This window comes from Bordetella genomosp. 12 (assembly GCF_002261355.1).
Lineage (GTDB): Bacteria > Pseudomonadota > Gammaproteobacteria > Burkholderiales > Burkholderiaceae_B > Bordetella.
Genome location: NZ_NEVU01000002.1, coordinates 511,361 through 567,979 on the forward strand (window position 1 = coordinate 511,361; position 56,619 = coordinate 567,979).

At 64.0% G+C, this 56,619-nt stretch carries 52 protein-coding genes (2 of these 52 only partly in view); 28 read left to right on the forward strand and 24 right to left on the reverse strand.

Annotation, left to right across the window (positions count from 1 at the left end; all coding sequences use genetic code 11):
* The 4 genes from CAL22_RS07715 to CAL22_RS07730 form a co-directional block, all read right to left on the reverse strand.
* On the reverse strand, window positions 1-857 hold the 5' portion of the coding sequence (locus CAL22_RS07715; protein WP_094811932.1) for an ABC transporter ATP-binding protein. It extends 784 nt beyond the left edge of the window; 857 of the gene's 1,641 nt are visible here — the first part of the coding sequence; the start codon lies at window positions 855-857; the stop codon falls past the left edge of the window.
* A 10-nt stretch (window positions 858-867) separates the two neighbouring features.
* Window positions 868-1,707: an ABC transporter permease gene (locus CAL22_RS07720; protein ID WP_094811934.1), complete on the reverse strand. Its 840-nt coding sequence runs from the start codon at window positions 1,705-1,707 to the stop codon at window positions 868-870.
* Window positions 1,704-2,720 carry an ABC transporter permease gene (locus tag CAL22_RS07725; RefSeq protein WP_094811936.1) on the reverse strand — a complete coding sequence of 339 codons (1,017 nt, stop codon included), beginning with the start codon at window positions 2,718-2,720 and terminating at the stop codon, window positions 1,704-1,706. The genes CAL22_RS07720 and CAL22_RS07725 overlap by 4 nt, the downstream gene beginning before the upstream one ends.
* Before the next feature lie 96 nt (window positions 2,721-2,816).
* Entirely contained in the window at window positions 2,817-4,430 is a 1,614-nt protein-coding gene (locus CAL22_RS07730) for an ABC transporter substrate-binding protein (protein WP_094811938.1), read from the reverse strand.
* A gap of 354 nt (window positions 4,431-4,784) precedes the next feature.
* Between CAL22_RS07730 and CAL22_RS07735 the strand changes: the two genes are divergently transcribed.
* Together CAL22_RS07735 and CAL22_RS07740 are read left to right on the forward strand one after the other, a co-directional pair.
* Window positions 4,785-6,329: a PLP-dependent aminotransferase family protein gene (locus CAL22_RS07735; RefSeq protein WP_094811940.1), complete on the forward strand. Its 1,545-nt coding sequence runs from the start codon at window positions 4,785-4,787 to the stop codon at window positions 6,327-6,329.
* 34 nt (window positions 6,330-6,363) lie between these two features.
* Window positions 6,364-7,482, forward strand: a complete 1,119-nt coding sequence (locus tag CAL22_RS07740; RefSeq protein ID WP_094813509.1) for a tartrate dehydrogenase — start codon at window positions 6,364-6,366, stop codon at window positions 7,480-7,482.
* Window positions 7,483-7,530: 48 nt separating this feature from the next.
* Here the strand turns inward: CAL22_RS07740 and CAL22_RS07745 are convergent, their stop codons facing one another.
* The 5 genes from CAL22_RS07745 to CAL22_RS07765 all read right to left on the reverse strand — a co-directional run bounded on the left by CAL22_RS07745 (window position 7,531) and on the right by CAL22_RS07765 (window position 13,257).
* The gene (locus CAL22_RS07745; protein WP_094811942.1) at window positions 7,531-9,123 is read right to left on the reverse strand and encodes a DHA2 family efflux MFS transporter permease subunit; all 1,593 of its coding nucleotides are present in this window, start codon (window positions 9,121-9,123) and stop codon (window positions 7,531-7,533) included.
* Window positions 9,120-10,304, reverse strand: a complete 1,185-nt coding sequence (locus CAL22_RS07750; protein WP_094811944.1) for an efflux RND transporter periplasmic adaptor subunit — start codon at window positions 10,302-10,304, stop codon at window positions 9,120-9,122. The genes CAL22_RS07745 and CAL22_RS07750 overlap by 4 nt, the downstream gene beginning before the upstream one ends.
* 9 nt (window positions 10,305-10,313) lie before the next feature.
* Entirely contained in the window at window positions 10,314-11,729 is a 1,416-nt protein-coding gene (locus CAL22_RS07755) for an efflux transporter outer membrane subunit (RefSeq protein ID WP_094811946.1), read from the reverse strand.
* A gap of 121 nt (window positions 11,730-11,850) precedes the next feature.
* Complete coding sequence (locus tag CAL22_RS07760; protein ID WP_094811947.1) at window positions 11,851-12,348, reverse strand: MarR family winged helix-turn-helix transcriptional regulator; 498 nt, start codon at window positions 12,346-12,348, stop codon at window positions 11,851-11,853.
* Window positions 12,349-12,399: 51 nt separating this feature from the next.
* Window positions 12,400-13,257 (reverse strand): DMT family transporter, encoded by an 858-nt coding sequence (locus tag CAL22_RS07765; protein WP_094811949.1) that lies wholly within the window; start codon window positions 13,255-13,257, stop codon window positions 12,400-12,402.
* A 113-nt stretch (window positions 13,258-13,370) separates the two neighbouring features.
* Between CAL22_RS07765 and CAL22_RS07770 the strand changes: the two genes are divergently transcribed.
* A complete protein-coding gene (locus CAL22_RS07770; RefSeq protein ID WP_094811951.1) occupies window positions 13,371-14,321 on the forward strand; it encodes a DMT family transporter in 951 nt (316 codons plus the stop codon).
* A 51-nt stretch (window positions 14,322-14,372) separates the two neighbouring features.
* Window positions 14,373-15,362 (forward strand): quinone oxidoreductase family protein, encoded by a 990-nt coding sequence (locus CAL22_RS07775; protein ID WP_094811953.1) that lies wholly within the window; start codon window positions 14,373-14,375, stop codon window positions 15,360-15,362.
* Between the two features lie 112 nt (window positions 15,363-15,474).
* On the opposite strand, the gene htpX is transcribed toward CAL22_RS07775, so the two are convergent.
* Window positions 15,475-16,356 carry a protease HtpX gene (htpX, locus tag CAL22_RS07780; protein WP_094811955.1) on the reverse strand — a complete coding sequence of 294 codons (882 nt, stop codon included), beginning with the start codon at window positions 16,354-16,356 and terminating at the stop codon, window positions 15,475-15,477.
* Window positions 16,357-16,529: 173 nt separating this feature from the next.
* On the opposite strand from htpX, the gene CAL22_RS07785 reads away from it, so the two are divergent.
* Both CAL22_RS07785 and CAL22_RS07790 read left to right on the forward strand, forming a co-directional pair.
* Window positions 16,530-17,384 carry a DMT family transporter gene (locus tag CAL22_RS07785; RefSeq protein ID WP_094811956.1) on the forward strand — a complete coding sequence of 285 codons (855 nt, stop codon included), beginning with the start codon at window positions 16,530-16,532 and terminating at the stop codon, window positions 17,382-17,384.
* A gap of 31 nt (window positions 17,385-17,415) precedes the next feature.
* On the forward strand, window positions 17,416-18,264 hold the full coding sequence (locus tag CAL22_RS07790; protein ID WP_094811958.1) for a sulfurtransferase: 849 nt from the start codon (window positions 17,416-17,418) through the stop codon (window positions 18,262-18,264).
* Between the two features lie 51 nt (window positions 18,265-18,315).
* Here the strand turns inward: CAL22_RS07790 and CAL22_RS07795 are convergent, their stop codons facing one another.
* The 4 genes from CAL22_RS07795 to CAL22_RS07810 all read right to left on the reverse strand — a co-directional run bounded on the left by CAL22_RS07795 (window position 18,316) and on the right by CAL22_RS07810 (window position 22,449).
* Entirely contained in the window at window positions 18,316-18,882 is a 567-nt protein-coding gene (locus CAL22_RS07795; RefSeq protein WP_094811960.1) for a phosphonate degradation HD-domain oxygenase, read from the reverse strand.
* A gap of 142 nt (window positions 18,883-19,024) precedes the next feature.
* Window positions 19,025-20,176, reverse strand: a complete 1,152-nt coding sequence (locus CAL22_RS07800) for an aromatic ring-hydroxylating oxygenase subunit alpha (protein WP_094811962.1) — start codon at window positions 20,174-20,176, stop codon at window positions 19,025-19,027.
* Between the two features lie 137 nt (window positions 20,177-20,313).
* Window positions 20,314-21,318 carry an acyltransferase gene (locus CAL22_RS07805; protein WP_094811964.1) on the reverse strand — a complete coding sequence of 335 codons (1,005 nt, stop codon included), beginning with the start codon at window positions 21,316-21,318 and terminating at the stop codon, window positions 20,314-20,316.
* A gap of 159 nt (window positions 21,319-21,477) precedes the next feature.
* Entirely contained in the window at window positions 21,478-22,449 is a 972-nt protein-coding gene (locus CAL22_RS07810) for a Bug family tripartite tricarboxylate transporter substrate binding protein (RefSeq protein WP_094811966.1), read from the reverse strand.
* 78 nt (window positions 22,450-22,527) lie between these two features.
* Here CAL22_RS07810 and CAL22_RS07815 point away from each other — a divergent pair, with 78 nt between their 5' ends.
* From CAL22_RS07815 to CAL22_RS07865, 11 genes are all read left to right on the forward strand, one after another.
* Window positions 22,528-23,316, forward strand: coding sequence for an IclR family transcriptional regulator (locus CAL22_RS07815; protein WP_094811968.1), 789 nt, complete (start codon window positions 22,528-22,530; stop codon window positions 23,314-23,316).
* A 70-nt stretch (window positions 23,317-23,386) separates the two neighbouring features.
* Complete coding sequence (locus CAL22_RS07820; RefSeq protein ID WP_167383578.1) at window positions 23,387-23,623, forward strand: exodeoxyribonuclease VII small subunit; 237 nt, start codon at window positions 23,387-23,389, stop codon at window positions 23,621-23,623.
* A gap of 8 nt (window positions 23,624-23,631) precedes the next feature.
* Window positions 23,632-24,543: a polyprenyl synthetase family protein gene (locus tag CAL22_RS07825; RefSeq protein ID WP_094811970.1), complete on the forward strand. Its 912-nt coding sequence runs from the start codon at window positions 23,632-23,634 to the stop codon at window positions 24,541-24,543.
* Window positions 24,544-24,586: 43 nt separating this feature from the next.
* Window positions 24,587-26,458 carry a 1-deoxy-D-xylulose-5-phosphate synthase gene (gene dxs / locus CAL22_RS07830; protein ID WP_094811972.1) on the forward strand — a complete coding sequence of 624 codons (1,872 nt, stop codon included), beginning with the start codon at window positions 24,587-24,589 and terminating at the stop codon, window positions 26,456-26,458.
* A 160-nt stretch (window positions 26,459-26,618) separates the two neighbouring features.
* A complete protein-coding gene (folE2, locus tag CAL22_RS07835) occupies window positions 26,619-27,416 on the forward strand; it encodes a GTP cyclohydrolase FolE2 (RefSeq protein WP_094811973.1) in 798 nt (265 codons plus the stop codon).
* A gap of 230 nt (window positions 27,417-27,646) precedes the next feature.
* Entirely contained in the window at window positions 27,647-28,021 is a 375-nt protein-coding gene (gene rpsF / locus CAL22_RS07840; RefSeq protein WP_005012637.1) for a 30S ribosomal protein S6, read from the forward strand.
* A 75-nt stretch (window positions 28,022-28,096) separates the two neighbouring features.
* Window positions 28,097-28,420 carry a primosomal replication protein N gene (gene priB / locus CAL22_RS07845; protein WP_094811975.1) on the forward strand — a complete coding sequence of 108 codons (324 nt, stop codon included), beginning with the start codon at window positions 28,097-28,099 and terminating at the stop codon, window positions 28,418-28,420.
* A gap of 83 nt (window positions 28,421-28,503) precedes the next feature.
* Window positions 28,504-28,776, forward strand: a complete 273-nt coding sequence (gene rpsR / locus CAL22_RS07850) for a 30S ribosomal protein S18 (protein ID WP_005012641.1) — start codon at window positions 28,504-28,506, stop codon at window positions 28,774-28,776.
* A 14-nt stretch (window positions 28,777-28,790) separates the two neighbouring features.
* Window positions 28,791-29,246 carry a 50S ribosomal protein L9 gene (gene rplI, locus CAL22_RS07855; protein WP_094811977.1) on the forward strand — a complete coding sequence of 152 codons (456 nt, stop codon included), beginning with the start codon at window positions 28,791-28,793 and terminating at the stop codon, window positions 29,244-29,246.
* Window positions 29,247-29,369: 123 nt separating this feature from the next.
* Complete coding sequence (locus CAL22_RS07860) at window positions 29,370-30,206, forward strand: hypothetical protein (protein WP_094811979.1); 837 nt, start codon at window positions 29,370-29,372, stop codon at window positions 30,204-30,206.
* Complete coding sequence (locus CAL22_RS07865) at window positions 30,203-31,576, forward strand: replicative DNA helicase (protein ID WP_094811981.1); 1,374 nt, start codon at window positions 30,203-30,205, stop codon at window positions 31,574-31,576. The genes CAL22_RS07860 and CAL22_RS07865 overlap by 4 nt, the downstream gene beginning before the upstream one ends.
* A 67-nt stretch (window positions 31,577-31,643) precedes the next feature.
* On the opposite strand, the gene CAL22_RS07870 is transcribed toward CAL22_RS07865, so the two are convergent.
* The 5 genes from CAL22_RS07870 to CAL22_RS07890 form a co-directional block, all read right to left on the reverse strand.
* Entirely contained in the window at window positions 31,644-32,600 is a 957-nt protein-coding gene (locus tag CAL22_RS07870; RefSeq protein ID WP_094811983.1) for a bile acid:sodium symporter family protein, read from the reverse strand.
* Between the two features lie 87 nt (window positions 32,601-32,687).
* Window positions 32,688-33,665, reverse strand: a complete 978-nt coding sequence (gene pdxA / locus CAL22_RS07875) for a 4-hydroxythreonine-4-phosphate dehydrogenase PdxA (RefSeq protein ID WP_094811985.1) — start codon at window positions 33,663-33,665, stop codon at window positions 32,688-32,690.
* Between the two features lie 122 nt (window positions 33,666-33,787).
* Window positions 33,788-35,434, reverse strand: coding sequence for a PhoH family protein (locus CAL22_RS07880; protein WP_094811987.1), 1,647 nt, complete (start codon window positions 35,432-35,434; stop codon window positions 33,788-33,790).
* A 48-nt stretch (window positions 35,435-35,482) separates the two neighbouring features.
* Entirely contained in the window at window positions 35,483-35,947 is a 465-nt protein-coding gene (locus tag CAL22_RS07885; RefSeq protein ID WP_094811988.1) for a peroxiredoxin, read from the reverse strand.
* Window positions 35,944-36,405, reverse strand: coding sequence for an Mth938-like domain-containing protein (locus CAL22_RS07890; protein ID WP_094811990.1), 462 nt, complete (start codon window positions 36,403-36,405; stop codon window positions 35,944-35,946). Before CAL22_RS07890 ends, CAL22_RS07885 begins: the two co-directional genes overlap by 4 nt.
* Before the next feature lie 224 nt (window positions 36,406-36,629).
* Between CAL22_RS07890 and alaC the strand changes: the two genes are divergently transcribed.
* From alaC to CAL22_RS07910, 4 genes are all read left to right on the forward strand, one after another.
* Window positions 36,630-37,817, forward strand: a complete 1,188-nt coding sequence (gene alaC, locus CAL22_RS07895; protein ID WP_094811992.1) for an alanine transaminase — start codon at window positions 36,630-36,632, stop codon at window positions 37,815-37,817.
* Window positions 37,814-39,118 carry a homoserine dehydrogenase gene (locus tag CAL22_RS07900; protein WP_094811994.1) on the forward strand — a complete coding sequence of 435 codons (1,305 nt, stop codon included), beginning with the start codon at window positions 37,814-37,816 and terminating at the stop codon, window positions 39,116-39,118. The genes alaC and CAL22_RS07900 overlap by 4 nt, the downstream gene beginning before the upstream one ends.
* The gene (thrC, locus tag CAL22_RS07905) at window positions 39,115-40,524 is read left to right on the forward strand and encodes a threonine synthase (protein WP_094811996.1); all 1,410 of its coding nucleotides are present in this window, start codon (window positions 39,115-39,117) and stop codon (window positions 40,522-40,524) included. Before CAL22_RS07900 ends, thrC begins: the two co-directional genes overlap by 4 nt.
* Before the next feature lie 207 nt (window positions 40,525-40,731).
* The gene (locus CAL22_RS07910) at window positions 40,732-40,953 is read left to right on the forward strand and encodes a YgdI/YgdR family lipoprotein (RefSeq protein ID WP_094811998.1); all 222 of its coding nucleotides are present in this window, start codon (window positions 40,732-40,734) and stop codon (window positions 40,951-40,953) included.
* A 96-nt stretch (window positions 40,954-41,049) separates the two neighbouring features.
* Here CAL22_RS07910 and CAL22_RS07915 read toward each other — a convergent pair whose 3' ends face one another.
* Window positions 41,050-42,069, reverse strand: coding sequence for a class 1 fructose-bisphosphatase (locus tag CAL22_RS07915; RefSeq protein WP_094812000.1), 1,020 nt, complete (start codon window positions 42,067-42,069; stop codon window positions 41,050-41,052).
* An 8-nt stretch (window positions 42,070-42,077) separates the two neighbouring features.
* Window positions 42,078-44,783, reverse strand: coding sequence for an aminopeptidase N (pepN, locus tag CAL22_RS07920; protein WP_094812002.1), 2,706 nt, complete (start codon window positions 44,781-44,783; stop codon window positions 42,078-42,080).
* Window positions 44,784-44,922: 139 nt separating this feature from the next.
* On the opposite strand from pepN, the gene CAL22_RS07925 reads away from it, so the two are divergent.
* Window positions 44,923-45,576: a DUF4136 domain-containing protein gene (locus CAL22_RS07925; RefSeq protein WP_094812004.1), complete on the forward strand. Its 654-nt coding sequence runs from the start codon at window positions 44,923-44,925 to the stop codon at window positions 45,574-45,576.
* Between the two features lie 59 nt (window positions 45,577-45,635).
* On the opposite strand, the gene CAL22_RS07930 is transcribed toward CAL22_RS07925, so the two are convergent.
* A complete protein-coding gene (locus tag CAL22_RS07930; RefSeq protein WP_094812006.1) occupies window positions 45,636-45,998 on the reverse strand; it encodes an H-NS family nucleoid-associated regulatory protein in 363 nt (120 codons plus the stop codon).
* Between the two features lie 557 nt (window positions 45,999-46,555).
* On the opposite strand from CAL22_RS07930, the gene tldD reads away from it, so the two are divergent.
* The 6 genes from tldD to glcF all read left to right on the forward strand — a co-directional run bounded on the left by tldD (window position 46,556) and on the right by glcF (window position 54,872).
* Window positions 46,556-48,016 (forward strand): metalloprotease TldD, encoded by a 1,461-nt coding sequence (gene tldD, locus CAL22_RS07935; RefSeq protein ID WP_094812008.1) that lies wholly within the window; start codon window positions 46,556-46,558, stop codon window positions 48,014-48,016.
* 267 nt (window positions 48,017-48,283) lie between these two features.
* Window positions 48,284-49,357, forward strand: coding sequence for a 3-deoxy-7-phosphoheptulonate synthase AroG (aroG, locus tag CAL22_RS07940; protein ID WP_094812010.1), 1,074 nt, complete (start codon window positions 48,284-48,286; stop codon window positions 49,355-49,357).
* A 105-nt stretch (window positions 49,358-49,462) separates the two neighbouring features.
* A complete protein-coding gene (locus tag CAL22_RS07945) occupies window positions 49,463-50,872 on the forward strand; it encodes an FAD-binding oxidoreductase (protein ID WP_094812012.1) in 1,410 nt (469 codons plus the stop codon).
* 123 nt (window positions 50,873-50,995) lie between these two features.
* Window positions 50,996-52,495: an FAD-linked oxidase C-terminal domain-containing protein gene (locus tag CAL22_RS07950; protein ID WP_094812014.1), complete on the forward strand. Its 1,500-nt coding sequence runs from the start codon at window positions 50,996-50,998 to the stop codon at window positions 52,493-52,495.
* Between the two features lie 13 nt (window positions 52,496-52,508).
* A complete protein-coding gene (gene glcE / locus CAL22_RS07955) occupies window positions 52,509-53,612 on the forward strand; it encodes a glycolate oxidase subunit GlcE (RefSeq protein ID WP_094812016.1) in 1,104 nt (367 codons plus the stop codon).
* 9 nt (window positions 53,613-53,621) lie between these two features.
* Complete coding sequence (glcF, locus tag CAL22_RS07960) at window positions 53,622-54,872, forward strand: glycolate oxidase subunit GlcF (protein ID WP_094812018.1); 1,251 nt, start codon at window positions 53,622-53,624, stop codon at window positions 54,870-54,872.
* On the opposite strand, the gene CAL22_RS07965 is transcribed toward glcF, so the two are convergent.
* Both CAL22_RS07965 and CAL22_RS07970 read right to left on the reverse strand, forming a co-directional pair.
* Window positions 54,869-56,314, reverse strand: coding sequence for an NAD(P)(+) transhydrogenase (Re/Si-specific) subunit beta (locus CAL22_RS07965; protein ID WP_094812020.1), 1,446 nt, complete (start codon window positions 56,312-56,314; stop codon window positions 54,869-54,871). The two genes, glcF and CAL22_RS07965, sit on opposite strands and share 4 nt — an antisense overlap.
* On the reverse strand, window positions 56,311-56,619 hold the 3' portion of the coding sequence (locus CAL22_RS07970; protein WP_094812023.1) for an NAD(P) transhydrogenase subunit alpha. The gene runs 6 nt beyond the window's last position; 309 of the gene's 315 nt are visible here — the last part of the coding sequence; its start codon lies beyond the right edge, outside the window — the gene reads right to left on this strand; its stop codon occupies window positions 56,311-56,313. Before CAL22_RS07970 ends, CAL22_RS07965 begins: the two co-directional genes overlap by 4 nt.

Here is a 56,619-nt window from a genome sequence, read left to right on the forward strand (position 1 = left end):
AGCTTGCGCACTTGCAGCACGGGCCGGTCCTGGCTCGTGCTCTCGCGCTCCTGCGCCCGCCGGTGCGGCACGGCCGCGATGAGCCGGCGCGTGTAGGGGTGCTGCGGGCGGTTCAGGACTTGGTCGACCGGTCCTTCTTCGACCAGAATGCCTTTCTCCATGACCGCGACGCGGTGCGCGATCTCAGCGACGACCCCGAAGTCATGGGTCACGAACATCACCCCCATGCCTTTTTCCTTCTGGATGCGGGCAATCAGGGCGAGAATCTGCGCCTGGGTCGTCACATCCAGGGCCGTGGTGGGTTCATCCGCGATGAGAAAAGCCGGTTCCAGCGCCAGCGCCATGGCGATCATGACGCGTTGCCGCTGCCCTCCGGACAGACGGAACGGATAGACGTGATAGAGGGTGGCCGGGTCGGGCAGGCCGACGAAGTCCAGCAGTTCCAGCACACGCTGTTGGCGTGCCTGCCCGGGGTAGGCGTTGTGCACGCGCATGACCTCGGCAATCTGTTCGCCCACGGTCATCAGCGGGTTGAGCGCCGACAGGGGCTCCTGGAAAATCATCGCCATGTCTTTGCCGCGCATGGACAGCAGTTTTTCTTCGCTTTGGGTCAGCAGGTCCTGGCCCTGGAACAGAATCTGGCCTGCCTGCGGTTTGAGATAGTCGGGCAGCAGTCCCATGATGGCATTGGCGCTCATGGATTTGCCCGAGCCGGACTCGCCCACGATGCACAGGATTTCGCCGGCGCGGATGTCGTATGAGATGTCCTGCACGGCGTAGGGCCGGTCTCCGCCCGCGGGCAGGGCGATCGTGAGATTGCGCACGGACAGCAGCGGCGTGGTGGGTTCGCTAATCATGCCGGGCTCCTTATTCGCCGCGTTTGCGCAGTTGGGGGTTCAGGGCATCGTTAAGCCCCTCGCCGATCAGGTTGATGGCCAGCACGGTCAGCAGGATGGCCACGCCGGGCCAGACGCTCATCCACCAGGCTTCGCGGATCATCGTGCGCGCCGCGCCGATCATGAAGCCCCAGCTCATCATGTTGCGGTCGCCCAGCCCCAGAAAGGACAGCGACGATTCGGTGAGGATGGCGGTGGCCACCATGAAGGAGGCCGACACGATGATGGGCGACATGGCATTGGGCAGAATCTGCGAGCACACGATGCGTCCCGGCGTTTGCCCGATGACGATGGCGGCTTGCACGAACTCCCGCTGCTTGAGCGTCATGAATTCCGAGCGCACCAGGCGGGCGGCCGGCGGCCAGGACACCACGGCGATGGCACCCATGATGGAGTACATCGACGGGCCCAGCACGGCGACGAGCACCACGGCCATGGCCAGTTGGGGAATCGTCTGGAAGAACTCGGTGAAGCGCATCAGGGCGTCGTCGATCCGGCCGCCGCAGTAACCGGCCACGGCGCCGACCAGAATGCCGAAGAGCAGGGCGACAGCCGTCGACAGCAGGCCGACCATCAGTGAGACGCGCGCGCCCCAGACCAGGCCGGCGGTGATGTCGCGGCCCAGCATGTCGGTGCCAAAGGGGTAGGCCGCGTCGGTGAAGGGCGGGATGAGCGGCGAGGCCACCATCATCCAGGGCGATTCCTCGTAAAGCAGCGGCGCAGCCAGCGCGAGCAGGACGACGGCGGCCACGATGATCAGGCCGGCCACCGCGCCGTAGTTGCGCATATAACGTTTGATGAAGGCTTTCATGCCGCGGCTCCTTGCGAGCCGCCGGCGGCGATACGCGGATCGATCATCCGGTAGATCATGTCGGTGATGAGATTGAAGACGACGACCATGATGGAAGTGACCAGGAAGATACCCAGCAGCAGCTGGTAGTCGCGCTGCAGCAGCGCGTCGAACATGAGCCGGCCGATGCCCGGCCAGGCGAACACCGTCTCGGTCAGCACGGCGCCGCCGGCCATCTGGCCAAGCTGGATGCCGGCAAACGTGATGACGGGCAGCAGCGCGTTGCGCAGCACATGGACACGGATCACCCGATTGGGCGCTACGCCCTTGGCGCGCGCGGTCTTGACGAAGTCCATCCCGATGACCTCCAGCATGGAGGCGCGGGTCAGCCGCACATAGACGGCCATGAAGAAGCAGCCGAGCGTGACGGTGGGCAGGATCAGGTGCTGGGCGATGTCCCAGACGCGCGGCAGGCCGGTCAGGTGCGAGCCGACGGTTTCCATGCCGAAGGCGGGCAGCCAGCCCAGCAGCACGGAAAACAGCAAAATGCCCATGAGCGACAGCCAGAACAAGGGGGTGGCGTACAGCAGCAGCGCGCCGGTCATCACGCTGCTGTCGATCCAGCGCCGCTTGTTGGCATAGCGCGAACGCGCCGCCACCACGCCCAGCAGCACGCCGAACACGATGGAAAACAGGAAGGCACAGATCATCAACAGAAAGGTGGCGGGCAAGCGCTCCAGAATGAGGTCGAGCACGGGCACCTGGTTACGGTAGGAATAGCCCAGGTCGAGGTGCACCACGCCCTTGAGGTACATCCACAGCTGCGTCAGCACGGGTTGATCCAGACCGAACTGGGTGCGCAACTGCGCGACATAGGCGGGGTCGCCGGCGCCAGCTTGTCCGGCCAGTACCGCCGCCGGGTCGCCGGGTGCGAGGCGGATGAGAAAGAAGTTGATGATCACCACGCCGAATACGACCACCAGGGCCTTCATCAGTCGCGAGGCGAAAAAAGACAGGAATTTCATGGGGTACATCTCCAGGCAACGGCAAGAGCCGTTCTGAGGGACTGCGCCTGGGGCCGCGCAAGCGCGGCCCCAGGCTGCCGCGCCCCGCAGGGCGCGGCGCCGCGCTTACTTCTGTTCGATGTAGACGTCGTCGAAAGTCTCGTTCATGCCGATGGCGCTCTTGACGAGGTTTTTGACTTTGGAGCGGTAGATCGTGGGGAATTCCATGTCCACGAGATAACCGTTGGCGACATCGTTGACCAGGGTGTTCTGCAGCTTGCTGTAGAGGGCCTGGCGCTTGGCGGGATCGACTTCGGAGGCGGCCTCGGTCCACCAGGCGTCCGTCTCGGGGTTGTTATAGCCCTGCACGTTGGCAAAGGGCGAACCCTTGACGATGTTCGACCCGATATACAAGCGCTGCACGCCCAGCGCGGGGTCGCCGTACTGGTAGGTGTAGTTGGTGGTCAGATCGAAGTCCCAGTTGCCGGTGCGCGAGGCCCAGCCACCGGCGTCGGTGGATTCGATCTGTACCTTGAACCCCAGTTGCTCGAGCGACTGCTTGGTGTACTCGCCCAGACGGTCCCAGGTCGAACCATAGGGAAAGGCCAGCTGCCGGATGGTGTAGTCCTGGGGCTTGATGCCGGACTCCTTGATCAGTTCGCGTGCCTTCTTCATGTCGAAGGGCATGGCGGGCATGTTCTTGTCGTAGAACATCTCCGTCGTCACGAAGGGGCTGGTCGAGGCCTTGCCCTGACCGAAGAAAATGTTGTCGACGATCATCTTGCGATTCAGCGCCGACATCACGGCCTGGCGCACCTTGACGTTGTCAAAGGGCGGTTTGCGCATGTTGAAGATCAGATAGGCTTGCGGCGAGAGCATCTCCCAGCCTTGCGTGGTGTACTCGGTGTTGGGCTGGGCGCGCAGGCGCTTGACGTCGACGTTATCGACGTCGCCGCCGCGCAGCACGTCCACGCTGCCGCGTTCATAGGCCACCGCGCGCGATGCCGAGTCGGGAATCACATTGAAGATCAGCTCATCCAGATAGGGTTTGCCGGGCTTCCAGTAATCCGGATTGCGCGCCAGTTTGATGTACTCGCCGCGCTTCCATTCCTTGAACATGAACGGGCCGGTACCGATGGGCTTCTGGTTGGCGGGATTGGTCGCATAGTCCGTGCCGGCATAGATGTGCTTGGGCATCATCGGCGCGAAGCCCGGCTCGAACATCAGCATGAAGGCCGGGAAGGGCGATTTCAACGAGATCTTCACCGTCTTGTCGTCGATCTTGTCGACCTTGTCGATGAACTTGTTCAGGATCACGCGGGCGCGGGCGTGCACCTTGGGCAGCAGCTCGGTCAGCGAAAACACCACGTCATCGGCTGTGAAAGGCTGGCCGTCGTGCCACTTGACGTTGTCTTGCAGGTGGAAGGTGTACGACAACCCATCCGGGCTCGCTTCCCAGGACTTGGCCAGGCCCGGCTGGGGTTTGAGGTCGAAGGAGTAGGTCAGCAGGCTTTCATAGATTTTGCCGGCAACGAACTGCGTGGGGCCCTGCTGGTTCAGGGCGGGGATGAGGATAGGCGGCTCGGGTTGCACGATCATGCTGAGCGTGCCGCCCTTGGTCTGTGCCCAGGCGGCGCTCATGGGCAGAGCGGCGGCCAGGGCGAGGGCGCAAGCGGAGAGTTTGAGGGCGTGGTTCAGTTTCACTGCGAGCCTCCCGGCTGTCTTGAGAGTAATGGGCATGAAGTGCCTGGTGGGTTCAAGCAAATCTCATGCCATGGCGGATGGTGGGGCCGGCGTACGCGGGTAGCGCTTGCCGGTTGCTGCATTGCGGTGCATGAACGGCCCGCCGCGCACCGCTGCGGCGATTCGTTCAGGCAGTGGGCGAGCCGCCGGGCTGCAGGCAGTGCCGCGTGGGCCCGGCCGCCGCTGGGCGTGGTTCCGCCGCTCTCTGGGGCCCGGTCAGGGCCGCGGTGTTGTCCGTTTGCAAGTTTTTCCCCTTTGCATTTGTGTGGACGTCGTTTTGATGCTGATGCAGCGTATCGAATATTTGGTACTCTCAATAGATCCAAATTGATTAGAGTTTCTGGTGCCACTTTGAAAGAACTGATTCTGTCGGAGCGTTTGCTGCAAGGTTTGGAGCGGCGCGGCGCCACGCCGTTGTCCAGGCAAATCTGCGACACGCTGCGCGCGCTGATTCTCGGCGGAGAGCTTCCTGCAGGAACCAAGCTGCCTGCCACTCGGGCGCTGGCCGCCGACATCGGGTTATCCCGTAATACCGTTTTGCACGCTTATGACCAGTTGCTGGCCGAGGGCTATCTGATTTCGGCCTTCGGAAGTGGTACCTTCGTTTGCGATACGGTGCCAGCACCACAAGAAGCCTTGCCTGGGCGGCCCGCCGATGGTCCGGCCAGTCCTTTTCTGCTGTCGCGGCGTGGCAGCAAACTGGTGCAGGAAGCGTCGGCATCCGATCAACAATGGGGGGCGTTTGTCTCCGGCGTGCCCGACGTGGCCGCGTTCCCGCGCGCCATCTGGAATCGCCTGCTGGCGCGGCGCTGGCGGCAGCAAACCCCCGAACTGCTCACCTACGCCAATGGCTCGGGCTACATGCCCTTGCGCCAGGCGCTGGCCGAACACCTGCGCCTGGCGCGCTCGGTGCGCTGCGAACCCGATCAGATCGTCATCACCACCGGCATTCATCAGTCCATCAGCCTGCTTTCGCGCCTGTTGGGCGATACTGGCAATACCGCCTGGATGGAGGACCCCGGGTATTGGGGCGCGCGGTCCACGCTGGTGGCCTGTGGCATTACGCCCGTGCCGGTGGCCGTGGACGATGAAGGGATGGCGCCCAACCCTGAGCAGCTGCAGGAGCCGCCGCGATTCATTTTCGTGACGCCATCGCACCAATATCCGCTGGGCATGGTCATGAGCCTGGCGCGGCGGCGCATGCTGCTGGAGTACGCGCACAAACGCGGCGCCTGGATCGTCGAGGACGACTACGACAGCGAGTTCCGGTTCGACGGCAGGCCGATCGGTTCCTTGCAAGGCCTGGACGCGCATGACCGGGTGCTCTATCTGGGCACGTTCTCGAAAACCCTGTTTCCGGGATTTCGCATGGGCTATATGGTGTTGCCGCGCAGGTTGGCGCCGCATTTCGCAACCGGCTTGTCCGAGCTGTATCGCGAAGGCCGCTTGATGGAACAGGCGGTCCTGGCCGATTTCATCGAGGGCGGGCATTACGCCAGCCATATCCGCCGCATGAAGCAGCGCTACGCCAGCCGCCAGGCCGTGCTCAGGGCGGCCATTGCCAAGCAGTTCGGCGCCGACTGGCCGGTATCGACGCATGAAGCCGGTCTGCATCTGGTGCTGCACTTGCCGCAAGGCACGGATGACCTGGGGATTTCGATCGCCGCGCGCACGCTGGGCCTGACGGCCCGCCCCTTGTCGCGCTACTACGCCGATGAAAGCCGGGCCAGGCCCGGGCTGCTGCTGGGGTACGCCTGCGTGCCCGAGGAGGAACTCGGGCCGGCTTTCGAGCGCCTGACCCAGGTCATCACGCCGGCGCTCGAACATGTGCAGCGTTCGCAGGGCGCGGCCGTGCGCAGCGATCGCCTCAATGAGCAGGCCTGGAGCGGAGCCTGAGGGGGCTGGCCGGGCCAGCCGCCCACCCTTTATGATGCGCGGGAGACGCGCCGTGTCGGCGTGTCACCTTGGAGACATTCGGGTGGCTGCACAGAAACACAGAATCGCCGTGATTCCCGGCGACGGTATTGGCAAGGAGGTCGTGCCCGAGGGGCTGCGCGTGCTCGATGCGGCGGCCTCGCGCTTTGGCATTGATTTCCAGTGGGATCACTTCGACTGGAGCTGCGATCATTACGCCAAACACGGCAAGATGATGCCCGATGACTGGATGCAGCAGATCGGCAGCCATGAGGCCATCTTCTTTGGGGCCATCGGCTGGCCGGCCACGGTGCCGGACCACGAAGCGCTCTGGGGCTCGCTGTTTCGTTTCCGCCGCGACTTCGATCAATACATCAATCTGCGCCCTGTGCGCCTGATGCCCGGCGTGCCGTCGCCGCTGGCCAACCGGCAGCCCGGCGAGATCGATTTTTTCATCGTGCGCGAAAACACCGAAGGTGAGTACTCCAACAGCGGCGGTCGGCTGTTTGCAGGCACCGAGCGCGAGGTCGTGATTCAGGAAAGCGTGTTCACGCGCGTGGGCGCCGACCGGGTGTTGAAGTTCGCCTTCGAGCTGGCCCAAAAGCGCGGCAAGCACCTGACCGCTGCGACCAAGTCCAATGGCATTTCAATTTCCATGCCGTGGTGGGATGAGCGCGTGGCCGATATCGCCACGCAATACCCCGACGTGCGTTGGGACAAATACCACATCGATATTCTGTGCGCGCACTTCGTGCAGCATCCGGATTGGTTCGATGTGGTGGTGGCCTCGAATCTGTTCGGCGACATTCTTTCCGATCTCGGGCCGGCCTGCACCGGCACCATCGGTATCGCCCCGTCGGCCAATCTCAACCCCGAGCGCAAGTTTCCTTCGCTGTTCGAGCCGGTGCACGGATCGGCGCCCGACATCTACGGCAAGGGCATCGCCAATCCGATCGGGCAGATCTGGAGCGGCGCGCTGATGCTGGATTTCCTGGGCTATCCGCAGGCCTCGCAGGCCATCGTCTCGGCCATCGAGACGGTGCTGGCCGAGGGGCCCCGCACGCCCGACATGAAGGGCAAGGCGAGCACCGCGGACGTCGGCCGCGCCATTGCCGAGATCGTGGCCAAGGCCTGAATGACAAGGCCCGCCATTGGCGGGCCTTGTGTGCGGTGACGCGGCGTCTCAGTGGGCGCCGGCTGCCGCCTCGGCTGCGCCGTCGTCCTTGCCCTTGCCGCGCGAAGACTTGGGCCGGGCGAACCACACCGTGCCGATGAGGAGCACGAAGATGATGGCCGAGGCGTAGAAGATATCCACCGCCGCCATGGTGTAGGCCTGGTTGTTGACCATGCCGTCGACCACGCTGAGTGATTGCTGGTGGTCCAGCCCCATGGTGCTTTGCAGCGTTCCCATGATCTGATCGAAAGCCTGCTGCCCCGGTTTGGCCGACTCGGTCATCTGGGCGTGATGCAGGGTGGCGCGATTGTCCCACAGCGTCGTGGCGATCGACGTGCCGAAGGCGCCCGCCGTCAGCCGCGCGAAGTTGGACAGGCCCGATGCGGCAGGGATGCGGCTGGGATCCAGCCCCGACAGCGTGATCGAGGTCAGCGGCACGAAGAACATGGCCATGGCGGCGCCCTGGATGATGGTCGGAATCATCAGTGTGCGCATGTCCGTCTGCGTATTGAAGCCCGCGCGCATGAAGCACACCAGCGCGAAGATCATGAAAGCCACGGTCACGATCTGGCGCGGATCGCGGGTAGCCAGCATCTTGCCGACGATGGGCGTGAGCAGAATCGCCAGCAATCCGACCGGCGCGGTCACCATGCCGGCGTAGGTGGCCGTGTAACCCATATTGCTTTGCAGCCAGAGCGGCAGCAGCACCACGTTGCCGAAGAACACCCCGTAAGCCGTCGCCAGCGCCAGCGCGCCCACCGTGAAATTGCGCTCCTTGAACAGCCGCAAGTCCACCACGGGATGGGCGTCGGTGAGCTCCCAGATCAGGAAGAAAACGAAGGCGGCGAAGGCGACCGCGGCCAGGGCGATGATGGTGGGGCTGGCGAACCAATCCAGCTCCTTGCCCTTGTCCAGCATGATCTGCAGGCTGCCCACCCAGATGACCAGCAGAAACAGGCCGACCTTGTCGATGGGCAGCTTGCGGGTGAGCGATTCACGGTCGCGGAAGATGCGCCAGCTGATCCAGGCGGCCAACAGGCCCACGGGCACGTTGATATAGAAAATCCACGGCCAGGTGTAGTTATCCGATATCCAGCCGCCCAGTAGCGGCCCGGCCACCGGCGCGACCAGGGTCGTCATCGACCACACCGCCAGTGCCATGCCCGCCTTTTCGCGCGGGAACGCGCCCAGCATCAAGGCCTGCGACAGCGGAATCATGGGGCCGGCGACCAGGCCTTGCAGCACCCGGAAAGCGATCAGCGCCTCCAGCGTGGGCGAGAAGCCGCACAGCCAGGAGGCCAGCACGAAGAGCAGGGTGGACGTCACGAACAGCCGCACTTGCCCGAACCGCTGCGTCAGCCACCCCGTCAAGGGCACGGTGATGGCGTTGGCCACGGCAAACGAGGTGATGACCCAGGTGCCCTGGCTGCTGCTCACCCCGAGGTCGCCCGAGATGGTGGGAATCGACACGTTGGCGATGGAGGTGTCCAGCACGTTCATGAACACCGCCGTCGACAGCGCGACAGAGCCGATGATGCGGGTGGCACCTTCCAGCGGCGGGTAGGGCCCGCCGGAGGGCGCCTTGCGGGCTTGCTCGCTCATGATTGCAGATTGTCTTTGATGATCTTGGCGATGAGGGCGTCGGCTTCGCCATGCGCGGCGTCGAAGGCGCGGGTGGACCAGGCCGGCTCGGAGCGCGCCGCCGTCAGGGCCGGGCCGTCATCCTTGCCGACATCGACCTCCACGTCCATGGACAGGCCGACGCGCAGCGGGTGTTTCTTGAGGTCTTCCGGGTCGAGCGCGATACGCACGGGAACGCGCTGCACGACCTTGATCCAGTTGCCGGTGGCGTTTTGCGCCGGCAGCAAGGCAAAGGCGCTGCCGGTGCCGGCGTCCATGCCGATGACCTTGCCATGGTATTTCACCGAGCTGCCGTACAGATCGGCGGTCATGGTCACGGGCTGGCCGATGCGCATATGGCGCAACTGGCCTTCCTTGAAATTGGCTTCGACCCAGACCTGGTCCAGCGGCACGACGTTCATCAGGACCGAGCCGGGCGCCACGCGCTGGCCGACCTGAACGCTGCGGCGGGCGATCATGCCGTCGACGGGCGCCGGCAGCACCGTGCGCGAGCTGGCCAGCCAGGCATTACGCAGGTTGGCCGCCGCCTGGCGCACGTCGGGATGGTTCTCGACGGACGTGCCCTGGGTCAAGGCCTGGTTGGTGACCTGCTTGGCCTGGGCCGAGGCCAGTGCCGCGCGGGCCTGCGCCAGCCCGGCCTGGGCCGTTTTCAGCGTGGTTTCGGCGTGCAGGATTTCTTCGCCGCTCACGCCGCCGGAAGCCGCCAGCGCCTGGCGGCGCTTGAGGTCGCTCTGCGCGCGGTTCAGGTCAGCCTGGGCGCGGCCGATATCGGCTTGCCGCACGTCAACGTCGGCGGCCAGGCTGTCGTTCTGCACGTAGAGTGTGCGCACCTGGCGCACGGTCTGGGCCAGCTTGGCCTCGGCCTGTTGCAGGGCGACATCGGTGTCGGCCGAGTCCAGGCGGACCAGCGGTTGGCCCGCCTTGACCATATCCGTGTCGTCGGTTTCGATGGCCACGACGGTGCCGGGCACCTGCGGCGTGATCTGCACGAGGTTGCCATGCACGTAGGCGTCGTCCGTGCTTTCGAAGTGCGAGCCAAACAGCGCCCACCAGGCGCCGTAGACCAAGGCCAGGACGATGAAGGCGCCGGTTGCGATCAACAGCAGGCGCTTGCGTGCGGGATGGGTAGAGGGGGAGGTCATGGCAAGCGGTCAGTGAGTATGGGAAGGTGAGGAGCCAGCAGCGGGCGCGTAGCCGCCGCCCAGGGCATAAGCCAGATCGGCATCGAGCTGATAGGCGCGGTACTGCAGATCCGTCAACAGCCGGGCCTGCGCCAGCACGCCGTCTTGCGCAAGCAGCACCGAAAGGTAGTTGCCCAGGCCGCTGCGGTAGCGCCGGACGGCCAGATCGTAGGCGCCTTCGATGGCCTGATGGGCCTGCCGGCGTTCGGTCTTTTCCCGGTCGATCAGGCGCAAGGCATCCAGCGCATCGCCGACTTGCTGCACGGCCGTCAGCACGGTCTGGTTGTAATCGGACACGGCCAGATCGGCATCGGCACGGCTGCCCGCCAGGTTGGCGTTGAGTTCACCGCCATGAAAGATGGGCAGGGTGATCGCAGGGCCGACGCCGGCGGTACGGCTGAAGCGGTCGAACAGCAAATTGGTGCCCAGCGCCTGAAAGCCTGCGAACGCCGCGATATTGACGTTGGGGTAGAACTCGGCCTTGGCGCTGTCGATACGGTGGCGTGCGGCCTCGGCGCGCCAGCGCGCGGCCACGACATCGGGCCGGTGGCCCAGCAGTTCCAGCGGCAGGGCCTGCGGCAGGACGCCATCGGCCGCGCGCAAGGCGACGGCAGTGACGGATTGCATCTGCGCCGGGCTGCTCGCGGTCAGGGCCGCGAGCTGGTTGCGCAGTTGGGCGATCGTGGTTTCGACCTGGGTCAGATCGACGCGGGCGGCCGCGGCGGCCGACTCGGCCTGCTTGACCTCGACTTCGGTGTCCAATCCGGCTTGCCGGCGGCCCTGGGTCAGTTTCCAGACATCGTCGCGTTGTGCGATCACGCGCTTGATGACATCGCGTTGCGCGAAGGCATTCTGCAGATTGAGATAGCTGCGCACCACCGACCGGGCCAGCATATTGTGTGCGGCCTGGGCGTCGGCCTCGGCGGCATCGCGCTGCGACACGGCGGCCTGCAGACGCGAGCGGTTCTTGCCCCAGAAATCCAGCTCATAGCTGAAGTCCAGCGCGAAGCGGTTGTCAGAGGCCACCGAGCCGCCCAGCGGGGAGGGGTAGAGATAGTTACCGGAAAGATGCTCGCGGGTCAGGTTGTAGTTGGCGTCCACGCGCGGCATGAGCGGCGCGCGCGCGCCGGCCATGGCCGCGTTGGCCTGCGCCAGACGCGCCTGCGCCGCTGTCAGCGTCGGGTTGTTCTGCAAGGCGGCATCGACCAGGCGATCCAGCTGCGGGTCGCCATAGCGTTGCCACCATTGCGTGGTGGGCCAGAGGGTCTGCGTATCGGCCAGCCCCAGTTGGGCCGGCTCCAGCTCGGCGACCGGTTTGGGGGCCGGGTCCATCAGTGCGCAGCCTGCCAAGGCCAGCACCAATGCGGTGGAAAGGAGACGTTTCATCCTGACAGTTTGCTTAAAATGATTGATTGAGCTGTTATTGACTAGGCAGTAATTAGATCGTATCGAAGCGGGTTTTGCGCTAACAACCCGATCGCGAATGAGGTTAACGGCGCCCGCGCGCTCAGGGGCCGCCCTGCGGCGACCCATTGGCCAGCATGCGGTTCAGCAGATGGCGCAGCTGCAGGACTTCCTCGGTGCTGAAGCCCCGCAAATGGGTGTTGAGCGCCTTGGCGATATAAGTGGGAATCTCACGCGCCTTGGCCAGGCCGGTATCGGTCAGCTCGAGCTTGACCACGCGGCGGTCCTCGCTGCTGCGCACGCGCCGCAGCAGGCCTTTGAGCTCCAGCCTGTCGAGGGTGCGGGTCATGGCGCCGGTATCCACGCCGATGATGCGCGCCAGTTCGGCAGACGTGTCGGCCCGGCCGCGCTCGATCAGCGCCAGCGGCCGCCACTGCATGGCGGTCAGATCCAGCGGCGCCATCTCCTGATCGAGCATGCGATTCAGGGATTGATACACCAGCTTGATCAGAAAACCGCAGTTGTCCTCGCTGGTGGCGACTTTGTCGGCGCGGTAGTGGACATTGCTGGGGGCGGCGGGGTCAGGCTTGGGCGAACTCATGCGGCAGGATTTTACTGCCTAGGCAATTATTGTCAAGGCAACCTGCCCCGGCTAGGGCGTGGGTTTGCGCAAGCCAGACCACACAATGGCCGCCACGATGAGGGCCGCGCCGGCAAGCATGCGCGCGCTGGGCTCCTGGGCGAACAGGAACCAGGCAAAAGCAATGGCGTAGACGGGCTCCAGCGCGATGACCAGCCCCGCGCTGCGCGCGTTGAGCTTGGTGAGCGAGGACACGAAGAGGTAGTGCGACAGGCCGGTGCAGAACACGCCCAGCAGCGCGATCCAGAGCCAGTCTATCGCGGCCAGCGCCGGCAATTGATCCACGGCGAAGGGCAGGACGATGAGCGAGACGATGGCGTTTTGCCAGCAGGCCACTTGCATGGGATCCATCCCCGAGGCGGCGCGGCGATTGCTCAGGGCCAGCAGGGCGAAGGACAGGCCCGACAGCAGCCCCCAGGCCAGGCCGACTGTGCCCTGATCGGCCCAGTCGAAAGAAGGCGTGACCAGCACCAGGCCGGCGCTCACCAGGCCCAGTACCAGCCATTCCGCCGCGCGCACCTTCTCGCGAAACAGCACACCCTCGAACAGCGTGATGAAGGCCGGAAAACTGGCGAACCCCAGCGTGGCGATCGCGATGCCGCCCACTTTGACCGAAATGAAGAAAGTCACCCAGTGCACGGCCAGCAGGGCGCCGGAAATCACCAAGACGAACAACTGAGCCGGTGTCAGGACGCCAAGCAGGGAGCGGCGTTGCAGGCGCGCAAAAAAGGCCAGGGAGGCAACGGCGAAGAGGGCGCGGCCCAAGGTGATGACCGCCGCGCCGGCCTGGATGAGCTCACCGAAAACGCCGGTCAGGCCGAACAGAACGGCGGCTAAATGGATATATACGAGGGCACGCTGGCGGGTCATGGAGTATCGGCTGAGATTCGAAATCACCCAGGCGGCGGGCCTGGGCCGATGGCGGGCATCAAAATTCACGCCGTGTCTGCGCGTTTGGCGCCACGGCAATCTAAAATCATCGCATGAATCGCATTTCCGAGCATTTTGCTGCGTCCCGTCAGGCGCAGATCCTGGCGGGCTATTTTCTGGCCGGCCTGGGCGCCATCCTGTTTTCCGCCAAAGCGGTGGTGGTCAAGTTCACCTACCGTTACGGCATCGACGCCGTGACGCTGATCGCATTTCGCATGCTGTTTGCCATGCCGTTTTTCGCCGCGGTGGCCTGGTGGGAGTCGCGGCGCGCGGCCCGCGGGCAGATCGTGACCCTGACCGCCAAAGAGAGAATCCAGATCTGCATTTTGGGTCTGATCGGGTATTACCTCTCCAGCTTTCTGGATTTTCTCGGCTTGCGCTACGTCAGCGCCAGCCTGGAGCGCCTGATCCTGTTTCTGTCGCCGTCGCTGGTGGTCTTGCTGTCGGCCTGGTGGCTGAAACGGGCCATTACGCGGCGCCAGCGATGGGCCATGATCCTCTCCTATATCGGGGTGGTTCTGGTCTTTGCCCATGATTTGTCCGAGACCGGGGGCGGCTCCGATGTCATCAAAGGGTCTTTGTTCGTCTTCGCCTCGGCCCTGAGCTATGCTGTTTATCTGATCTGCTCCGGCGAGCTGGTCGAGCGCGTCGGAGCCACGCGGCTCGTGGCCTATGCCATGCTGGTGTCTTGCGTGGCCTGCGTGATTCAGTTCTTTGTCGTGCACCCGCCCTCGATGTTGCTGCAGCCCGCGGGGGTCTATGGTTATTCCTTTATCCACGCCACGCTGAATACGGTGTTGCCGGTTTTCATGATGATGTGGGCCGTCGCGCTGGTGGGGGCGCCCACGGCGTCGTTGCTGGGCATGCTCGGCCCGGTCTCGGTGCTGTTCCTGGCGGCGTGGTTGTTGGCCGAGCCCATCACCGTCTGGCAACTGGCCGGCACGGCGCTGGTGCTGGCAGGGGTTTTCGTTCTGACAGGCAGGCGCCCCGCCAAAGCGGGTTAGCGCGGCCTGCAGGTTGTTTTGCCTAATCGTCAATTCAGAAAGGAGGCCAGAATGGCCAGCAAGCTCGTCAAGGCAGTCCGTATTGAACAGCACGGCGGCCCCGAGGTCCTGAAAGTCGTGGAGGTGGAAGTCCTGCCTCCCGCCGCCAATGAAGTCACCATCCGCCAGCATGCCGCCGGCCTGAACTTCATCGATATCTACTACCGCACGGGCCTGTATCCGCATCCGCTGCCGCACGGCCTGGGTTTTGAAGGCGCGGGTGTGGTCGAGGCCGTCGGCGCCGAGGTCAAGCATTTGAAAGTGGGCGACCGCGTCGCTTACGGCCAGAGCCCGCTGGGCGCCTATGCGCAGGCGCGCAACGTGCCGGCCGCACAGGTCGTCAAGCTGCCCAAGGGGGTGAGCTTCGAAGACGCCGCGGCCCTGATGCTAAAGGGCCTGACCGTCCAATACCTGTTTCGCCAGACGTATCGTCTGCAAGGCGGCGAAACCATTTTGTTCCATGCCGCGGCCGGTGGCGTGGGCCTCATCGCCTGCCAATGGGCCAAGGCGCTGGGCGTGAAACTGATCGGCACCGTGTCCAGCCCCGAGAAGGCGGAACTGGCGCGTGCCCATGGCGCCTGGGAAACGATCGACTACTCGCGCGAAAACGTGGCCGAGCGCTTGCTCGAACTGACCGGCGGCAAGAAAGTGCCCGTGGTCTATGACGGCGTGGGCAAGGACACCTGGGAAACGTCGCTGGATTGCATCGAGCCGCGCGGTTTGATGGTCAGCTTCGGCAACGCGTCGGGTCCGGTCACGGGCGTGAATCTGGGCATCCTCAATCAGAAGGGCTGCCTCTACGTGACGCGCCCCTCGCTGGCGTTGCACGTCAACACGCCGGAGAAACTCAAGGCCGCCGCCGACGAGCTGTTTGGCCTGGTGCAGAAAAAGAAAATCAAGGTTCGCATCGATCAGCGCTACAGCCTCGAGCAGGCCGGCGACGCGCAGACCGCCCTGGCTGGCCGCAAGACCACCGGCGCCACGATCCTGACGCTGGATTGAGCGGCGAACGGCAAGGGCGATAAATAATGCCGGCCTAGGCCGGCATTATTTTTGATGCCGGCCCGTGCCGGGCCGGCGGACTTGCTGCCCGGCCATCGCCGGGCGAGGCGGGTCAGGACACCCGCATTTGCTGCAGGGCCGCGATGCGCGACGGAATGGGCGGGTGCGACGAGAACAGCGCCGAGATGGCGCGCCCGCCGGCAATGCCGGAGGCCTGGAAGGACTTGGGCAGCTCGCCGGCCGGCACGCCGCCCAGACGCGCCAGCGCGTGGATCATGGGTTCACGCGCGCCCAGCAGCTGGGCCGACCCGGCATCGGCGCGGTACTCGCGCTGGCGCGAGAACCAGGCCACGATGATGGTGGCCAGCACGCCGAAGACGATCTCACAGACGATCACGGTGACGTAGAAGCCCGGCCCGATGCCGCGCTCGGTGCGAAAGACCGTGCGGTCGACGAAATAACCCACCACACGCGCCAGGAAGACCACGAAGGTGTTCACCACGCCCTGAATCAGGGTGAGGGTGACCATGTCGCCATTGGCGATGTGGGCCACTTCGTGGCCGAGCACGGCGGCGACTTCCTCTTCGCTCATGCTTTCGAGCAGGCCGGTCGAAACGGCCACCAGCGCGTCGTTCTTGAAGGCGCCCGTGGCGAAGGCATTGGGCGCGCCCTCGTAGACGGCCACTTCAGGGCGGCCGATGCCGGCGCGGTCGGCCAGCTGATAAACGGTGTCGAGCAGCCAGGCTTCACGTTGATTGCGCGGCGCGTTCGGGTCGATGACCTGGGCGCCGGTGCTGTACTTGGCCATGGGCTTGCTGATCAGCAGCGAGATGATGGAGCCGGTAAAACCCACCACCACGGAGAACACCAGCAGGGAGTTGACGTTCAGGCCCTCTGCGGTGATGTAGCGATCCAGACCCAGGATGCGCAAAGTGGCGGACAGCACCAGCATCACGGCCAGGTTGGTGATCAGGAACAGGAATACGCGTTTCATTCTGTGGAGTTTCCTCTGCGAGCGGAAAACGATTTTCAGACCCCTTTTTGACCAGCCCCGTGCTGGTCGGTTCCCCGGGGGCTCCCCGCGGCCGGTCAGGCGCGCAGGGGATGGGGAGTATAGTATCGCTTTCCCCTATATCTCCTCTCGCCCTTTCTTTATTTCAGGTACCCATGCAGGCACTCTGGATGTTGTTGGCATCTGCCATGTTCGCCATCATGGGGTCGTTCGTGAAGCTGTCGGCTGAGCACGGCGCCTCGTTGGCCCAGGTTGTCCTGTTTCGCGGGCTGCCGTCGATCATTCTGCTGCTGATATGGGCGCGCGCCGCGCGCCAGTCCATCGTCCCCACGTCATGGCGCCTGCATATCTGGCGCAACCTGTCGGGCGTGACTTCGATGTGGCTGGGGTTTTATGCACTCTCGCACCTGCCGCTGGCCACGGCCACCAGCCTGAACTACACCGCGCCGCTGTTCATCGCCTGCTGGATGCTGGGCTGGGGAGGCGCGCAGCGCGATCTGGTCCGCATCATCGCCGTGGCGCTGGGTTTTCTGGGTGTCATCGCGGTGCTGCGCCCCAGCATCAATGACGACCAATGGCTGGCCGCCATGCTGGGCCTGTCGGCCGGGGCGCTGTCGGCCATCGCCATGATGCAGATCCGTCAGTTGGGCCGGGTGGGCGAGCCGGAGTGGCGCACGGTGCTGTTTTTCTCGGTGGCGGTGTGCGTGAGCAGCTTCGTCGGCCTGGCCTGGCAGGGATGGGGCACCGCCGATATGATCGGCTATGGGGCGCTGGTCGGCGTGGGCACTGCCGGTCTGTTCGGCCAGTTGGCTATGACGCGCGCCTTCGGGCATGGCGCGGCGTTGCTGACCGCCGCGCTGCAGTACTCCACCATTATCTTTGCGGCGCTCATCGGCGTGGGCTTCTGGGGCGACATGCTCGATGGCCTGGCCTGGGCCGGCATGGCTCTCATCATCGCCGCGGGTCTGCTGTCGGTTTGGCGTACCATGCGAGATCCGGCGCAGCGCTGATGCGCTGCGGCCCGTTGTAGAGGGAGCTTCAATGACCAAGCCTTTGATTTCCGTTGCCGATCTGGCCGCTCGTCTGGGCCAGGCTGATCTGCAGGTTTTTGATCTGCGCCACGATCTGATGGACCATTCCGTCGGGCCGCGCGCCTACGAGCAGGCCCATATCCCGGGGGCGCGCTATCTCAATCATGAGACCGAACTCTCGGCCGCGCGCACGGGCAAGAACGGCCGCCATCCCCTGCCGCAGCGTGATCAAGTCGCCGGGCTGATGGCCGCGCATGGCATCAAGCCCGCGACGCTGGTCGTGGCCTATGACGCCAGCGGCGGCATGTATGCGGCCCACCTCTGGTGGATGCTGCGTTGGATCGGGCATGAGCGCGTCGCGGTGCTCGACGGCGGTTGGCAGGCCTGGGCGGCAGCGCAATTGCCGGTCGACAGCGGCCCGGTATCCGCTTTGGCGCCGCTGGCCGGCGTGCGGGCGGGCGAGCCGCTCGAGGGTACGGTAGACGCCGCGGCCGTGCTGGCCAATATTCCGACCCAGGCCTTTACCGTGATAGACGCCCGCGCGGCCAATCGTTATCGCGGCGAGGTCGAACCCATGGACCCCGTCGCCGGTCACATTCCTGGCGCGTTGAACCGCCCCAATGTCGAGAACCTGACGCCCGAGGGCCGCTTCAAGGATGCGGCGCAGTTGCGGGCCGAGTTCAAGCTGCTGCTCGACGGCCGCGAACCGCAGGCCATCGTGCATCAGTGCGGCTCCGGGATTACGGCTTGCCATAATTTGCTGTCGATGGAGATCGCCGGACTCAATGGCTCGCGTCTGTATCCGGGCTCCTGGAGCGAATGGTGCGCTGACGCCTCGCGCCCGGTCGCCAAAGGTTGATCGCGACGCGCCGAAAAGCGGCCCTGCGGGGCCGTTTTTTTGTGGCTGGCGCTAGGCGGCCAGCAGTTTGTGGCGCTCGGAGATGCTGGCCGCTACGGCCAGAAAGTGCGCCAGCGAGCCGGTGCTCATTGTGGGGGATTTGGCCTTGTCGTCCCAGCGGCGTAGCCGGATGGCGTCGGGCGCACCCGGCAGGCTGGCGAAATCCATGGCCTGCGCGGCGTCGAAGCTGCCGCCTTGCAGATTCAGGCTGCGCCGGGAATCCTCCGACAGCGTTGAGACGTAATCGGCCTCGACATAGCAGAGATAGCGTTTTGCCTCGACGTGCAGGCGTATGGGGTCGAGCACCCGGGCATCGAACAGGCCGCGCAGGAAGGGCAATACAAAATACTGATGCTTGTCATCCACGCCCCGCAACGTCGGGGTGTCGGGATGATCGGCGATGAGGTGGCCCAGGTCGTGCAGCAGGCAGGCCGTCACCAGGTGGGCCGAGGCGCCGGCCTGCTCGGCCAGCGTCGCCGTCTGCAGGGCATGCTTCAGATGGCTGACGGGCTCGCCGTCATAGCTGCGGTGGCCGCGCTCGAGAAAAATATGTTCAATGTCGTACAGGCTCAAGGGCATGGCCGTCTCCCGAGTGATCCGTGCGCCAGAAAGGAATTTCAGTAGACCAGAGCGTTTTGACGGTTTGATGACAGTGCCAAGACAGGCCGCGGGCGGCGAAAAAAAACCCGGCAGCAGCCGGGTTTTCAGGGGGGCGGCGGAGTTACTCGCCTTTTTCGTTCATGATGCGGCGGTACCACTCGTGGAAGTGCTGCATGCCGTCTTCCATGGGCGACTGGTAGGGGCCGGCTTCGTTGACCCCGCGCAACATCAGCGCGCGGCGGCCGGCGTCCATGCGCTCGGCGATTTCATCGTCCTCGACCGCCGTTTCCATATAGGCGGCGCGTTGCGCTTCGACGAACTCGCGCTCGAAGGCGACGATTTCTTCGGGATAGTAGAACTCCACCACGTTGAGGGTTTCCTGCGGGCTCTTGGGATAGAGCGTGGACAGGACCACGACATGCGGATAAAGCTCGATCATGTGCGTGGGGAAGTAGGTGGCCCACACGGCGCCGAAATCGGGAGCCTGTCCGGCGCGGAAGTCCAGCAGGCGGTCATGCCACTGGCGGTAGACATCCGAGCCCGGTTGCGCCAGCGCCTGATGCACGCCCACCTTCTGCAGGCTGTACCAGTCGTTGAACTCCCAGCTCAGGTCGTCGCAGGTCACAAAGCGACCCAGCCCGGGATGGAAGGGCCCGACGTGGTAGTCCTCCAGATAGACCTCGATGAAGGTCTTCCAGTTGTAGTTGCACTGATGCACCTCGACGTGGTCGAGCACATAGTCGCCAAAGTCGAACTCGGGACGGGCGAAAAGAGGAGCCATGTCCGCGGCGGGATCGCGCGGGCCCTCAAAGAGCAGGCCGTGGCAATCGCGCAGGCGAAAGCGCTGCAGATTCATGCAGGGCGTGGCGTCGAACTGGGGCGCGCCGAGCAGCTCACCCTGGTTGTTGTAGGTCCAGCGATGCAGCGGGCAGACGATATTGCCCCCCGTGCTCTGCAAAGAGCCGCTGGTGTTGACGTTGCCGCTGACATTGCCCGCCTCGCCGCCCAGCATGAGGGCCTGGCGATGGCGGCAGACATTCGAGATGAGTTCTACGCCGTTCTGGTTGCGAACCAGAACGCGGCCTCCGTTCTCCTGAACCAACGTCCGCCAATCTCCGATCTCGGGCACGAGTTTTTCGTGGCCGACATACAAGGAGGATTGCTTGAAAATGTGTTCTTGCTCGCGCGCAAAGCGGGCTTCGTCGAAATAGGCGCTTACCGGAAGCTGGGTGCGAGCTGGCACCACATGTGCCATCCGACCTATGTCGGTCATGATTCCCTCCGCTCGGATGAAAAAGCCAGGACGGGGGAAGGCATTCCTTGTTTAGCCCTCAGTCCGCTGGCGCGAAGAAAAATCGGACTGGCCGATCCAAACCAAGAATTGTACCCCATCCCCTTCGTTGCGGGGGCTCAAACAAGCGGGCGTGTCAGCCGGTGTTGCCGCATGACCCAGACCACGGCCGCGGACAGGCTGAAGACCAGTAGCGCCAGCAGGGGCAGGCGCCAGATCGCTGCGCCATCGTGGGCCACCAGGCCGGCGCGCTGCGTCAGGTCCAGCAGCACGGGATGGACCAGATAGACCCCGAAAGTCAGGGGTGCCAGCGCGGGCAGACGGGGCAGGGAGGGCGTGTCCACGAACCACTGAAAGGCCGCCAGCGACATGAGCGGCACGGTCAGGCTGAAGTAGTCGTAGAAATAGAGATTCAAGCCCTGGGTGTCGGACAGCCAGAGCACGCCGCCGGCGGTCAGGCCTATCCCGGCCAACAGCAGCCATCCCGGACGCGGAATGCGCCACTGGCCTTCGAAGATCATCCGCCCGGCGATGAAATAGCCGAGATAAGGCAGAAACCAGGTCAGGAAAAAGCCGGGTGCCGCGCCCAGTGCCTGGCGGTAAAGGCTGTCGAGCACGGCCACCCCCAATATGCCGACGACCCAGAGTTTGCGGCCCGCCACGCTGCTGCGAGCATAAAGCAAACGCACGACGGGGGCGAACAGGTACAGGCCCACGATCATGTACAGATACCAGAGATGGTAGTAGGGCCGGCCCTCGGCCACTTTGCGCGGCCAGAAAGAGAAGTCGAACTGGCCCGCGTCCCAGCGGCCCAGTGTGGTGGTCCACAGCAGATAAAACACCGTCCAGAACACCAGCGGGATCTGGATGCGCGCCAGGCGGCGCTGGTAGAAGGCGCGTGGCGACAGGCTGCGCTGCGGGTCGAGCAGCAGCGCGCCGCTGATCATGACGAAGACGGGTACGCACCAGCGCACCGCGGAATCATAGACATTGGCGGCCAGCCATCCGCCGCTGGCGTAGATGGCGGGATCGGACACGGTCTGGGCGGCGCTGTGCAGCATGACCACGGCAAGCGCGGCCAGCCAGCGCGCCGCGTCCAGTCTTTCATATCGCTCGGTAGACATGGCGCTCCGCTGGGTCGGGGGGCTTTGACACCCTTTTCCCGACCTTATCAGCGCGCCCGCACCGCTCTGTATCCAGCGGTTAGCCGGTGTGTGCTGGCGTGAGCCGCGCCCGCGGGGGCGCGGGGCCGTCCCGGAAGAGTTTGTTGCAAACGCGCCCGCTCATTGCAGCACGACGTTGGCCTGTTCGACGAGTTGCTTGACCAGCGGCTGCTCGTCGCGGATCTGGGCCTGCAGGTCGTCGGCGCGTCCGGAGCGGGGGTCGATGCCCATGTCCAGCATCTTGGCGCGCACGGTCTCGTCCTTGAGGGTGGTCTGCAAGGCCTGTTGCAGGCGCGCCAGGACCTCGGGCGGGGTGCCCTTGGGGGCGACGAAACTGAACCAGGCGCTCATGTCGAACTTGGGATAGCCCTGTTCGGCCAGCGTGGCCAGTTCGGGTTCGGAGGGCAGGCGGGTCTTGCTGGTGATGCCGAACACATTGATTTTGCCGGCCTTGGCCTGCGGCATCCCGGTCGCCACCATGTCGAAGAAGATGTCCACGTCGCCGCTGATCAACGCCGGCAACGCCTGGGTGGCGCCCTTGAAGGGGACGTGCAGAATGTCCACGCCAGCCTGTTCCTTGAACAATTCGCCCGCCAGATGGGACGAGGTGCCCGGGCCGAAGCTGGCGAAGGTCAGCTTGCCGGGATGCTGCTTGGCGTAGGCGACCAGTTCCTGCGTGTTCTTAAAAGGTTGTTTGGGGCTGGACAACAGGACCAGCGGGCCGATCCCGACCAGACCGATGGGAGCAAAACCGTCGGGGTCGTAAGGCAGGTCTTTATACAGAAAGCGGTTGGTGACCAGGGTGGAGTTGGTCGCCATCAGGATGGTGTAGCCGTCGGGCTGCTCGCGCGCGACATAGGCCGCGCCGATGGACGTGCCGGCGCCGGCCTTGTTTTCGACGATCAGGCTCTGTTTGAGGTCCTTGCCCATGCGTTCGGCGAGGATGCGGGTCAGGACATCGGTGGCGCCGCCGGCGGGAAAAGGCGAAATGACTTTGATCGGCCGGGCCGGGTAGGTGTCGGCCAAGGCGGGGGCGCAAGCGCCGGTCGACAGCAGGGCGGCCAGGCAGAACTTCAATGTGCGACGAAACATGATTTTCCCTTGATAATTCCGCTATACGGAATTAAATTTTGTAATTCGAAATTCAAATATAAAAATCAACGGCGCGAAATGCAAACACTTTCGGCATCTTCTGGGCCGGCGCGACGCAAGCGCCAGGCGGGCGGAGCGGGTGCGGACTCGCCCGATTTCATTACCGCGCTGGCGCGAGGGCTGGACGTACTGCGCTGCTTCCGGCTCGGGCCCCAGGCGCTGGGCAACCAGGAACTGGCGCGGCTGACGGGGCTGCCCAAGCCCACCATCAGCCGCATCACGTTCACGCTCACCGAGTTGGCCTATCTGCGCTACCACCCCGATACGGGTAAATATTCGCCCGGGCATGCGGCGCTGTCCCTGGGCTTTGGCCTGCTGGCCGGACTGGCCGTGCGGGATCTGGCCAAGGCCGATATGACCACGCTTGCCAGCCAGACCGGCGCGGCGGTGGCCCTGGGCACCTTCGATGGCGACGCGATGGTGTATGTCGAGGCGATCCATGGATCGTCGGCGCTCTATCTGCGCCTGCCGGTCGGCTACCGCGCCAGTCTGGATACGGCCATGGGGCGGGCCTATCTGGCCGCGCTGGACGACGCGACGCGCCAGGCGCTCATGGCGCAGGCCGGCCTATCGCCGCAACTCATGGAAGAAGCGCTGCGCGACAGCGAGGCGGGCGGGTGCTGTTTTGCCATCGGGCAATGGCAGTCGGGCATCAACGCGGCAGCCATTGCCTTTCGGGCGCTGACCGGGGAGGGCGTGTTCGTGCTCAGTTGCGGCGGCCCGGCCGACTTGCTCCCGGAAACGGTGCTGCGCGAACGCGTGGCTCCGGCGTTGCAGGCGATTGCGCAGCGCCTTGGCGGCGGCTGACGCGGGCCCTTACGCTATCTCGTACAATTCAGGATTGCCCGATCAATCCTTCCCGAGCCCGGAGACCCGCTTGGCCTCAACCCCGCTGCCGCAAGATTTCGAAACCGCTCTGGCTGAGCTGGAGGCGCTGGTGCAGGCCATGGAAAACGGTTCCCTGCCGCTGGAGCAGTCGCTGGCCGCCTATCGGCGCGGCGTGGAACTCACCCGCGTCTGTCAGGACCGTCTCTCGCAGGCCGAGCAGCAGGTCAAAGTGCTCGAAGGTGAATTGTTGCGCCCCTTGCAGCCGGGCGCCCTGGAAGACGAATAGAGCCTCCGATGAAGCAACCCCATCTCGCCTGCGCCGATTGGCTGCGCGACCGCGCCGACCATATCGAACAGGTTCTCGAAGAACTGATCCCCGCGGCGGACGTCGCGCCCGCGCGCCTGCATGCCGCCATGCGCTATGCCGTGCTGGGCGGCGGCAAGCGTGTGCGCGCTGCGCTGGTCTACGCGGCCGGGCAGGCTTGTCCGGTCAGCGGCAGCATGCTGGCCATCGAGGCCTCCATGGACCGCGCGGCGGCCGCCGTCGAACTGATCCACGCCTATTCGCTCGTGCACGACGATCTGCCCTGCATGGATGACGATACGCTGCGTCGCGGGCGTCCCACCACGCATGTGCAGTTCGACGAAGCCACGGCCATGCTGGCGGGCGACGCCCTGCAGCCGCTGGCGTTCGAGTTGTTGGCCGGCATGCCCATCGCGCCGGCGCTGGTGGTGCAGGCTACGCAGGTGCTCGGCCGCGCTGCCGGCAGTCTGGGCATGGCCGGCGGCCAGGCCATCGATCTGCACAGCGTGGGCAAAACGCTCAGCCGCGATGAACTGCAGACCATGCACAGCATGAAGACCGGTGCGCTGCTGGCGGCCAGCGTGACGCTGGGCGGCATCGTGGCAGGCGCCAGTTCCGCTGCGCGCCAGGCGCTGGACAGCTATGCGCAGGCCATGGGGCTGGCGTTTCAGGTGGTCGACGACATCCTCGATGTGACCGCTGATAGTGCCAGCCTGGGCAAGACCGCCGGCAAGGACGCCGTCGAGAACAAACCCACTTATGTTTCGCTGCTGGGCCTGGAGCAGGCGCGCGAACTGGCCGAAGCGCTGCGCCAGTCGGCCCATCTTGCCCTTAGCCCGCTGGGCGATTCGGGCGCCCGGTTGGCCCAGCTCGCAGACTTCATCGTGCTGCGTGACCGTTGAACACCGCGGCGCCGGTCGGCGCGGATAACTACTTAAGTTTCACATGACGACGACAGAACACCTGGACCGCATTCATACGCCGGCCGACCTGCGCAAGCGGGACAGGCGCGAGCTCAAGCCCATCGCCGATGAGTTGCGGGCGTTCGTGCTGGAATCGGTTTCCAAGACGGGCGGGCACCTGTCGTCCAATCTGGGCACGGTCGAGCTCACGCTGGCGCTGCACTATGTTTTCGACACGCCCCATGACCGCATCGTCTGGGATGTGGGCCACCAATCCTATCCGCACAAAATCCTGACCGGCCGCCGCGACGGCATGGCGCAATTGCGCCAGCAGGGCGGGATCTCCGGCTTTCCCAAACGCAGCGAATCCGAATACGACGCCTTCGGCACCGCGCACTCCTCGACCTCGATTTCCGCGGCGCTGGGCATGGCGGTTGCTTCGCGCAATGCCGGCGTGGCGCGTCAGCACATCGCCATCATCGGCGACGGCGCGATGTCGGCCGGCATGGCTTTCGAAGCCATGAATAACGCGGGCGTGACCCCCAACATCAATCTGTTGGTGATCCTGAACGACAACGATATGTCGATCTCGCCGCCGGTCGGCGCCCTGAACCGGTATCTGGCGCGGTTGATGTCGGGCCGGTTCTACGCCACGGCCAAGAACGTGGGCCGTGCCGTGCTGCAGCATGTGCCGCCCGTGCTCGAGCTGGCCCGGCGGCTGGAAGAGCATGCCAAAGGCATGATCACGCCGGCCACGCTGTTCGAAGAGTTCGGCTTCAATTATGTCGGCCCCATCGACGGGCATGACCTGGACGCCTTGATTCCGACCTTGCAGAACCTCAAGTCCCTGCAAGGCCTGCAATTTCTGCACGTGGTCACGCGCAAGGGGCAGGGCTACAAACTGGCCGAGGCCGACCCCGTGCTCTATCACGGCCCGGGCAAGTTCGATCCGGCCGTCGGCATCCAGAAAGCCAAGACGCCTGCCAAACAAACCTTCACCCAGGTGTTTGGCCAGTGGCTGTGCGATCAGGCGCAAGCCGATGTCCGCCTGGTCGGTATCACGCCGGCCATGCGCGAAGGCAGCGGCCTGGTCGAGTTCGAAAAACGCTTCCCCATGCGGTATTTCGATGTCGGCATCGCCGAGCAGCACGCGGTGACCTTCGCCGCGGGCCTGGCCTGCGAAGGGCAGAAACCCGTGGTGGCGATTTACTCGACCTTTCTGCAGCGTGGCTATGACCAGCTCATCCACGATGTGGCCTTGCAGAACCTGGACGTCACATTCGCCCTCGATCGCGCCGGCCTGGTGGGCGCCGACGGCGCCACGCACGCGGGCAATTACGACATCGCCTTTTTGCGTTGCGTGCCCAACATGGTGATCGCCACGCCCTCCGACGAAAACGAGACGCGGTTGCTGCTGTCGACCTGTTACGCTCATCCGGGGCCGGCCTCGGTGCGCTATCCGCGGGGCGCGGGCTGCGGGGCCGAGGTCACCCCAGGGCTGGAAATCGTCGCCCTGGGCAAGGGCGTGGTGCGCCGCCGCGGCCGCAAGATCGCCATTCTCGGATTCGGCACGCTCGTGCAGGCCGCGCTGGCCGCGGCCGATTCGCTGGACGCCACCGTGGCGGACATGCGTTTCGTCAAGCCGCTGGATCGCGAGCTGCTGCGCGAGCTGGCCGCCAGCCATGATGCGCTGGTCACGCTCGAAGACGCGGCCATCATGGGCGGCGCCGGCAGTGCCGTGACCGAAGCCTTGAATGAGATGGGGCTGGTGCTGCCGGTTCTGCAGCTGGGCCTGCCCGATGCGTTCATCGATCACGGCGACCAGTTGGCATTGCTCTCCGGGCTGGGCCTGGATGCGGGCGGCATCGAGCGATCGGTGCGCACGCGCTTTGGCGCGCTCATCAACGGTCAGTGACCGGCGCCGGCTGCTTCGCGCCGGGCGGAACAATCCGTTCTGCCCGGCTTACATACGACAAAAGGGTTTTCCCGGCCCAGGGCCGTAGTTTGGGCGATAATGCTCCTCCGGTTCTTAATTCCAGGGATGGCTGTATCCCATGCCCTGATAGGTAAGCGACATGAATTCCCCCATCGATCCCGCCATCGTGATGCCCGACGTCCAGAGTTCGGCTGACACGCGCCATATACCGATTCAACGCGTGGGTATCCGCGGCGTGCGTCATCCCATGTTGGTCGTGGCCGGCGATGGCGCCGCCCAGGCCACCGTGGCCAACTGGACGCTGACGGTTGCGCTGCCCGCCGAAGAAAAAGGGACGCACATGTCCCGCTTCATAGCGCTGCTCGAGCAGTATCGCGCCACGCCCATGACGCCGGCGCTGTTCTCGCAGATGGCGCGCGATATGCTGCCGCTGCTGCACGCCGAGCGCGGCGACCTGACCGCATCCTTTCCGTATTTCATCGATAAGTCGGCGCCCGTGTCCGGCGTGCGCAGCCTGCTCGACTACGAAGCCACCTGGACGGCGCGTGCCGCCGGCGATCAGGTCGAGTTCGAACTGCGTGTGCTGGTGCCCGTCACCAGCCTGTGCCCGTGTTCGAAGGCCATCTCCGAGTACGGCGCGCACAATCAGCGCTCGCACGTGACGGTATCGGCCATCCTGGCGAGTGACGTGGCCATGGATGACATCATCCGCCTCGTCGAGGACGAGGGTTCCTGCGAGTTGTGGGGCCTGCTCAAGCGGCCTGACGAAAAATACGTCACCGAGCGCGCCTACGACAATCCCAAGTTCGTCGAGGACCTGGTGCGTGACGTGGCCGCCCGCCTCAAGGCCCATCCTGCCGTGCAGCGCTTCTGTGTGGAAGCCGAGAATTTCGAGTCCATTCACAACCATTCGGCCTACGCCGTGGTGGAAGGCTAAGGCCTGGGGCAGGGATACCGGCGAAAACGGCCGCGCCTGGCGCGGCCGTTTTCCTGTCCGCGCTGCACGAACTGTCCCGGTATCTGCAGCCGCCTGGTCGGCGGGGTACTTGCATATATACGCCCCTTGGGCGATAATCGAGAGCTTTCTTGCTCGCTCCATTTCGATGGCGGGCTGACCCTTCTGCGGGTTTACATGTTTCCCGCGAAGACATCCACAAGGAGTAATACATGCGCCACTACGAGGTAGTGTTTATCGTTCACCCCGATCAAAGCGAGCAAGTGCCCGCCATGGTCGAGCGCTACCAAGCGCTTGTCACCGGCCAAAGCGGCTCGGTGCATCGCCTGGAAGACTGGGGTCGCCGCCAACTGGCTTACCCGATCCAGAAGCTGGTCAAGGCACACTATGTTTGCATGAACATCGAGTGCAACCAGGCCACCCTGGACGAGCTTGAGCATTCTTTCCGCTACAACGACGCCGTGCTGCGCCACCTGGTCATCAAGACCAAGAAGGCCCCCGCTGGCGCCTCGATCATGATGAAGTCGGTCGAGCGTGAAGAAGCCCGCAAGGCGTCGGCTGAAGCCGCCGCTGTCCAGGCCGAGTAAGAGTCGGTACAGCATCGCAGGGTCGGTGAGGCAGTAACCGGCAAGCGATACAAGCAGGCGACATCGCCCAGCACCATGAATCAACTGCAACTCAGCGTCCGTGTTCTCGAATGCGAGCCGCTGCGCCACACTCCGGCAGGAATGGCGGCCCTGGAAATGCTTCTGGGGCATGAGTCCGAAGTCATCGAGGCGGGGCATCCCCGCCGGGTTGAACTGACGATACACGCAGTGGCTCTGGGAGATCTGGCGCAGATGTTGGCAGGCATCGCACTCGGGACCGACATGCAGGTAGAGGGCTTTCTGGCCCCGGCCCGCAAGGATTCGGTCAAGCTGAAGCTGCATTTGCAGCGCGCCCGTAAAACGGGCGGCAGCGCCGGTGGCGATCCCGTTCTGGCTTGAATCGCCTGACGCTGACCCGGTACAGATTACGGCGACAGGATCCATCCAAGGATCGGTCCCACACAAACTAAGAGGCACATATCATGGCTTTCTTCGGAAAACGCAAAGAAAAACGCAAGTTCACCCAGCAGAACCCGCTGTTCAAGCGCCGCAAGTTCTGCCGCTTCACCGCTGCCGGCGTTGAAGAGATCGATTACAAGGATCTCGACACCCTGCGCGATTTCGTGCAAGAAAACGGCAAGATCATTCCGGCTCGTTTGACCGGCACCCGGGCAATCTACCAGCGCCAGCTGGACTCCGCCATCAAGCGCGCGCGCTTCCTGGCTCTGTTGCCCTACACCGACAACCACAACTAATCCGGGGCAACGTCATGCAAGTTATCCTGCTCGAAAAAGTCGTCAACCTGGGCAACCTTGGTGAAGTCGTGCGTGTGCGTGATGGTTACGCCCGCAACTTCCTGATCCCCCAGAAGAAGGCCCGCCGCGCCACCGACGCCGCTCTGCAAGAGTTCGAAGCCCGTCGCGCCGAACTGGAAAAGGCCCAGGCCGAGAAGCTGGCCATCGCCCAAACGCTGGGCGAGCGCCTGAACAGCTATCAGCTGAAGATCGTCCAGAAGGCCGGTGTCGATGGCCGTCTGTTCGGCTCCGTCACCAACGCTGACATCGCCGCGGGTCTGCGCGATGCCGGTTTCGAAGGTGTCGAGAAGTCGCAGGTCCGCCTGCCCAACGGTCAGCTCAAGGCCGTCGGTGAGTACCCGGTCCAGGTCGCTCTGCACGCTGACGTGGTGGTCGATGTGACCATTCTCGTCGAAGGCGAGATGAACTGATCGGTTGACGCCGATGGGTAAGAAGAAAAGCCGGCCTGGTGCCGGCTTTTTTTCTTGATACGCTTAGAGATATCCTGCCGACGGCCCGCCGCCGTCAGCGCCGTAACCATGCAGAGGAACCGCGTGACCCAGACGCCGTTGCACCACCATGCGCCGCCGGGCCTGCAAGCCTGGCTGGATGGCCCGGAAGCGGCCGCAGTGAAATCGGTGAAAGAAGTCGTCATCGACGGCGAGCGCTGCGTCATCAAGCGCCGTGAAGCGGGCGTGGGCCGCAGCATCAGTTATGTGCTGCGCTATCTGCGCGCCTTATTGCTGGCCATCGGCTGCAAGCTGGCGCTGGGCGAGTTTCCGCGGCCCAGCATATTGCTGCGCAATGGGCTGGCTTATGAGGCCGAGCGTTTGCGGCATTTGCTGCAGGCTGGCTGCCGTGTGCCCGAGGTCTGGTGGCAGCAGCCGGGTCTGGTGGTGCTCGAGCATGTGGGCGATGACCTGCCTTTTTTTCTGCGCCGCGCCGACACGGCGCCGCGCCTGGAGCTGGTTCGCCTGCTGGCCGCCGATCTGGCGGCCTTTCACGCACGGGGTTTCTGGCATGGCGGCGCACAGGTGCGCAATGTCACCCTGCGCGACGATGGCCAGCTCTGGCGCATCGATTTCGAAGAGAACATCGGTGCGGCCGTCTCCTTGCCGCTGGCGCAAGCCTACGATCTGTTTCAGACGCTGAGCTCGGTCGTATCCTTGAGCAAAATACCGCGCGAACAAGTGCCGGTCATAGGTAAACTGATCCTAGACACCTATTTCGAGGCCAACCCGGATCCTGCCGTGCGTGCTGCGCTCAAGCGCCTGGCGCGCGTGGTCTGCGGCCTGGCCAGCATCCTCAAACCCCTGGCCGGCAAGCTGCCGTGGCGCGATGTGCGCACCTTTTTCCAGGTCAGCGACACCCTGAGGTCAGTATTGCAATGAACACTCCTGCCGACTCCCAACTTGAGTACCTGCGGGTGCCACCGCATTCCATCGAGGCCGAGCAATCGGTGCTGGGTGGCTTGCTGCTGGATAACGCGGCCTGGGATCGCATCGCCGACGTCCTGACCGAAGAAGATTTCTACCGGCATGATCATCGTCTCATCTGGCAGCACATCGCGCGCCTGATCGGTCTGGCGCGGCCGGCTGACGTCATCACTGTCAACGAATCGCTGGTGAGCGCGGGCAAGTCGGAAGAGGTCGGCGGGCTGGCCTATCTCAATGCGCTGGCGCACAACACGCCGTCGGCGGCCAACATCCGGCGCTACGCCGAGATCGTCGCCGAACGCGCCACGCTGCGCAAACTGGTCAGCATCGCGGATGAGATTTCCGCCGCGGCCATGAGCCCGCAAGGCAAGGAAGCGCGCCAACTGCTGGACGAGGCCGAATCCAAAGTCTTCAAGATCGCCCAGGAAGGCGCGCGGGGATCGGGCGGTTTCCAGGAGATCCAGCCGCTGCTGACCCAGGTCGTCGAGCGGATCGACGAGCTGTATCACCGTGACAGCGAATCGGACGTGACGGGCGTGCCCACGGGTTTCACGGATCTGGACAAAATGACGTCCGGCCTGCAGCCGGGTGATCTGGTCATCGTCGCCGGCCGGCCCTCCATGGGCAAAACCTCCTTCTCCATGAACATTGGCGAGCACGTGGCCATCGAGCAGGGCCTGCCCGTGGCCGTGTTCTCCATGGAAATGGGCGCGGTGCAACTGGCCATGCGTATGCTGGGGTCGGTGGGCATGCTGGATCAGCATCGCATGCGCACCGGCAAGCTCATCGCCGAAGACTGGCCGCGCGTCACGCATGCCGTGCAGCTCATGCAGGAAGCGCAGGTCTACATCGACGAGACGCCGGCGCTGTCGGCCATGGAAGTGCGCGCACGTGCGCGCCGTCTGGCGCGCCAGTGCGGCCAGCTCGGCCTGATCATCATCGACTACATCCAGCTCATGTCAGCCAGCTCGGCGGGCGAAAACCGCGCCACCGAGGTCTCGGAGATCAGCCGCTCGCTCAAAGGGCTGGCCAAGGAACTGAATTGCCCCTTGATCGCGCTGTCGCAGCTCAACCGCAGCCTGGAGCAACGCCCGAACAAGCGCCCCGTGATGAGCGATCTGCGCGAATCCGGCGCCATCGAACAGGATGCGGACGTGATCCTGTTCATTTATCGCGATGAGGTCTACAACCCCGATTCGCCCGATAAGGGCACGGCCGAGATCATCATCGGTAAGCAGCGTAACGGCCCCATCGGCACGGTGCGCCTGACCTTCCAGGGCATGAGCACACGTTTTCTCAATTTCACCTCCGCGCCGCAGTACTGAGCGCGGGCGAAAAAAATCCAGGTCCGACATTGCGTCGGCCTGGACTTTTTTATGGGCTCGTCAGGACTTATTCGGGGCGGCGCGCATAACGGGCCGCCAGCACGGCGCAGACCATGAGCTGAATCTGATGGAACAGCATCAAGGGCAGCACGATGGCGCCGACGGCCTGGCCGGCGAAAATCACCTGGGCCATGGGGATGCCGCTGGCCAGGCTCTTTTTCGAGCCGCAGAACAGCAGCGTGATGCGGTCTTCGAGATCGAACTTGAAGATCCTGCCCAACAACTGCGAGGCGCCCAGGGCGAATGCCAGGATGAGGGCGCAGGCGACCACCAGCCCGATCAGCGCGGGGACCGGCGTGTTATGCCAGAGGCCTTCGTTGACCGCTTCCGAGAATGCCGTGTAGACCACGAGCAGAATGGAACTCTGGTCGACCCACTTGAGCATGGCCTTGCGTCGATGCACCCAGGCGCCGATCCAGGGGCGCAGCACCTGACCCAGCACAAAGGGCAGCAGCAACTGCAGCATGATCTTGCCCACCGCGTCGAACGAGATGGGGGCGGCGGCCGCGCTGGCGACCACCGTGCCCACCAGCAGCGGGGTCAGGAAAATGCCGAACAGGCTGGAGGCCGACGCGCTGCACACCGCGGCGGGCACATTGCCGCGCGCCATCGACGTGAACGCGATGGCCGACTGCACGGTTGCCGGCAGGCAGCACAGAAAGAGAATGCCCAAATACAGTTCGGGGGTGACCAGCGGCTCGAGCACGGGCTTGAGAATCACGCCCAGCAGCGGAAAGATCAGGAACGTCACCGAGAAAATCGTCAGATGCAAACGCCAATGCGTGACGCCAGCCACGATGGCCTCGCGTGACAGACGCGCGCCGTGCAGAAAGAACAGCAGGGCGACGGCGATATTGGTGATCCACCCGAAAATCTCGATACCCTGGCCGTGAGCGGGTAAAAGACTTGCAATGATGACGGTCGTGATCAGCAGCAGGGTAAAGCGATCGGGCAGGAAGCGCATAGATGAGATAAAGGTGGGAACAGGACAGCGCGCCTATTGTAGTCGGACTGGATCCAATTTTCCCGCGGCGATTTTGTCAGTGCGTTGTCAGCCGCGCGTCATCGCCAGCGCCAGATCGAAGGCCACTCGCAGTGAGCTCGCGTCGGCCACGCCCTGGCCCGCGATATCGAAGGCCGTGCCGTGATCGACACTGGTGCGCACAAAGGGCAGGCCGACCGTCACATTCACGCCGTGGTCGATGCCCAAATACTTCACCGGAATCAGTCCCTGGTCGTGGTATTGCGCCACGACGATGTCGAACTCGCCGCGCCGCGCGCGCATGAAAATGGTGTCGCCCGGCCAGGGGCCGGAGGCGTCGATGCCGCTGGCGCGGGCCTGGGCAATCGCCGGCGCGATTTCATCGCTGTCCTCGCGCCCGAACTTGCCATCCTCGCCGGCATGGGGATTCAGGCCGGCCACGGCGATGCGGGGTTGCGCGATGCCCATCTGGCGACAGGCGCGCTCGGCCAGGCGGATGGCGCGCAACTCGGCCTCGCGCGTGATATGGGCCGGCACATCGGCCAGCGCCATGTGGATGGTCACCAGCAGCACGCGCAATTCATCATTGGCCAGCATCATGGCGTAGTGCTCGGTGCCGGAACGCTCGGCGAGAATCTCCGTGTGGCCGGGCTGATCGATGCCTGCCAGGTGCATGGAGTGCTTATTCAGCGGCGCGGTGACGATGGCGCGGATCTCCCCGGCCAGCGCCGCGTCGATAGCCCGGCACAGATAGTCATAGGCCCCTTGGCCCGCCGCCGCGCTGACTTTCCCCAAGGGCAGGTCGGCAGGCAGCTCGGCGCCGGCCTGCACCACTTCGATGACGCCAGCCTGGCCGCTGGCCTGCCGCGGCGAGGCCAGCGCGCGCACCTGTAGCGGCGACGCCAGTTGCCGCGCGGCACGGGCGAGTGCGCCGACGTCACCGAAAACGATGGCCGGCACCGCGAGCCCTTGGGCGAACGCTTTGACGATGATTTCCGGGCCGATGCCCGCGGCATCGCCCATGGTGAAACCGACAGGAAGAGTCATGAAGCACAGTAGCAAAGACAGCGAGCCCTCATGCTACACCCGGGCGGCAGGGCCGGGGCGCGCGGGCGAGGGAAAGAAAAAGGCCCTGCGCGTGCAGGGCCCGGGGTCAGCCACGCCAGGGTTTAGAGGACGTCGCCCGCATAGTCGGCCAGGCGCGAGCGTTCGCCACGCTGCAAGGTGACGTGGCCGGAGTGCGGCCAGCCCTTGAAACGGTCGACCACGAACGTCAGGCCCGAGCTGCCTTCGGTCAGGTAGGGCGTATCGATCTGGGCGACGTTGCCCAGACAGACGACCTTGGTGCCGGGGCCGGCGCGGGTCACCAGCGTCTTCATCTGCTTGGGCGTGAGGTTCTGCGCCTCGTCGATGATGAGGTATTTGTTCAGGAAGGTGCGGCCACGCATGAAGTTCAGCGACTTGACCTTGATGCGCGAGCGGATCAGGTCCATGGTCGCAGCCCGGCCCCAATCGCCGCCGCCTTCGCCGTCGCCCATGTTCAGCACGTCGAGGTTGTCCTCGAGCGCGCCCATCCACGGCAGCATCTTTTCTTCTTCGGTGCCCGGCAGAAAACCGATGTCTTCGCCCACCGGCACCGTGACGCGCGTCATGATGATTTCGGTGTAGCGCTTGGTCTCCAGCACCTGGGTAATGCCGGCGGCCAGGGCCAGCAGCGTCTTGCCCGTGCCGGCTTGCCCCAGCAGCGACACGAAGTCGCATTCGGGATTCATCAGCAGGTTCAGGGCGAAGTTCTGCTCACGGTTGCGCGCGGTGATGCCCCAGACATTGTTCTTGCCATGGGTGTAGTCGCGCAGCGTGGCCAGCACGGCCGTCTTGCCGCTGACTTCGCGCACCTGCGCGTAGAGCGGCATCTGGCCTTCGAAGTAGACGAACTGGTTGACGACGAACTGCGAGCACAGGGGGCCGCGGATGCGGTAGAAAGTCGTGCCGCCCTGCTGCCAGGATTCGACATCCTTGCCGTGACGGTTCCAGAAATCCTCGGGCAGCGGCATCACGCCCGAGTACATCAGATCGGAGTCCTCGAGGACGTGATCGTTGTAATAGTCCTCGGCGGCCAGGCCGAGCGCCCGCGCCTTCAGGCGCATGTTGATGTCCTTGGACACCAGCACGACTTCGCGCTGCGGGTATTTTTCGGCCAGGGCGCGCACCACACCCAGGATCTGGTTGTCGGCCTTGCCCATGGGCAGGTCCGAGGGCAGGGTGCTGTGGATGGCGGTGGTCTGCAACAGCAGCCGGCCGGTGGCTTCCTTGTTGCCGAGCTTGCTCAGGACGATGCCTTCGTCGAGCTGCGTCGTGTCCTGCACCAGGGAATCCAGCGAACGGCTGACCTGGCGCGCATTGCGCGCCACTTCAGACATACCTTTCTTCTGATGGTCCAGCTCTTCCAGCGTCATCATGGGCAGGAAGATGTCGTGCTCTTCGAAACGGAAGAGCGAGGACGGATCGTGCAGCAGGACGTTGGTGTCCAGCACGAAGAGCTTGCTGCCCGTCTCGGCCTTGCCGCTGCGCTTGGCTGCCGGTTTGGCGGCAGGCTTGGGTGCGCGCGCGGATTTGGCGGCCACGGGTTTGGGGGGCGGTGTCTGCGCCGGAGCCTTGGCTTGCGGCACCGCCGCGGCGGCGGGCTTGATCCCGTCGAGTTCTGGCTGCACCGGCGCGAGATTCTCGTCGTCGCCGGCGGCGCGCGCCTGGGCGGCCTCGCCGGTCGGGAAGGTGAGAATGGCTGCCGGTCGGGTCGGCATCTTCGGAAGCGGCATAAGGGCAATCTCCTGTGTAAGCCGGTACCTATTACGGTTGCCCGAAGGTCAACCGATGCTTTTTGCGGCCTGAAGCACTTCTTTGGCATGGCCCGGGACTTTCACGCCGCGCCATTCCTGCACCAGGACACCATAGGCATCGATGAGGAAGGTGCTGCGTTCAATCCCACGCACCTGTTTGCCATACATATTCTTCTGCTTGATGACACCGTACAGATTGCACACGGTTTCGTCGGCGTCGGAGATTAAGGGAAAAGGAAGCTCGTACTTGGTCTTGAAATTCTCGTGCGACTTGATGGAGTCGCGCGAAATCCCGATGACCACGGCGCTGGCGGCCAGAAAGTCGGCGTGCAGGTCGCGGAAATCCTGGCTTTCGGTGGTGCAGCCAGGGGTGCTGTCCTTGGGGTAGAAATAGAGGATTACCGCGCGGCCCTGGCATTGCTCGAGATTGATCGGGCCGATGGTGCTTTCCGCCGTGAACTGAGGGGCGGGCTTGCCGATGATGGCGGTCATGCGGGGGGGTCTCCGTCGGTCGGCAGCAGGGCGACGACCACGCGCCGGCCTTCTGCCATCAGAATGTTGTAGGTACGTGCGGCGGCCTGCGTGTCCATCACTTCGACGCCCACACCGGCCATCAATAGGGGACGCAACACCTCCGCCGGCAGCAGCCGCTGCTTCAGGCCGGTGCCGACAATCAGCACCTCCGGCGTATCCGCCGAACGCTGCAGCAAACCGGATTCCGGCTCATCGAGAAACGCCAGCGGATCGCGCTTGGCGGCGACCAGGCCGGCGGCTTGCTGCAGATGAGAGGAAGAGATGTGGGCCGGTGAACGCACGGGCCATTCGGTGACAGCGCCTTCGGGGCCGAAGGCGACCGCGTGGGAAAATCGAACCTGGTTGACCTCAATGTAGCCTTCGCCGTAGGCGGTGACGGTATTGAGGGCCGTCGCAGAATCAGTATGCAGCTTCAATAAACACTCCGGCTATACAGCAGCGATGATAGCGCATCGGACTTTACCCATGTTGCAGGGTATCCACTGAATCGCAGGGGACAGAGCGCCTGGCATTTGCCCGGCAGCCGTGCTTGCGATAGATTACAAGGTTTTGTTGCACCGCAAATCTGCAGCGCCTTTCTTCGTGGCGCATTGCAGCACCCCTCCGACCTGCCCCTCGCCAAATTAGGATCTGTCCCATCATGAGGAAGTTCTCGCGCATTGAGCGTTTGCCGCCCTACGTTTTCAATATCACCGGTGAGCTCAAGATGGCAGCACGTCGGCGGGGTGAGGACATCATCGACATGTCCATGGGCAACCCGGATGGCGCGACGCCGCAGCATATCGTGGACAAGCTGATCGAGGCCTCGGCCCGGCCCACCACGCATGGCTACTCCGTCTCCAAGGGCATTCCGCGGCTGCGCAAGGCCATCTGTGACTGGTATCAGCGCCGCTATGCGGTGGAGTTTGATCCGGATTCCGAGGCCATCGTCACCATCGGCTCGAAGGAAGGCCTGGCGCACCTGATGCTGGCCACGCTGGATCGCGGCGACACGGTGCTGGTGCCCAACCCGAGCTATCCCATCCATATTTACGGCGCGGTCATCGCTGGCGCGAATATCCGTTCGGTGCGCATGACGCCGGGCGTGGACTTTTTCGAAGAACTCGAGCGCGCCGTGCGCGAGTCCATTCCCAAGCCCAAGATGATGATTCTGGGCTTTCCCAGCAATCCGACCGCCCAGTGCGTCGACCTGTCGTTCTTCGAGCGCGTGGTGGCCCTGGCCAAGGAGCATGACATCCTGGTGGTGCATGACCTGGCCTATGCGGACATCTGCTTCGACGGCTATGTGGCGCCGTCCATCATGCAGGTGCCGGGCGCCCGGGATGTGGCCGTCGAGTTCTTCACCATGAGCAAGAGCTACAACATGGCGGGCTGGCGTATCGGCTACATGGTGGGCAATCGCGAATTGGTCAATGCGCTGGCGCGCATCAAGAGTTATCACGATTACGGCACCTTCACGCCGATCCAGGTCGCGTCCATCGCCGCCCTGGACGGCCCGCAGGATTGCGTATCGGAGATCGTGCAGCAGTATCAGAGCCGGCGCGATGTGCTGGCGCGAGGGCTGCACGAAGCAGGTTGGAATGTGGAGATTCCCAAGGCGTCCATGTACATATGGGCGCAGATCCCCGAACCCTACAGGGCGATGGGCTCTTTGGAATTCGCCAAGCGTGTCCTGTCGGATGCGAAGGTGGCCGTGTCCCCCGGGATCGGCTTCGGCGAGTACGGCGACGATTACGTCCGCTTCGCTCTTATCGAGAACGAGCAGCGCACCCGTCAGGCAGTGCGCGGCATCAAAGATATGTTCCGCAAGGACGGTTTGTTGAAATGAATCCAATGAAGGTAGGCCTGCTGGGCCTGGGCGTGGTCGGTGGCGGTACGTGGAGCGTGCTGACCCGCAACGCAGAAGAAATCGCACGCCGCGCCGGGCGGCGCATCGAAGTCAGCCGCATCGCCGTGCGCGATGTGGCCAAGGCGCGCGCCCGCGTCGGCGAGGGCATGGAGATCACGACCGATGTCCAGGCCCTGGTGCGCGACCCGGACATCGATATCGTGGTCGAACTGATCGGCGGCGACACCCTGGCGCGCGAGCTGGTGCTGCAGGCCATTGCGCAAGGCAAGCATGTGGTCACGGCCAACAAGGCGCTGCTGGCCAAGCACGGTAATGAAATCTTCGCCGCGGCTTCCGAGCGGGGCGTGATGGTGGCCTTCGAGGCTGCCGTAGCCGGGGGCATCCCCATCATCAAGGCCATCCGCGAAGGCCTGACGGCCAACCGCATTCAATGGGTGGCCGGCATCATCAACGGCACCACCAATTTCATCTTGTCAGAGATGCGCTCGCGCGGGCTGCCCTTTGGCGAGGTGCTGGCCGAGGCGCAGCGCCTGGGCTACGCCGAAGCGGATCCGACCTTCGACGTCGAGGGGGTGGACGCGGCGCACAAGCTGACGCTGCTGGCTTCGCTGGCCTTCGGGATCCCGGTGCAGTTCGAACGGGCCCATATCGAAGGCATCTCGCATCTGGCTCAGGAAGACATCGCGCATGCCGAGCGGCTGGGCTATCGCATCAAGCTGCTGGGCATCACCAAACGCCGCGCCGAAGGCATCGAGCTGCGTGTGCATCCGGCCCTGGTGCCGGCGCAACGCCTGCTGGCCAATGTCGAAGGCGCCATGAATGCCGTGCTGGTGCGCGGCGACGCCGTCGGCCCGACGCTTTACTACGGCCAGGGCGCCGGCGAAGAGCCGACCGCCTCGGCGGTGGTGGCCGACCTGGTGGACGTGACGCGTCTGCATACGGCGGACCCGGGCAACCGCGTGCCGCATCTGGCTTTCCAGCCCGATGCGATGGCCGATACGCCCATTCTGCCCATCGAGCAGATCAGCACCTCGTACTATCTGCGCCTGCGGGTGGACGACCAGCCGGGCGTGCTGGCCGACATCGCGCGTATTCTTGCCGACCGCAGTATCTCCATCGGCTCCATGATTCAGCAGCCCTCGCATATTGGCGGCGCCGACATCATTTTCCTCACGCATGAGGCGCTCGAGGGCAATATCAACCGGGCGATCGAACACATCGAGTCGCTGGCTTTCGTGCGCTCCAAGGTGACACGCCTGCGCGTGGAGAACCTCACATGAAGTATGTGTCGACCCGCGGCGGCATGGCCGCCCAGGCGTTTTCCGACATTCTGCTCGAAGGTCTGGCGCCCGATGGCGGCCTGGCCGTGCCGCAGCAATTGCCCCAGGTCGACGCGGCGACGCTCGAATCCTGGCGCCCGCTGTCCTATGCCGATCTGGCCGTGGAAGTGCTCTCGCTCTTTGCCACGGACATTCCGCGCGAGGACTTGAGCCGGTTGGCGCACGCCGCCTATAACGAACAGGTGTTCTCGAGCGAGCAGATCGTGCCGCTGCGCCCCTTGGCGGGCGGCCTGCAATTGCTCGGCCTGTCCGAGGGGCCGACGCTGGCGTTCAAGGACATGGCCATGCAGTTCCTGGGCCAGGTCTTCGAGTACGTGCTGACCAAGCGCGGCACGACCTTGAACATCGTGGGTGCGACCTCCGGAGACACCGGCTCGGCGGCCGAGTACGCTCTGCGCGGCAAGCAAGGCGTGGGTGTGTTCATGCTGTCGCCGCACGGCCGCATGAGTTCCTTCCAGCGCGCCCAGATGTACTCGCTGCAGGACGAGAACATCCATAACATCGCGGTCAAGGGTGTGTTTGATCAAGCCCAGGACATCGTCAAGGCCTTGGCCGCGGATCTGACGTTCAAGAGCCGTTATCGCATCGGCGCCGTGAACTCGATCAACTGGGCGCGGATTGCCGCGCAGGTGGTCTATTACTTCCACGGCTGGTTGCGGGCGACGACCGGGGCCGGCCAGCAGGTGTCTTTTGCCGTGCCGTCGGGCAACTTCGGCAACATCCTGTCCGGCCATATTGCTCGCCGAATGGGCTTGCCCGTGCGCCGTCTGGTGTTGGCCACGAACGAGAACAACGTGCTGGAAGAATTCTTCCGTACCGGCATTTATCGTCCGCGCGCGCCGGAACAGACATACGCGACTTCCAGTCCGTCCATGGATATTTCGCGCGCCTCGAACTTCGAGCGCTTCATCTACGACCTGGTCGGTGGCGATGGCGAGCGCGTGCGGGCGCTCTGGCAGGAACTCGCGGACAAGGGCAGCTTCGACCTGTCCGCGCAGCGCGCATCCTTTGGCGAACAATACGGCTTCGCCTCGGGGGTGAGCACGCATGACGATCGCCTGAGCACGATCCGGGCCGTGTTCGACGAAACGGGTGTACTGATCGATCCGCATACCGCCGATGGCGTGCATGTGGCGCGCAGCTTCGTCGAGGAGGGGATTCCGATGCTGGTGCTGGAGACGGCCTTGCCGGCCAAGTTTTCCGACACCATCCAGGAAGCCCTGGGCCGCCCGGTTCCGCCGCCGGCGGAACTTGCCGGTCTGGAGTCCCTGCCGCAGCGCGTCACCGTTATGGATTGCGATGCGGCTCAGGTCCGTGCTTTTATCGAGGCGCACGCCAAGATTTGAGTTTTTACGGGCCGGCCATTTAGCGCTGGTAGTAAAAAACCTCCTCGCCTGACGGCCCGGAGGTTTTTTTTAGCCCAGTTACATTTGGCCGGGGCGCTGGTTGCGCTATTTACAGTCTTATGCATTTTGCCGACATCCCGTCACTGCTTTACGAGGCCGTGCGGAATACAGTGGAATCACGTTTTGACTGACTAATGGAGGATAACCATGAGCCTTAAACACCTGACCCTCGCACTGGCCGTAAGCGGATTGGGCGTACTGGCGGGCTGCTCCTCGCCGTCGGTGGTGCAGAAGTCCGATGGTAGCCAGGTCGTGACACCGGATGCGCCGGAGTACAACAAGAAGTCCGGTATGTACGAGTATGACCAGGACGGGCGCAAGGTTCAAATCAATAAGGATGATGTGAAGTCGATCGAAGAAGTTAAATAATAAAAATATCAATAACTGGGTCGATATTGAATCGCCCCATGCATGGTGGATGTTTATCCATTATGCATGGGGCGATTTTATTGGCGCCGGAGAGGTTTATTTTGCTTCGGCTTCGGCGTGGTATTTGCCGACGAGTTCGACTTCATTTTTGGAGCCAAGCACCACGCTCACACGCTGATGCAACTGCTCCGGCTGGATGTCGAGGATGCGCTGCGTGCCGGTAATGGAGGCGCCGCCAGCCTGTTCGACGATGAAGCTCATGGGATTGGCTTCATACATAAGCCGCAGTTTGCCGGCCTTGCCGGGTTCCCGGGCATCCCAGGGATACATGAAGATCCCGCCGCGAGTCAGAATGCGATGCACGTCGGCCACCATGGAGGCGATCCAGCGCATGTTGAAGTCTTTGCCGCGCGGCCCAGTTTTCCCGGCCAGACATTCGTCGATGTAACGTTTGACCGGCGCGGCCCAGTGGCGCATGTTGGACATATTGATGGCGAACTCCTTGGTGTCCGCCGGAATGCTCATCGATTCGTGCGTCAGCACCCACGATCCCATTTCGCGATCCAGGGTGAACCCCACCACGCCGTGGCCGATAGTCAGCACCAGCATGGTTTGCGGGCCGTAGACGGCATAGCCGGCGGCAACCTGGTCGCGGCCCGGCTGCAGGAAGTCCGCTTCATTGACCTCCGACCCGGAGACATGCTGCGGCGCGCGCAACACCGAGAAAATCGTGCCTATCGACACGTTGACGTCGATGTTCGAGGACCCGTCCAGCGGATCGAACAGCAGCAGGTACTCGCCTTTGGGATAACGATTCGGAATGCGGTGGATGGTCTCCATTTCTTCGGAGGCCATGGCCGCCAGGTGACCGCCCCATTCGTTGGCTTCGAGCAGAATTTCATTGGACAGCACGTCCAGCTTCTTCTGCACCTCGCCCTGGACGTTTTCGCTGTCCAGGCTGCCCAGCACGCCACCCAGCGCGCCCTTGCTGACGGCATGGCTGATGGCCTTGCAGGCGCGCGCCACGACTTCGATCAGCAGACGCACCTCGGGTGCGAGCGCCTCGGCCGAGCGCTGCTGCTCGACCAGGTATTGAGTGAGGGTTTTACGTTTCATCGACATTCCTATGCGGAGAATTCAAGGGATTTGGAGACGATTTCGGCGACGTTGCGCGACAGGCCGGGGTGGCTGCTGACGCGCTCGAGCGCGGCGCGCATGCTTGCGCGCAACGCGGGGGCAAAGCGCGACCAGTTGTCCATGGCGCGTGCCAGACGGGCGGCGATTTCCGGATTCAAGGCGTCCAGCGCCAGGACCTGTTCGGCCCAGAACTGATGGCCAGAGCCGTCGGGCACATGCATGCCGCGGGCATTGTTCAGGCAGAACTGGAACACCAGCGCCCGGGCGCGATTGGGGTTGCGCAAGGTGAAGGCCGGATGCTGCATCAATTCGCGCACCTGTGCCACCGCGGTCGACAGGGCCGTGGCCTGCAGGCTGAACCACTTGTCGATCACCAGCGGATCATCCTGCCAGCGCGTATAGAAGTGGGCCAGCGCTTCTTGGGCGACAGGCCGCGCAGCGTAGTTGACCAGGCAGCCCAGAGCGGCCAGGCTGTCGGTCATATTGTCGGCCTGTTCATACTGGCGCTGTGCGCGCGCCTGAGCCTCTTCCTGGCCGGCGGCCATCAGATGCGCCAGCGCCTGATTCTTCAGCGCGCGTTGCCCGGCCGGTCCTGGCGCGGGGCTGTAGGGGCCGGCTACCTGATTGGATTCAAAGGCTTGCAGCCACTCGGGCGCGAGCTGACGGCCGAGCTCGGCGCGCAGAAAGTCGCGTGCGGCGGCCAGAGCGGGAGGATCGATGGCCTGCATGCGTTCGGCCAGTGTCTTCTCGGACGGCAGGGCCAGCGCACGGGCGCGATAGGCCGCGTCCAATGAGGGGTCGGTCAGCAGGGCGCGCCAGGCGGAGATGAAGACCGGATCGGCCTCCAGGGGCTGGCCTGCCTGCTGGCGCGCCGTCAGGGCGAGCAGTTGGCGGCTGGCCAACTCCTGGCCGGCCTCCCAGCGGGCGAAGGGATCCTGATCGTGCGCCGAAAGCAAGGCCAGCTCGGCATCGGTCCAGTCGTATTCGACAATCACCGGCGCGGAGAAGCCGCGCAACAGAGAAGGCACGACCGGCACGGTGATGCCTTCGAACGTCCAGCTCTGCGTGGCTTCGCGCAGCTCCAGCAACACGGTATCGGCGGCCGTGGCGCCGGCCAGCTTCAGGGGCAGGGCCTGGCCCTGGCGGTCCAGCAGCCCGATGGCAAAGGGGATATGAAAGGGCTGCTTGGCGGCAGCGCCCGCGCGCCGCTCCACGCCCACCGCGGCGCAGCGCTGCGTCAGTGTGACGGTCAGCCGGCCTTGCGCCGTGTCGTGCTCGAGGGTGACGGCCACGCGGGGCGTGCCGGCCTGGCGGTACCAATTGCGGAAAACGCTCAGATCGCGGCCCGGGTTGTGCGCCCGGTATACCGAGTCCATGGCGTCGACGAAGTCGTCGCATGTCACCGCCTGGCCGTCATGCCGGCGGAAGTATTCGTCCATGCCGGCGCGGAATCCGGCTTCGCCCAGCAGCGTGTGCTGCATGCGGATGACCTCGGCGCCTTTCTCGTAGACCGTGGCCGTGTAGAAATTGCCGATTTCCTGATAGCTGTCGGGGCGGATGGGATGGGCCATGGGGCCCGCGTCTTCGGGAAACTGCGCCGCACGCAATGTGACGACGTCGTCGATGCGTTTGACCGCGCGCGCGCTTGCCGCGGCAAGCGGATCCATGTCGCGCGCCATCATGTCGGCGCTGAATTCCTGGTCGCGAAAGACCGTCAGGCCTTCTTTGAGGCTCAACTGGAACCAGTCGCGGCAGGTGACACGGTTGCCGGTCCAATTATGGAAGTATTCGTGGCCGATGACCGACTCGATCCCTTCGTAATTGACGTCGGTTGCCGTTTGGGGATCGGCCAGCACATAGGCGGAGTTGAAAATGTTCAACCCTTTGTTTTCCATGGCGCCCATATTGAAGTCGCGCACGGCGACCACCATGAAGCGATCCAGATCCAACTCCAGGCCAAAGCGGGTTTCATCCCAGCGCAGCGCCCGCTCCAGCGATTCGAGCGCCCACTCGGTGCGCGACTCGGCGCCCGGATCGCTGTACACCTGCAACAGGACGTCGCGGCCGCGGCAAGTCCGCACGGTCTTCTCGCGGTGGGTGAGATTGCCCGCCACCAGGGCAAACAGATAGCAGGGCTTGGGGAAGGGGTCTTCCCATTCGGCTTCCTGGCGGCCGTCGGGCAGCTGGCGCGTGGCCAGCAGGTTGCCATTGGACAACAGAACGGGGTAGCGGGCATCGGCGCGCAAGGTGACGCGGTAGCGCGACATCACATCGGGCCGGTCTGCAAACCAGGTAATACGGCGGAAGCCCTCGGCCTCGCATTGCGTGAAGAAATTGCCGCCCGAAACATACAGGCCCATCAGCGTGGAATTGGCTGACGGGCGGCAGCGGCTGGCGATCTCGAGCGTGCAGGCCGGCGGCAGGCCGCGCACCTGCAGGCGCTGTGCGTCCAATTGGTAGTACGCCGCGGGCCAATCCTGGCCGTCCACCCGCAACGAGATCAGTTCCAGCTCCTCGCCATCGAGTTCGAGCGCGGCGTCGGCCGGCGCATCGGCCTTGCGCTGCAGCCGCAGCGTGGCGGTAACCAGGGTGCTTTCGGGATCGAGATCGAAACGCAGTGCGACCTCGGGAATCGCGTAAGGATAGGGTTGATAATCCTTGCGATATACGGTGACTGGCGTATCGGTACGCATGGGATCCCTTATGGTCGGTAGGCAACGTCGCTATTGTAGTGGCTGGCGGACAGTGGCCGGCCGTCGAACCCGGGATGCAACCTTTTCTTGCTGGCACCGGTCGAATTATCATTGCTGCGCATGTCTGAGGAGTAATGCAATGTTCAGTTCTATGGGTCCAGTCCGCTGGGGCCGTCTTGCCGCGATGTCGTTGGTCGTGGCCGCAGCCGGCGTTGTCAGCGGATGTGCCACGCCGACCGTGGCCGCGCGCGTAACGTCGTTTCAACAGTGGCCGCAAGGGGTCGAGGGGCAGACCTACCGTTTCCAGACGGCCAATGCAGGCCAGAAAGATAATCTGGAGTATCAGGCCTTCCAGGATATGGTGCGCGCGGGGATCGGCCCGACCGGCCTGGTGGAGGCGCAGGCCGGCAAGGACGCCCGGTTTCTGGTGAGTTTTACCTATGGTTCGAAGCAGACGCAGATCATGGTGCGCCGCGCTTATGACCCTTATTTTTATGGCGGGTACGGCGGGCCGTATTTTGGTCCGCGCGGCTGGCGTGGTCCCTGGGGGCCGGCGCCGTTCTGGGGCCCGGATTGGGTGGATGTCCCTGCCGTCGCCTTCCGTAATAGCCTGAACCTGCAGATCTTTGATACCGCCCGCGGCAATGCCGAGGTGTATCGGTCGACGGCCTATATTGTTAGTCAGCAGGAAGATATCCTGCGGGCCATGCCCTATCTGGTGCGGGCCATCTTTGATAATTTCCCGGGCAATAACGGCAGCGAACGCGAGGTGGAGTTTCCACTAAACCATTGATGCGTCCCTGAAAAAAATAACGGCGCCCATGGGCGCCGTTATTCATTAACGACTGATTATCATTTAATGAGAAAGCTGTCGCGGCTAGCGCCTTTGCTTTCTTCTGCAACCAGCCAGCGCGGGGCTTTGCCGCGGCCGCTCCAGGTATCGCCGGAAACCGGGTGGCGGTATTTCGGCGCCACTGCGCGCTTGGCGCCGTCTGCGGCAGCCTTGCGGCGCGGCGAAGCCGCACGCGGAGACTTGGCGCTGCCCAGAGCGGCGACGATCTCTTCGGGGGTGACATTGTATTCACGCATCGACTTCACGATGGACGCGATGACCGGTTTGCGGCGTCGCGTCTGCAGGGCTTCGGCGCGCTTTTGAAGACGGGTGATTTCTTTCTCGATCTTGGCTTGTTGTGCTGCGTAAGTCTCTCGGGGCATGTTTCTTTCCTGGTTATGGACTTCGATTCGCCGGCTTGCTTGTATATATGGTTGTTGTTTTTCAATAATACATAAAATGTCTACGGCAGTCTTTAGTTTTATCTCCAGATAAGTGTTTCGGATGGTCGGAAAAGGCGACAGCTTCTTGAAAGAATCGCGCTTCGCCCCTCTGAGGGAGACACCGATTGTCGGGTGTCGGCATCAAACACCTAAAATCAGCTTGTTCTGAATTGTCCGTACCAAGAAGCGCCGCTTTGTTAAGCGAATTGGCCTTGCCAAACGCCGAAGTCCAAAATGACATAGGACAAGTTCGATAGGCTTTGGCTTCTGCTTGGTTAAAAAAATCCTATCCCTGAAATATCTATTTGTGTAGTCGTATGATGAGTCAGGACAGTCAAATGTGTTTTAAAAAGTGAAAACTTTTGCTGCACCATTTTGGCGCATGCGTCGGAATGCGCTGACCTGACGGGATCGGCGGTACGATAGAGGCTGTATGTCTGCCCCTGGTTCGGCAGGCCTGTCCGCCGCCGCTGCGCGGGCTCTATATACGGAATTCCATGAAACTGATCGATCCCGCGATTCAATCCCTGGCGACCGCCAAATCCCTGTTGCTCGACCCCTGGGGTCTCACCGAGGCCGATCTGGCCCGCGCTTTGGGCGAAATCTTCGCTCACAAGGTCGATTATGCGGACCTGTATTTCCAGTACACCCGCAGCGAGGGCTGGAGCCTAGAAGAGGGGATCGTGAAGACGGGCAGTTTTTCCATTGGCCAAGGCGTGGGGGTGCGGGCCATCAGCGGCGAGAAAACCGCGTTTGCTTACTCGGACTCACTGTCGCCCGCGGCGTTGCTGTCTTCGGCGCATGCGGTGCGAAGCATTGCGCGCCAGGGCGCGGGCAAGGTCAAGGTCGCCGCTCACCGCCCGGTTCAAGACAGCCGCAGCCTCTATGCTGATATCGATCCGCTGGCCACGCTCAGCGCGGCCGACAAAGTGGCCTTGCTCGAACGTCTCGAACGCATGGCCCGGGCGCGTGATCCACATGTCATTCAAGTGATGGCTGGATTGGGTGCGGAGTATGACGTCGTACTTGTTGCCGGCAGTGACGGGCGCCTGGCGGCGGATGTCCGGCCGCTGGTACGGCTGTCCTTGACCGTGATCGCCGAGCGCAACGGGCGGCGCGAAATGGGGCACGCGGGCGGCGGCGGGCGCAGCGGCCTGGCGTATTTTTCGGATGAAATCCTGCGCGATTACGTCGAGCGCGCCGTGCACGAAGCCCTGGTAAACCTCGAGGCGCGGCCGGCCCCGGCGGGAGAAATGCCTGTTGTGCTGGGTTCGGGTTGGCCCGGCATTCTGTTGCATGAAGCCGTCGGTCATGGCTTGGAAGGCGATTTCAACCGCAAGGGTTCGAGCGTGTTTTCGGGCCGTATCGGCCAGCGCGTGGCTTCCAAAGGCGTGACGGTCATCGATGACGGTACCCTGGAGGGCCGGCGCGGTTCGCTCAATATCGATGACGAAGGCAATGCCTCGCAACGCAATGTCCTCATCGAAGACGGGATTTTGCGGGGGTATATGCAGGACACGCTCAACGCCCGGCTGATGAAGACCCAGGCCACCGGCAATGGCCGGCGCGAGTCCTTCGCTCACCTGCCCATGCCGCGCATGACCAACACCTATATGTTGAGTGGCGACAAAGTCCCCGAGGAGATCATCGCATCGGTCAAGAAAGGTCTGTACGCCGTCAATTTCGGGGGCGGCCAGGTCGACATCACCAGCGGTAAATTCGTGTTTTCCGCTTCCGAAGCCTACATGATCGAAAACGGCAAGGTGACCTATCCGGTCAAGGGTGCGACGCTGATCGGCAATGGCCCTGATGCGATGAACCGGGTCAGCATGATCGGCAACGACATGCGCCTGGATTCCGGCGTGGGCACGTGCGGCAAAGAAGGCCAGAGCGTGCCAGTCGGCGTCGGTATGCCGACGTTGCGCATGGATGGCCTGACGGTCGGCGGCACGGCCTGAGGGCCAGGCCGCGTAAGACTTCCGGATGACGGGGGCGTTTTTTTGTGCTAGAGTTTTTCCCTATGAAATTCGCGTCCCCCGCCTTTTATTTTTATTTTTATGGTTTTCTGAAGCCGCTGGCGGAGGAAGGGACGCGCTCAACCTAGTACAGAATCCCCCCGAAAAAGCCGCCAGCGTCACTGGCGGCTTTTTTGTTGCCGTCAGCCTGGTGGGTTTGCGGGAACGACCCCAAGCAATCCATACCGACCCCACCCCAGGAGTACAACCGTGTCACATAATACCGACGACCTTCGCATTCGAGAAATCAAAGAACTGAACCCGCCCGCGCACGTCATGCGCGAGTTCCAGTGCACCAAGGAAGTGTCGGAAACGGTGTTTGCGTCCCGCAATGCCATGCACCGCATCCTGCACGGCATGGATGACCGCCTGATCGTCGTCATCGGCCCGTGTTCCATCCACGACACCGAAGCGGCGCTGGAGTACGCACGCCGGCTCAAGCCGCTGCGTGACAAACTGGCGGCCGATCTCGAGATCGTGATGCGCGTCTATTTCGAGAAGCCGCGCACCACCGTGGGCTGGAAGGGGCTGATCAACGATCCCAACCTGGATGGCAGCTTCGACATCAACAAGGGGGTGCGGGTGGCGCGGGAACTGCTGCTCGAAATCAACAGCCTGGGCTTGCCGGCGGGGTGCGAGTTCCTGGACATGATCACGCCGCAGTACATCGCGGACCTGGTGGCCTGGGGGGCGATAGGCGCGCGCACGACGGAAAGCCAGGTGCACCGTGAACTGGCCTCCGGTTTGTCTTGCCCGGTGGGTTTCAAAAACGGTACGGACGGTAATGTGAAGATCGCCGTGGATGCCATCAAGGCCGCCTCGCAGCCGCATCATTTCCTGTCGGTGACCAAGGGCGGCCACTCGGCCATCGTGTCGACGGCGGGCAACGAAGACTGTCATGTCATTTTGCGCGGCGGCAAGGTCCCCAACTACGACGCCGCCAGCATCGAAGCGGCCTGCCAGGATCTGTCCAAGGCGGGCCTGGCGCAGCGCATCATGGTCGATGCCAGCCACGCCAACAGCAGCAAGAAGCCCGAGAACCAGCCACTGGTCGCCGACGACATCGCGCGCCAGATGGAGCGGGGCGATTCGCGCATCGTGGGCATCATGATCGAGAGCCATCTGGTCGGCGGTCGGCAAGACCTCGTGCCCGGGCAGGCTCTCACCTATGGTCAAAGCATCACCGACGGCTGCATTGATTGGGAGGCGTCGGTTCAGACGCTGGAGCGACTGGCGCAGGGCGTGCGCGAGCGCCGCCGTGTGGCGCTGGTCAGCGGCAAATAAAGCTCCGGGAAAGCCCGCGTACCGGGCTTTTCCGGCCTGCCAGCAGGCCGGAATCGCTGGCGGTCGGCGTAGAATGGCCGGATACCAACCTCTCTTTTTCTCGCCATGAACGCACCCCTGCATTCCGAAACCCTGCGCCGCCCCGTACCCGCCGCCTGTCTGGACGGGCTGAAAGCGATTTTTGGCGAGCGCTTGTCGGTGGCTGCGGCGGTGCGCGAGCATCATGGCCGGGATGAATCGCCTTACCCGCCCATGCTGCCCGACGCGGTGGTCTTTGCCCACTCGACCGAAGAGGTCGCGCAGGTGGCCCAGCTGTGCAATACGCACCGCGTGCCCCTGATTCCTTACGGTGCCGGCTCTTCGCTGGAGGGCCATTTGCTGGCGGTGCAGGGCGGCATCAGCCTGGATCTGTCGCAGATGAACCAGGTGCTGGCCGTCAATGCCGAAGACCTCACCGCCACGGTGCAGGCAGGCGTGACGCGCAAGCAACTGAACGAGGAAATCCGCAGCACCGGCTTGTTCTTCCCGATTGACCCGGGCGCGGATGCCAGCCTGGGCGGGATGGCGGCGACGCGGGCCTCGGGCACGAACGCCGTGCGCTACGGCACCATGCGCGAAAACGTCATGTCGCTGACCGTGGTCACGGCAGACGGCCGCATCGTGCGCACCGCCGGTCGCGCGCGCAAGTCGTCGGCAGGCTACGACCTGACGCGTATCTTCGTCGGTAGCGAAGGCACGCTGGGCATCATCACCGAAGTCACCATCCGGCTCTATCCGCAGCCCGAAGCGGTGTCGGCGGCCATCTGCAACTTCCCGTCCCTGGACGACGCGGTGCAAAGCGTCATCGAGATCATTCAGATGGGCGTGCCCGTGGCGCGGGTCGAGTTCATGGATGCGGCGGCAGTCAAGGCGGTCAATCTCCACAGCAAGCTGTCGCTGCGTGAGACACCCATGCTGGTGTTCGAGTTTCATGGCAGCCCGGCTGGCGTGCAGGAGCAGGCCGAGACGGTGCAGGCCATCACTGCCGAGCACAGCGGTATGGATTTCGAGTGGGCCGAGCGGCCCGAGGATCGCAACCGCCTCTGGACCGCGCGGCACAACGCGTATTTCGCGGGGCTGCAGCTGCGCCCGGGCTGCCGTGCCAGCACGACCGATGTGTGCGTGCCGATTTCACGCCTGGCCGATTGCGTGCGCGAAACCGTAGACGAACTGGACCGCGCCAGTTTCCCCTACACCATCGTCGGCCATGTGGGAGACGGCAATTTCCACGTGCTCATGCTGCTCGATGGCGACAATGAGACCGAGTGGCAGGAGTCGGAAACCATTAATCACAATTTGGTGCGCCGCGCGATCGCCGCCGATGGCACCTGCACCGGCGAGCACGGCGTCGGCCTGCACAAGATGCAGTTCATGGCCGAGGAGCACGGCGAAGACGCCCTGGCGCTCATGCGCAGCCTCAAGCATGCCTTCGACCCCAACAACATCCTCAACCCCGGCAAGATCTTCGCCTGGTGAGCATGCGGTTCTGGCTTTGATAGGGCGCCCCGGGTCGGGGCGCCTTTTCTTTGGATGATGGAAAACCCGCTCTGCGGGTAAATACCGGCATGAACAACGCGTCGGGCGCGCTATCTTTCCATCATGACTTCACTCGTCGAAGCCGGCCTGAGCCATACCCAGGCGCCATTTTCTCCGCGGACGCTGGTACAGGCACTGCAGGCTGTCTTGCCGGCGCATTGCGTGCTGCATCGGGAGGAAGATACGCGTCCATACGAGTGCGATGGCCTGTCTTTATTCAGGGCGCTGCCGGCAGCGGTCGTGTTGCCGGAAACCGAAGCCCAGCTGCGCGACGTGTTGCGCCTGTGTAAACGGCTCAACGTGCCCGTGGTGGCGCGAGGCGCGGGCACGGGATTGTCGGGCGGTTCGATGCCGCATGCGCAGGGCGTCCTGCTGGGCATGTCCAAATTCAACCGCATCCGGCGTATCGATCCGGCGGCCGGCCTGGCCGTGGTCGAACCGGGGGTGCGCAATCTGGCGATATCGGAGGCGGCCGCGGCCTATGGCCTGTACTACGCGCCGGACCCCTCGAGCCAGATCGCATGTTCGATCGGCGGAAACGTGGCCGAGAATTCCGGGGGGGTGCATTGCCTGAAGTACGGCCTGACGGTGCACAACGTGCTCAAGGTCCGCCTCATCACCATCGACGGTGAGGTGGTCGAGTTGGGTAGCGAGGCGCCGGACGCGCCCGGGCCCGAACTCTTGCCTCTGTTCATCGGTTCCGAGGGTATGCTGGGCGTGGTCAGTGAAGTGACGGTAAAGCTCATTCCCAAGCCGGCCTGCGCGCAGGTGGTGATGGCGAGTTTTTCCAGCGTGGAGGCCGCGGGCAATGCGGTCACGCAGATCATTGCCGCGGGCATCATTCCGGCCGGGCTGGAGATGATGGACCGGCAGGCGACGCACATGGTCGAGCCTTTTGTTCGCGCCGGCTATGACCTGGATGCGCAGGCCATCCTGCTGTGCGAGTCGGATGGCACGGCAGAGGAAGTCGCTCACGAGATCGAGCGGATGGAAGCCATCTTCCGCGCCGCGGGGTCCACGCGTTGCCAGGTGTCGGCATCGGAGGCCGAACGTCTGCGGTTCTGGGCCGGCCGTAAAAATGCCTTTCCGGCGGCGGGCCGTGTCTCGCCGGATTACTACTGCATGGATGGCACGATTCCGCGCCGCCATCTGGCGCGGGTGCTCAACGCCATCGAGCAGATGGAAGATGAGTTCGGCCTGCGTTGCGCCAACGTGTTTCATGCGGGGGACGGCAATCTGCATCCCCTGATTCTGTTCGATTCCAACAAGCCGGACGAGGTCGAGCGCGCTGAAAAATTCGGCGCCGCCATCCTCGAACTGTGTGTGCAAGTCGGAGGCACCGTGACAGGAGAGCACGGTGTGGGTATGGAGAAAATAAATCAAATGTGCGTGCAATTTTCGCGTGACGAGCTTGACGCATTTCTGGCGGTCAAGCGGGCATTCGACCCGCCCGGCCTGCTGAATCCCGAAAAAGTGATTCCAACCCTGGCACGCTGCGCCGAGTACGGCAAGATGCATGTGCACGCGGGAGAGATGCGGTTTCCTGATCTGGCACGATTCTAAGAGGCGGGTTCTGATGGAATTCGTCCTGTCGGATTTGTGCGATCAGGTCATGACCGCGCGCGCCGGCCACAAGCAGCTCATCATCGCGGGAGGAGGCAGCAAGCGCTTCTACGGCAATGCGCGCCATGGCCCGCCCGGTCACTATGTCCTGGACATGACCGCCTATCGTGGCATCGTGAATTACCAGCCCTCGGAGTTGGTGGTGACTGCGCGAGCGGGCACGCCGCTGGCCGAGCTGGAGGCCGCGCTGGCGCAAGAGGGCCAGATGCTGGCCTTTGAACCCCCGCATTTCGAGTCGGGCGCGACCGTGGGCGGCTGCGTGGCAGCAGGGCTGGCCGGGCCACGGCGCCAGGCTTGCGGCGGTGTGCGGGATTATGTGCTGGGTGTGCGGCTGCTGGACTCGCAGGGCCGCTTGCTGTCTTTCGGCGGCGAGGTCATGAAAAACGTCGCCGGCTACGATGTGTCGCGTCTGATGAGCGGATCGCTGGGTATTTTCGGTGCCTTGCTCGAGGTCTCCCTGAAGGTGGTGCCCAAGCCGGTGCAAGAGATCACGCTGCAGGGCCGGGGCACGCAGGCCGAGGCGCTGCAGCGCTTTGCCCAATGGCGCCGGCTGCCATTGCCGCTATCGGCGACGGCCTGGGTGCCGGATGGCGATGGCGGAGAGGGGGGAAGCTGGACGGCGCGGCTGTCCGGATCCGCGCCCGCCTTGCGCGCCGCGCGGCAGCAGGTGGGCGGGACCGAAGTCGAAACTGCCGCGGCCGGCGCTTTCTGGCAGGCGCTGCGTGAGCAGACGCATGCATTTTTTCAGGGCGGGGTGCCGCTGTGGCGCCTGGCGGTCGCGCCAACCGCCCCGCCGCTGGCATTGGGGCCGATGTTGCTGGAATGGGGCGGGGGGCAGCGCTGGCTGAGCGCGCGCGCCGATGCGCAGACGGTGCGTGCTGCGGCCCAGGCCGCTGGCGGCCATGCCACCTTGTTCCGCGCCCAGGGCGGGGCAGTGCCTGCCGATGGCGTTTTTCATCCTCTGGCACCCGCCGTGGCGCAGATCACCCGCCGCCTCAAACAGGAGCTCGATCCCGCGGGCCTGTTCAACCCCGGCCGCATGGTGCTGGAGTTATAGACAAAACCAATGCAGACAAATCTCGCTTCCTGGGCGCGCGATACCGATCTGGGCCAAGAGGCCGACGCCATCTTGCGCCGTTGTGTGCATTGCGGGTTCTGTACCGCCACCTGCCCGACTTATCAGGTCCTGGGCGACGAGCGCGACAGTCCGCGAGGCCGCATCTACCTCATCAAACAGGTGCTCGAGGGCGCGCAACCCACTCAGGCCACGCAATCGCATCTGGATCGTTGCCTGACTTGCCGCAATTGCGAAAGCACCTGTCCGTCGGGCGTGGAATACGGCCATTTGATAGACCTGGGGCGCAAGGCGGTCGATGAGCGCGTGACCCGCGCCTGGCCGGATCGTCTGCGGCGCTGGTTGCTGCGCAAGGGCATGAATTCCCGCCTGTTCGCGCCCGCCATGCGTCTGGCGCAATCCGTGCGCCCGGTGTTGCCTCGCGCGCTCAAACCGAAGGTGCCGGCCTGGCGCGCGCCCGGGCTGCTGCCCGACACGACGCGTCATGCCCGGCAAGTGCTGATGCCGCTGGGGTGCGTGCAGCCCAGCATGATGCCTGCCATCGATGCGGCCACGCTGCGGGTGCTCGATGCCGTGGGCATAGGCGTGCGTCAGGTGCCCGGCGCGGGATGTTGTGGCGCGGTGAATTTTCATCTCGACGCCCAGGACGATGCCCTGGCTCAGATGCGCGCCAATATCGACGTCTGGTGGCCGATGCTGCAGGATGGCCGTGTGCAGGCCATCGTCATGAATGCCTCGGGCTGCGGGGCCATGGTCAAAGATTACGCGCACCACCTGCGGCACGATCCGCAGTACGCCGCCAAGGCTGCGCAGGTCGTGGAGCGGGTCAAGGATGTGGCCGAGCTGCTCGCCCCGCATGCCGCCGAGCTGGCCGCCAAGCTCGGGCCCGCGCCTGCGGCGGCGTTTCATCCGCCGTGCACCTTGCAGCATTGGCAGGGGCTGCGGCCGCTGAGTGAGCGGCTGCTGGCCGATCTGGGTTTTGTGCTGCAACCCTTCGCCGAGGCGCATCTGTGCTGCGGGTCCGCGGGCGCCTACTCGGTGCTCAACCCGGCCATCGCGCAGTCATTGCGCGATCGCAAAGTGGCTGCGATGGCCGGCGCCCAGGCTCAGGTCATCCTGTCGTCCAATGTCGGCTGCATCGGCCATTTGCAAGGCGGTACCGATACCCCCGTGCGGCATTGGGTGGAAGTGGTCGACGAGCGGCTGCGCGCGGGAGGGGCCCAGCCGCCCGTGGCGGCCTAGTCGATCGCCCGGCCCATTTCTTCGACGACTTTTTTCGCGTCGCCGAACACCATCATGGTGCGGTCCATGTAGAAAAGCTCATTGTCCAGGCCGGCGTAGCCGGCTGCCATCGAGCGTTTGTTCACGATGATGTTGCGCGCTTTGTAAGCGTCGAGGATGGGCATGCCCGCGATGGGCGAGGCCGGATCGTTCTTGGCGGCGGGGTTCACCACATCGTTGGCGCCGAGCACGAGCACGACATCGGTCTGGCCGAATTCGCCGTTGATCTCGTCCATCTCGAAGACCTGGTCGTAAGGTACCTCGGCCTCGGCAAGCAGCACATTCATATGGCCCGGCATGCGGCCAGCCACGGGGTGAATGGCATATTTGACGGAGATGCCCTTGGCACTGAGTTTGGCGGCCAACTCCTTGAGCGCGTGTTGCGCCCGGGCCACGGCCAGGCCATAGCCCGGCACGATGATCACGGATTCGGCGTTGGCCAGCAAAAAGGCCGCATCTTCGGGGCTGCCCGATTTGACCGGTCGTTGGGCCTGCTCGCCAGCGCTGCCCGCGGCGGCCGGCTGCGCGCCAAAACCGCCCAGAATCACATTGAAGAAAGACCGGTTCATCGCCCGGCACATGATGTACGACAGGATCGCGCCGGAGGAGCCGACCAGTGAGCCGGCGATGATGAGCATGGGATTGTTCAGCGAAAAGCCGATGCCCGCGGCGGCCCAGCCGGAGTAACTGTTCAGCATGGACACGACCACGGGCATGTCCGCGCCGCCGATCGGAATGATGATGAGCACGCCCAGCAGGAAGGCCAGCACGGTCATGATCACAAACGGGGTCCAGGACTGCGTGGCCATGAACCAGAATCCGCTGGCCAGCATCAGCAGGGCCAGCAGCAGATTGAGCATGTGCTGGCCGCGGAAGGTGACGGGCGCGCCCTGGAAGAGCCGGAACTTGTACTTTCCGGAGAGTTTGCCGAAGGCGATGACCGAGCCGGAGAAAGTGATGGCTCCGACAAAGGTGCCGATGAACAGCTCCAAACGGTTGCCGGTGGGAATGGGCATGCCAGGTGCGGCGATGCCAAACGCATGCGGCTCGGCGACCACGGCGGTGGCGATGGCCACTGCCGCCAGGCCGATCATGCTGTGCATGAAGGCGACCAGCTCCGGCATCTTGGTCATCTCCACGCGTTTGGCCATCAATGTGCCGACGCTGCCGCCGATCAACAGACCCAGCAGCACCCAGCCCAGGCCCAGCGCGGGGTTGGCGCCGTCCTGGCGGGCGAGGCCGACGATAAGGGCCGCCGTCGTGAGTACCGCGATGGCCATGCCGGCCATGCCGAAGGCGTTGCCCAGGCGCGAGGTCGACGGATGCGACAAGCCTTTCAAGGCCTGGATGAAGCACACCGAGGCGATCAGATAGCAGAGCGTGACCAGGTTCAGTGAGATCATTGGCTGCGCTCCTTGGCCGGCCGGTCTTTTTTGCGGAACATCTCCAGCATGCGACGAGTCACCAGAAAGCCGCCGAAGACGTTGACCGCCGCCAGGGCGACGGCCAGCACGCCCATGGTGCGAGCCAGTCCGCCCTCGGTGAGCGCGGCCGCGAGCATGGCACCGACGATGATGATGGCCGAGATCGCGTTGGTCACGGCCATGAGCGGGGTGTGCAGGGCGGGGGTGACATTCCAGACGACGTGGTAGCCGACATAGATCGCCAGCACGAAGATGATCAGATTGATCAGGGTGGGGCTGATGCC

Coding starts and splice junctions, on each gene's coding strand:
- glcF (WP_094812018.1), top strand. CDS start 53,622: ATGCAGACAAATCTCGCTTCCTGGGCGCGCGATACCGATCTGGGCCAA.
- CAL22_RS07745 (WP_094811942.1), bottom strand. CDS start 9,123: ATGAGCGAGCAAGCCCGCAAGGCGCCCTCCGGCGGGCCCTACCCGCCG.
- CAL22_RS07930 (WP_094812006.1), bottom strand. CDS start 45,998: ATGCCCCGAGAGACTTACGCAGCACAACAAGCCAAGATCGAGAAAGAA.
- glcE (WP_094812016.1), top strand. CDS start 52,509: ATGGAATTCGTCCTGTCGGATTTGTGCGATCAGGTCATGACCGCGCGC.
- tldD (WP_094812008.1), top strand. CDS start 46,556: ATGAAACTGATCGATCCCGCGATTCAATCCCTGGCGACCGCCAAATCC.
- thrC (WP_094811996.1), top strand. CDS start 39,115: ATGAAGTATGTGTCGACCCGCGGCGGCATGGCCGCCCAGGCGTTTTCC.
- CAL22_RS07725 (WP_094811936.1), bottom strand. CDS start 2,720: ATGTACCCCATGAAATTCCTGTCTTTTTTCGCCTCGCGACTGATGAAG.
- CAL22_RS07885 (WP_094811988.1), bottom strand. CDS start 35,947: ATGACCGCCATCATCGGCAAGCCCGCCCCTCAGTTCACGGCGGAAAGC.
- dxs (WP_094811972.1), top strand. CDS start 24,587: ATGACGACGACAGAACACCTGGACCGCATTCATACGCCGGCCGACCTG.
- CAL22_RS07815 (WP_094811968.1), top strand. CDS start 22,528: ATGCAAACACTTTCGGCATCTTCTGGGCCGGCGCGACGCAAGCGCCAG.
- CAL22_RS07915 (WP_094812000.1), bottom strand. CDS start 42,069: ATGAAACGTAAAACCCTCACTCAATACCTGGTCGAGCAGCAGCGCTCG.
- CAL22_RS07950 (WP_094812014.1), top strand. CDS start 50,996: ATGACTTCACTCGTCGAAGCCGGCCTGAGCCATACCCAGGCGCCATTT.
- CAL22_RS07760 (WP_094811947.1), bottom strand. CDS start 12,348: ATGAGTTCGCCCAAGCCTGACCCCGCCGCCCCCAGCAATGTCCACTAC.
- CAL22_RS07785 (WP_094811956.1), top strand. CDS start 16,530: ATGCAGGCACTCTGGATGTTGTTGGCATCTGCCATGTTCGCCATCATG.
- pepN (WP_094812002.1), bottom strand. CDS start 44,783: ATGCGTACCGATACGCCAGTCACCGTATATCGCAAGGATTATCAACCC.
- rplI (WP_094811977.1), top strand. CDS start 28,791: ATGCAAGTTATCCTGCTCGAAAAAGTCGTCAACCTGGGCAACCTTGGT.
- CAL22_RS07865 (WP_094811981.1), top strand. CDS start 30,203: ATGAACACTCCTGCCGACTCCCAACTTGAGTACCTGCGGGTGCCACCG.
- CAL22_RS07910 (WP_094811998.1), top strand. CDS start 40,732: ATGAGCCTTAAACACCTGACCCTCGCACTGGCCGTAAGCGGATTGGGC.
- alaC (WP_094811992.1), top strand. CDS start 36,630: ATGAGGAAGTTCTCGCGCATTGAGCGTTTGCCGCCCTACGTTTTCAAT.
- CAL22_RS07945 (WP_094812012.1), top strand. CDS start 49,463: ATGAACGCACCCCTGCATTCCGAAACCCTGCGCCGCCCCGTACCCGCC.
- CAL22_RS07925 (WP_094812004.1), top strand. CDS start 44,923: ATGTTCAGTTCTATGGGTCCAGTCCGCTGGGGCCGTCTTGCCGCGATG.
- CAL22_RS07800 (WP_094811962.1), bottom strand. CDS start 20,176: ATGACCGACATAGGTCGGATGGCACATGTGGTGCCAGCTCGCACCCAG.
- CAL22_RS07720 (WP_094811934.1), bottom strand. CDS start 1,707: ATGAAAGCCTTCATCAAACGTTATATGCGCAACTACGGCGCGGTGGCC.
- rpsR (WP_005012641.1), top strand. CDS start 28,504: ATGGCTTTCTTCGGAAAACGCAAAGAAAAACGCAAGTTCACCCAGCAG.
- CAL22_RS07810 (WP_094811966.1), bottom strand. CDS start 22,449: ATGTTTCGTCGCACATTGAAGTTCTGCCTGGCCGCCCTGCTGTCGACC.
- CAL22_RS07730 (WP_094811938.1), bottom strand. CDS start 4,430: ATGCCCATTACTCTCAAGACAGCCGGGAGGCTCGCAGTGAAACTGAAC.
- rpsF (WP_005012637.1), top strand. CDS start 27,647: ATGCGCCACTACGAGGTAGTGTTTATCGTTCACCCCGATCAAAGCGAG.
- priB (WP_094811975.1), top strand. CDS start 28,097: ATGAATCAACTGCAACTCAGCGTCCGTGTTCTCGAATGCGAGCCGCTG.
- CAL22_RS07870 (WP_094811983.1), bottom strand. CDS start 32,600: ATGCGCTTCCTGCCCGATCGCTTTACCCTGCTGCTGATCACGACCGTC.
- CAL22_RS07825 (WP_094811970.1), top strand. CDS start 23,632: ATGAAGCAACCCCATCTCGCCTGCGCCGATTGGCTGCGCGACCGCGCC.
- CAL22_RS07755 (WP_094811946.1), bottom strand. CDS start 11,729: ATGAAACGTCTCCTTTCCACCGCATTGGTGCTGGCCTTGGCAGGCTGC.
- CAL22_RS07765 (WP_094811949.1), bottom strand. CDS start 13,257: ATGACCCGCCAGCGTGCCCTCGTATATATCCATTTAGCCGCCGTTCTG.
- CAL22_RS07880 (WP_094811987.1), bottom strand. CDS start 35,434: ATGCCGCTTCCGAAGATGCCGACCCGACCGGCAGCCATTCTCACCTTC.
- CAL22_RS07965 (WP_094812020.1), bottom strand. CDS start 56,314: ATGATCTCACTGAACCTGGTCACGCTCTGCTATCTGATCGCCTCGGTG.
- folE2 (WP_094811973.1), top strand. CDS start 26,619: ATGAATTCCCCCATCGATCCCGCCATCGTGATGCCCGACGTCCAGAGT.
- CAL22_RS07790 (WP_094811958.1), top strand. CDS start 17,416: ATGACCAAGCCTTTGATTTCCGTTGCCGATCTGGCCGCTCGTCTGGGC.
- CAL22_RS07775 (WP_094811953.1), top strand. CDS start 14,373: ATGGCCAGCAAGCTCGTCAAGGCAGTCCGTATTGAACAGCACGGCGGC.
- CAL22_RS07770 (WP_094811951.1), top strand. CDS start 13,371: ATGAATCGCATTTCCGAGCATTTTGCTGCGTCCCGTCAGGCGCAGATC.
- pdxA (WP_094811985.1), bottom strand. CDS start 33,665: ATGACTCTTCCTGTCGGTTTCACCATGGGCGATGCCGCGGGCATCGGC.
- htpX (WP_094811955.1), bottom strand. CDS start 16,356: ATGAAACGCGTATTCCTGTTCCTGATCACCAACCTGGCCGTGATGCTG.
- CAL22_RS07795 (WP_094811960.1), bottom strand. CDS start 18,882: ATGCCCTTGAGCCTGTACGACATTGAACATATTTTTCTCGAGCGCGGC.
- CAL22_RS07900 (WP_094811994.1), top strand. CDS start 37,814: ATGAATCCAATGAAGGTAGGCCTGCTGGGCCTGGGCGTGGTCGGTGGC.
- CAL22_RS07805 (WP_094811964.1), bottom strand. CDS start 21,318: ATGTCTACCGAGCGATATGAAAGACTGGACGCGGCGCGCTGGCTGGCC.
- CAL22_RS07740 (WP_094813509.1), top strand. CDS start 6,364: ATGCGCGGGAGACGCGCCGTGTCGGCGTGTCACCTTGGAGACATTCGG.
- CAL22_RS07750 (WP_094811944.1), bottom strand. CDS start 10,304: ATGACCTCCCCCTCTACCCATCCCGCACGCAAGCGCCTGCTGTTGATC.